At 70.1% G+C, this 57,381-nt stretch carries 49 protein-coding genes; 20 read left to right on the top strand and 29 right to left on the bottom strand.

Features of this window, described 5'->3' with window-relative positions; genetic code table 11:
* Window positions 1-251: 251 nt before the first annotated feature.
* Together ABZ656_RS20385 and ABZ656_RS20380 are read left to right on the top strand one after the other, a co-directional pair.
* A complete protein-coding gene (locus ABZ656_RS20385) occupies window positions 252-731 on the top strand; it encodes an anthrone oxygenase family protein (RefSeq protein ID WP_101405763.1) in 480 nt (159 codons plus the stop codon).
* A 158-nt stretch (window positions 732-889) separates the two neighbouring features.
* A complete protein-coding gene (locus ABZ656_RS20380; protein ID WP_360269617.1) occupies window positions 890-2,377 on the top strand; it encodes a glutamate synthase subunit beta in 1,488 nt (495 codons plus the stop codon).
* A gap of 49 nt (window positions 2,378-2,426) precedes the next feature.
* Here the strand turns inward: ABZ656_RS20380 and ABZ656_RS20375 are convergent, their stop codons facing one another.
* Window positions 2,427-2,897, bottom strand: coding sequence for a carboxymuconolactone decarboxylase family protein (locus ABZ656_RS20375; protein WP_360269621.1), 471 nt, complete (start codon window positions 2,895-2,897; stop codon window positions 2,427-2,429).
* Between the two features lie 86 nt (window positions 2,898-2,983).
* Here ABZ656_RS20375 and ABZ656_RS20370 point away from each other — a divergent pair, with 86 nt between their 5' ends.
* Entirely contained in the window at window positions 2,984-4,396 is a 1,413-nt protein-coding gene (locus tag ABZ656_RS20370; protein ID WP_360269615.1) for a PLP-dependent aminotransferase family protein, read from the top strand.
* Between the two features lie 156 nt (window positions 4,397-4,552).
* Here the strand turns inward: ABZ656_RS20370 and ABZ656_RS20365 are convergent, their stop codons facing one another.
* Window positions 4,553-4,831, bottom strand: a complete 279-nt coding sequence (locus tag ABZ656_RS20365) for a DUF397 domain-containing protein (protein ID WP_101405759.1) — start codon at window positions 4,829-4,831, stop codon at window positions 4,553-4,555.
* A complete protein-coding gene (locus tag ABZ656_RS20360; protein WP_101405758.1) occupies window positions 4,832-5,692 on the bottom strand; it encodes a Scr1 family TA system antitoxin-like transcriptional regulator in 861 nt (286 codons plus the stop codon).
* Between the two features lie 289 nt (window positions 5,693-5,981).
* Here ABZ656_RS20360 and ABZ656_RS20355 point away from each other — a divergent pair, with 289 nt between their 5' ends.
* From ABZ656_RS20355 to ABZ656_RS20345, 3 genes are all read left to right on the top strand, one after another.
* Window positions 5,982-6,698: an ATP-binding protein gene (locus ABZ656_RS20355; protein ID WP_101405756.1), complete on the top strand. Its 717-nt coding sequence runs from the start codon at window positions 5,982-5,984 to the stop codon at window positions 6,696-6,698.
* A gap of 59 nt (window positions 6,699-6,757) precedes the next feature.
* Window positions 6,758-7,141, top strand: a complete 384-nt coding sequence (locus ABZ656_RS20350) for a hypothetical protein (protein WP_360269612.1) — start codon at window positions 6,758-6,760, stop codon at window positions 7,139-7,141.
* A 256-nt stretch (window positions 7,142-7,397) separates the two neighbouring features.
* The gene (locus tag ABZ656_RS20345) at window positions 7,398-9,407 is read left to right on the top strand and encodes an ABC transporter ATP-binding protein (protein WP_360269610.1); all 2,010 of its coding nucleotides are present in this window, start codon (window positions 7,398-7,400) and stop codon (window positions 9,405-9,407) included.
* A gap of 12 nt (window positions 9,408-9,419) precedes the next feature.
* On the opposite strand, the gene ABZ656_RS20340 is transcribed toward ABZ656_RS20345, so the two are convergent.
* The 9 genes from ABZ656_RS20340 to ABZ656_RS20300 form a co-directional block, all read right to left on the bottom strand.
* Window positions 9,420-9,593 carry a hypothetical protein gene (locus tag ABZ656_RS20340; protein ID WP_095855250.1) on the bottom strand — a complete coding sequence of 58 codons (174 nt, stop codon included), beginning with the start codon at window positions 9,591-9,593 and terminating at the stop codon, window positions 9,420-9,422.
* Window positions 9,594-9,782: 189 nt separating this feature from the next.
* On the bottom strand, window positions 9,783-10,472 hold the full coding sequence (locus ABZ656_RS20335; protein ID WP_101405753.1) for a DUF899 domain-containing protein: 690 nt from the start codon (window positions 10,470-10,472) through the stop codon (window positions 9,783-9,785).
* An 85-nt stretch (window positions 10,473-10,557) separates the two neighbouring features.
* On the bottom strand, window positions 10,558-11,730 hold the full coding sequence (locus ABZ656_RS20330) for a cytochrome P450 (protein ID WP_101405752.1): 1,173 nt from the start codon (window positions 11,728-11,730) through the stop codon (window positions 10,558-10,560).
* Window positions 11,731-11,754: 24 nt separating this feature from the next.
* A complete protein-coding gene (locus tag ABZ656_RS20325; RefSeq protein WP_360269607.1) occupies window positions 11,755-12,060 on the bottom strand; it encodes a hypothetical protein in 306 nt (101 codons plus the stop codon).
* A gap of 34 nt (window positions 12,061-12,094) precedes the next feature.
* Complete coding sequence (locus ABZ656_RS20320) at window positions 12,095-13,972, bottom strand: FUSC family protein (protein ID WP_360269605.1); 1,878 nt, start codon at window positions 13,970-13,972, stop codon at window positions 12,095-12,097.
* A 605-nt stretch (window positions 13,973-14,577) separates the two neighbouring features.
* Window positions 14,578-15,309 carry a hypothetical protein gene (locus ABZ656_RS20315; protein WP_054235966.1) on the bottom strand — a complete coding sequence of 244 codons (732 nt, stop codon included), beginning with the start codon at window positions 15,307-15,309 and terminating at the stop codon, window positions 14,578-14,580.
* A 107-nt stretch (window positions 15,310-15,416) separates the two neighbouring features.
* Window positions 15,417-16,514 carry a hypothetical protein gene (locus tag ABZ656_RS20310; RefSeq protein ID WP_360269603.1) on the bottom strand — a complete coding sequence of 366 codons (1,098 nt, stop codon included), beginning with the start codon at window positions 16,512-16,514 and terminating at the stop codon, window positions 15,417-15,419.
* Between the two features lie 98 nt (window positions 16,515-16,612).
* Window positions 16,613-18,562: a UvrD-helicase domain-containing protein gene (locus tag ABZ656_RS20305; RefSeq protein ID WP_360269601.1), complete on the bottom strand. Its 1,950-nt coding sequence runs from the start codon at window positions 18,560-18,562 to the stop codon at window positions 16,613-16,615.
* Between the two features lie 747 nt (window positions 18,563-19,309).
* Window positions 19,310-20,116, bottom strand: a complete 807-nt coding sequence (locus ABZ656_RS20300; RefSeq protein ID WP_101405748.1) for a nucleotidyltransferase domain-containing protein — start codon at window positions 20,114-20,116, stop codon at window positions 19,310-19,312.
* Between the two features lie 186 nt (window positions 20,117-20,302).
* Here ABZ656_RS20300 and ABZ656_RS20295 point away from each other — a divergent pair, with 186 nt between their 5' ends.
* Window positions 20,303-20,749, top strand: a complete 447-nt coding sequence (locus tag ABZ656_RS20295) for a RidA family protein (protein ID WP_360269599.1) — start codon at window positions 20,303-20,305, stop codon at window positions 20,747-20,749.
* 42 nt (window positions 20,750-20,791) lie between these two features.
* On the opposite strand, the gene ABZ656_RS20290 is transcribed toward ABZ656_RS20295, so the two are convergent.
* Both ABZ656_RS20290 and ABZ656_RS20285 read right to left on the bottom strand, forming a co-directional pair.
* Window positions 20,792-21,508, bottom strand: a complete 717-nt coding sequence (locus tag ABZ656_RS20290; RefSeq protein ID WP_360269597.1) for an aspartate/glutamate racemase family protein — start codon at window positions 21,506-21,508, stop codon at window positions 20,792-20,794.
* Between the two features lie 5 nt (window positions 21,509-21,513).
* Complete coding sequence (locus ABZ656_RS20285; RefSeq protein ID WP_360269595.1) at window positions 21,514-22,989, bottom strand: NCS1 family nucleobase:cation symporter-1; 1,476 nt, start codon at window positions 22,987-22,989, stop codon at window positions 21,514-21,516.
* Window positions 22,990-23,183: 194 nt separating this feature from the next.
* On the opposite strand from ABZ656_RS20285, the gene ABZ656_RS20280 reads away from it, so the two are divergent.
* On the top strand, window positions 23,184-23,867 hold the full coding sequence (locus ABZ656_RS20280; RefSeq protein ID WP_360269593.1) for a GntR family transcriptional regulator: 684 nt from the start codon (window positions 23,184-23,186) through the stop codon (window positions 23,865-23,867).
* Between the two features lie 6 nt (window positions 23,868-23,873).
* On the opposite strand, the gene pip is transcribed toward ABZ656_RS20280, so the two are convergent.
* The 3 genes from pip to ABZ656_RS20265 are packed head-to-tail and all read right to left on the bottom strand — an operon-like array spanning window position 23,874 to window position 26,871.
* Complete coding sequence (gene pip, locus ABZ656_RS20275) at window positions 23,874-24,836, bottom strand: prolyl aminopeptidase (RefSeq protein WP_360269591.1); 963 nt, start codon at window positions 24,834-24,836, stop codon at window positions 23,874-23,876.
* A gap of 9 nt (window positions 24,837-24,845) precedes the next feature.
* Window positions 24,846-25,667: a uracil-DNA glycosylase gene (locus tag ABZ656_RS20270; protein WP_101405742.1), complete on the bottom strand. Its 822-nt coding sequence runs from the start codon at window positions 25,665-25,667 to the stop codon at window positions 24,846-24,848.
* A gap of 52 nt (window positions 25,668-25,719) precedes the next feature.
* Complete coding sequence (locus tag ABZ656_RS20265; RefSeq protein ID WP_360269589.1) at window positions 25,720-26,871, bottom strand: HoxN/HupN/NixA family nickel/cobalt transporter; 1,152 nt, start codon at window positions 26,869-26,871, stop codon at window positions 25,720-25,722.
* A gap of 169 nt (window positions 26,872-27,040) precedes the next feature.
* On the opposite strand from ABZ656_RS20265, the gene ABZ656_RS20260 reads away from it, so the two are divergent.
* Window positions 27,041-27,538: a S4 domain-containing protein gene (locus ABZ656_RS20260; RefSeq protein ID WP_101405741.1), complete on the top strand. Its 498-nt coding sequence runs from the start codon at window positions 27,041-27,043 to the stop codon at window positions 27,536-27,538.
* A gap of 88 nt (window positions 27,539-27,626) precedes the next feature.
* On the opposite strand, the gene ABZ656_RS20255 is transcribed toward ABZ656_RS20260, so the two are convergent.
* Both ABZ656_RS20255 and ABZ656_RS20250 read right to left on the bottom strand, forming a co-directional pair.
* On the bottom strand, window positions 27,627-28,082 hold the full coding sequence (locus tag ABZ656_RS20255; RefSeq protein ID WP_360269587.1) for a DoxX family protein: 456 nt from the start codon (window positions 28,080-28,082) through the stop codon (window positions 27,627-27,629).
* Window positions 28,083-28,173: 91 nt separating this feature from the next.
* Window positions 28,174-29,160 carry an acyltransferase domain-containing protein gene (locus ABZ656_RS20250; protein ID WP_101405740.1) on the bottom strand — a complete coding sequence of 329 codons (987 nt, stop codon included), beginning with the start codon at window positions 29,158-29,160 and terminating at the stop codon, window positions 28,174-28,176.
* 124 nt (window positions 29,161-29,284) lie between these two features.
* On the opposite strand from ABZ656_RS20250, the gene ABZ656_RS20245 reads away from it, so the two are divergent.
* Entirely contained in the window at window positions 29,285-29,551 is a 267-nt protein-coding gene (locus ABZ656_RS20245) for a DUF6343 family protein (RefSeq protein WP_180362564.1), read from the top strand.
* Window positions 29,552-29,617: 66 nt separating this feature from the next.
* On the opposite strand, the gene ABZ656_RS20240 is transcribed toward ABZ656_RS20245, so the two are convergent.
* The 5 genes from ABZ656_RS20240 to rpsA form a co-directional block, all read right to left on the bottom strand.
* A complete protein-coding gene (locus ABZ656_RS20240; RefSeq protein ID WP_054235974.1) occupies window positions 29,618-29,998 on the bottom strand; it encodes a tetratricopeptide repeat protein in 381 nt (126 codons plus the stop codon).
* A 50-nt stretch (window positions 29,999-30,048) separates the two neighbouring features.
* Window positions 30,049-30,657 carry a dephospho-CoA kinase gene (coaE, locus tag ABZ656_RS20235; protein ID WP_101405738.1) on the bottom strand — a complete coding sequence of 203 codons (609 nt, stop codon included), beginning with the start codon at window positions 30,655-30,657 and terminating at the stop codon, window positions 30,049-30,051.
* A 130-nt stretch (window positions 30,658-30,787) separates the two neighbouring features.
* Entirely contained in the window at window positions 30,788-31,726 is a 939-nt protein-coding gene (locus ABZ656_RS20230; RefSeq protein ID WP_101405737.1) for a PAC2 family protein, read from the bottom strand.
* A 147-nt stretch (window positions 31,727-31,873) separates the two neighbouring features.
* A complete protein-coding gene (locus tag ABZ656_RS20225; protein ID WP_360269619.1) occupies window positions 31,874-33,400 on the bottom strand; it encodes an FAD-dependent oxidoreductase in 1,527 nt (508 codons plus the stop codon).
* A 296-nt stretch (window positions 33,401-33,696) separates the two neighbouring features.
* Window positions 33,697-35,196: a 30S ribosomal protein S1 gene (gene rpsA, locus ABZ656_RS20220; RefSeq protein ID WP_075026303.1), complete on the bottom strand. Its 1,500-nt coding sequence runs from the start codon at window positions 35,194-35,196 to the stop codon at window positions 33,697-33,699.
* Window positions 35,197-35,422: 226 nt separating this feature from the next.
* Between rpsA and ABZ656_RS20215 the strand changes: the two genes are divergently transcribed.
* Complete coding sequence (locus tag ABZ656_RS20215) at window positions 35,423-36,418, top strand: class I SAM-dependent methyltransferase (protein ID WP_360269584.1); 996 nt, start codon at window positions 35,423-35,425, stop codon at window positions 36,416-36,418.
* Window positions 36,419-36,422: 4 nt separating this feature from the next.
* Window positions 36,423-38,993: an ATP-dependent helicase HrpB gene (hrpB, locus tag ABZ656_RS20210; RefSeq protein WP_360269582.1), complete on the top strand. Its 2,571-nt coding sequence runs from the start codon at window positions 36,423-36,425 to the stop codon at window positions 38,991-38,993.
* Here the strand turns inward: hrpB and ABZ656_RS20205 are convergent.
* From ABZ656_RS20205 to ABZ656_RS20195, 3 genes are all read right to left on the bottom strand, one after another.
* Window positions 38,983-39,975: a DUF3068 domain-containing protein gene (locus ABZ656_RS20205; protein ID WP_101405735.1), complete on the bottom strand. Its 993-nt coding sequence runs from the start codon at window positions 39,973-39,975 to the stop codon at window positions 38,983-38,985. The genes hrpB and ABZ656_RS20205 overlap by 11 nt on opposite strands.
* 39 nt (window positions 39,976-40,014) lie before the next feature.
* Entirely contained in the window at window positions 40,015-40,149 is a 135-nt protein-coding gene (locus ABZ656_RS20200; RefSeq protein WP_129592314.1) for an SPW_0924 family protein, read from the bottom strand.
* Between the two features lie 152 nt (window positions 40,150-40,301).
* Window positions 40,302-42,017 carry a lytic murein transglycosylase gene (locus ABZ656_RS20195; protein WP_101405734.1) on the bottom strand — a complete coding sequence of 572 codons (1,716 nt, stop codon included), beginning with the start codon at window positions 42,015-42,017 and terminating at the stop codon, window positions 40,302-40,304.
* Window positions 42,018-42,274: 257 nt separating this feature from the next.
* Between ABZ656_RS20195 and ABZ656_RS20190 the strand changes: the two genes are divergently transcribed.
* Complete coding sequence (locus ABZ656_RS20190) at window positions 42,275-43,129, top strand: DUF4184 family protein (protein ID WP_101405733.1); 855 nt, start codon at window positions 42,275-42,277, stop codon at window positions 43,127-43,129.
* Here the strand turns inward: ABZ656_RS20190 and ABZ656_RS20185 are convergent.
* The gene (locus ABZ656_RS20185; protein WP_218978273.1) at window positions 43,050-44,012 is read right to left on the bottom strand and encodes a serine hydrolase; all 963 of its coding nucleotides are present in this window, start codon (window positions 44,010-44,012) and stop codon (window positions 43,050-43,052) included. The genes ABZ656_RS20190 and ABZ656_RS20185 overlap by 80 nt on opposite strands.
* Window positions 44,013-44,837: 825 nt before the next feature.
* A complete protein-coding gene (gene polA, locus ABZ656_RS20180) occupies window positions 44,838-47,567 on the bottom strand; it encodes a DNA polymerase I (RefSeq protein ID WP_101405731.1) in 2,730 nt (909 codons plus the stop codon).
* Between the two features lie 122 nt (window positions 47,568-47,689).
* Between polA and ABZ656_RS20175 the strand changes: the two genes are divergently transcribed.
* From ABZ656_RS20175 to ABZ656_RS20145, 7 genes are all read left to right on the top strand, one after another.
* On the top strand, window positions 47,690-49,969 hold the full coding sequence (locus tag ABZ656_RS20175) for an FdhF/YdeP family oxidoreductase (protein ID WP_360269578.1): 2,280 nt from the start codon (window positions 47,690-47,692) through the stop codon (window positions 49,967-49,969).
* 54 nt (window positions 49,970-50,023) lie between these two features.
* The gene (locus ABZ656_RS20170) at window positions 50,024-50,509 is read left to right on the top strand and encodes a hotdog fold thioesterase (RefSeq protein ID WP_101405729.1); all 486 of its coding nucleotides are present in this window, start codon (window positions 50,024-50,026) and stop codon (window positions 50,507-50,509) included.
* 915 nt (window positions 50,510-51,424) lie between these two features.
* The gene (locus ABZ656_RS20165; RefSeq protein WP_180362563.1) at window positions 51,425-52,645 is read left to right on the top strand and encodes a branched-chain amino acid ABC transporter substrate-binding protein; all 1,221 of its coding nucleotides are present in this window, start codon (window positions 51,425-51,427) and stop codon (window positions 52,643-52,645) included.
* A gap of 164 nt (window positions 52,646-52,809) precedes the next feature.
* Window positions 52,810-53,742: a branched-chain amino acid ABC transporter permease gene (locus ABZ656_RS20160; RefSeq protein ID WP_075026312.1), complete on the top strand. Its 933-nt coding sequence runs from the start codon at window positions 52,810-52,812 to the stop codon at window positions 53,740-53,742.
* 5 nt (window positions 53,743-53,747) lie between these two features.
* Complete coding sequence (locus ABZ656_RS20155; protein ID WP_101408213.1) at window positions 53,748-55,532, top strand: branched-chain amino acid ABC transporter permease; 1,785 nt, start codon at window positions 53,748-53,750, stop codon at window positions 55,530-55,532.
* Window positions 55,529-56,503 carry an ABC transporter ATP-binding protein gene (locus ABZ656_RS20150; RefSeq protein WP_360269575.1) on the top strand — a complete coding sequence of 325 codons (975 nt, stop codon included), beginning with the start codon at window positions 55,529-55,531 and terminating at the stop codon, window positions 56,501-56,503. The genes ABZ656_RS20155 and ABZ656_RS20150 overlap by 4 nt, the downstream gene beginning before the upstream one ends.
* Window positions 56,500-57,216, top strand: a complete 717-nt coding sequence (locus ABZ656_RS20145) for an ABC transporter ATP-binding protein (protein ID WP_101405726.1) — start codon at window positions 56,500-56,502, stop codon at window positions 57,214-57,216. Before ABZ656_RS20150 ends, ABZ656_RS20145 begins: the two co-directional genes overlap by 4 nt.
* Window positions 57,217-57,381: the final 165 nt, after the last annotated feature.

Below are 57,381 nucleotides of genomic sequence, written 5' to 3'. Positions count from 1 at the left end.
GTGCCGCGGCACGAGGCGCGCCGGCGGATCGCGGCCGCGGTGGAGGCGCGGCTCCAGGGGTGGCACGGCGAGCTCGCGGCACGCGCGTGACGGCGTGCCGTCCGGCGAGGGTGTGGCCACCCGGTTCTGGACGCTCGCGCATGCCTCCGCTCCCCTCGGCCATGGTCACTGTGGCACTGCGGGATTTCACTTGTGGTGACGGAGGGTGCCGTGCAGGATCCTGGGCTTCGGGGAGCGACGGGGGAGTTGTCATGATCGATGGACCGTATTTCGTGCTGACCGTGCTGGGGGTGCTCGGCTGCGGGCTGGTGGCCGGGGTGTTCTGCGGGTTCTCGACGTTCGTGATGCGGGGGCTCGCCGAGTTGCCGCCCGCGCAGGGCGTGGCGGCGATGAACGCGATCAACGTGGCCGCGGTGCGCCCGGCGTTCATGCTCGTGTTCGTCGGGTCGGCGGGGCTGTGTGCCGTGCTCGCCGTGGTCACCTTCGTGCTGCTGCCCGACGAGGGGACGGTGGAGCTGTTGGTGGGCAGCGCGCTGTATCTGTTCGGGACGTTCGGGGTGACGGTCGTCGCTAACGTCCCGCGCAACGACGCGCTGCTGAAGTTGGACCCGGGTACGCCGGAGGCGGCCGTGTACTGGCGTTCGTACGTGCGCGAGTGGACGCTGTGGAACCACGTCCGCGCGGTCGCGTCGGCCGCCGCGGCGGTGTCGTACACGCTGGCCCTCACCTGAGGCTGCCACCGGCCACGACCGGGGTCCGCAGCTGAGCGGCAGGGTACGTGGAGGCGACGTATCGTGGCGGGAAAGGAGTGCCGCCCAGGGGCCGTGGGCCGAAGGCGTTCGATGGTCGCGCGGCCCCGTACCGGTACGCGTACGTGAGGGAGACGGCCATGGCCGATCCCAAGGGATTCATGACCACTCCGCGCGAGGAGTACCCCCGCCGGCCCGTCGAGGAACGGGTGCGGGACTGGAACGAGGTGTACGTCCCCGGTGCGCTGCTGCCGATCATCAGCAGGCAGGCCGACCGCTGTATGGACTGCGGCATTCCGTTCTGCCACGACGCCTGCCCGCTGGGCAATCTGATCCCCGAGTGGAACGACCTCGTCTCGCGCGAGGACTGGCGGGCGGCGAGCGACCGGTTGCACGCGACGAACAACTTCCCCGAGTTCACCGGCCGGCTGTGCCCCGCGCCCTGCGAGGCGGGCTGTGTTCTCGCGATCAACCAGCCCGCGGTGACGATCAAGAACGTCGAGGTCGCCATCGCCGACCGCGCCTGGGCGGACGGTTTCACGCCACCGCGTCCACCGGACCGGCTCTCCGGCCGTACGGTCGCGGTGATCGGGTCGGGGCCCGCCGGGCTCGCCGCGGCGCAGCAGCTGACCCGGGCCGGGCACACCGTCGCCGTGTACGAGCGGGCCGATCGGATCGGTGGGCTGCTGCGGTACGGGATCCCCGCGTTCAAGATGGAGAAGCGGCATCTGGACCGGCGGCTGGAGCAGATGCGGGCGGAGGGCACGAAGTTCCGGACGTCCACGGCGATCGGCCGGGACCTCGGGGCGGCCGAGCTGCGGGCGCGCTACGACGCCGTGGTGCTCGCGGTGGGCGCCACGGCCTGGCGTGAACTGGACGTTCCGGGGCGGGAGTTGGCCGGCATCCATCAGGCGATGGAGTATCTGCCGCTGGCCGACCGGGTGTGCGAGGGGGATCTGGAGGTGTCGCCCTTGTCCGCGGCCGGGAAGCACGTCGTCATCGTCGGCGGCGGTGACACGGGCGCCGACTGTCTGGGGACCGCCGTGCGCGAGGGTGCCGCGTCCGTGACCCAGCTCGACATCTATCCGCAGCCGGAGGCCGAGCGCGACGAGGACGTCGAGCCATGGCCGACATACCCCAAGATCTACCGGCTCTCGGCCGCGCACGAGGAGGCCCGCGACCTGGAGACGGCGCCCGCCGCGGACGCGGACGCGCGCCTCTTCGCGGCTTCCACGCTCCACCTCACCGGGGACGCGGACGGGCATGTGCGCTCCCTGCATCTGGTCGAGGTCGACGAGCGGCGCCGCCCGGTCCCCGGCTCCGGGCGGACTCTCCCCGCCGACCTCGTGCTGCTCGCTCTCGGCTTCTCGGGGCCCGACCGGCACGACGGTCTGATCGACCAGCTCGGCCTGGTGCTCGACGCGCGGGGCACGATCACCCGCGGCGCCGACTTCGCGACCAATGTCCCCAAGGTGTACGTCGCCGGGGACGCGGCCCGCGGGCAGTCGCTCATCGTGTGGGCCATCGCCGAGGGGCGGGCGGTGGCGGCGGCCGTGGACCGCGCGCTGGCCGGGACGTCGCAGCTGCCGGCGCCGATCGGACCGTACGACCGCCCCATGACCGCGTAGGGCTGGGCCGGTCGGTGCGGGCGACCCCGGGGCTGCGAAGCCGTGCGGGTCAGCGGCGTTCGTCCGTGCCCGCCACCTTCGCCGTGGACAGCGCGACCCGGTTCCAGGTGTTGATCGTGAGGATGAGGGCCAGGACGTGAGCCAGTTCCTGGTCGTCGAAGTGGGCGGCGGCCTCCGCGTAGACGTCGTCGGGCACACCGGCGTCGGCGACGCTCGTGACCGCCTCCGTGAGGGCGAGGGCCGCGCGCTCCCTCTCGGTGAAGAAGTGCCGGGCCTCGCGCCACACCGGGACCATGTGCAGCCGGTCTTCGCTCTCGCCGGCCTTGCGGGCGTCGTTGGTGTGCATGTGGAGGCAGTACGCGCAGTGGTTGAGGTGGGAGGCGCGGATCTGGATCAGTTCGACGAGGGCCGGGTCGAGCCCGTCGCGGGCCGCCGCGTCGAAGCCGACGAGGGCACGGAAGACCTTCGGGGCGGACTTGGCGAAGTCGAGGCGAGCGGGAACGGTGGCGGTCGTGTTCATGATGTCCCTCGCGTTCGTCGTGTTCGTGTTCGTCGTCATGACCATGAATCTACGGACCGGAAAGACCGGTTGTAGGGTGCATTTCCATGGCGGAATCATGGGTCAATTCTGCGGAGCGGATCGGCGCCGACCTGCATCTGGAGCTGTCCGGGCCGGGCGGCCGGCGGGCCGCGCTGATCCGGGCGCTGCGCGAGGCGGTACGCGGTGGCAGGCTCGCCCCGGGCACCCGGCTGCCGCCGTATCGCTCGCTCGCCGCCGACTTGGGCGTGGCCCGCAACACGGTCGCCGACGCGTACGCCGAACTCGTCGCCGAGGGCTGGCTGACCGCCCGGCAGGGCTCGGGCACCCGCGTTGCCGAGCGCGCCGAACCACTGGTTGCCCCGGAGCGCGTACCGAAAAAGGCACCTCCACGCGCGCGTGGACCCCGACACGATCTGCGGCAGGGGACACCTGACGCCTCGTCGTTCCCGCGCGCCGCATGGCTCGCCTCGTATCGTCGGGCGCTCCAGCAGGCGCCCAACTCGGCCTTCGGGCCCGGCGATCCCGCGGGCCGCGTCGAACTGCGCGAGGCTCTCGCCGAGTACCTGGCACGCGCGCGTGGCGTGCGCACCGAGCCGGGACGGATCGTGATCTGTTCGGGCTTCGCGCACGCCCTGCGGCTGCTCTTCCCGGGCGTGTTGCGCGGACCGCTGGCGGTCGAGTCGTACGGCCTCGGCTTCCACCGCGAGCTGCTGGCCGCCGCGTCGGTCCGGACCGTGCCGCTGCCGCTGGACGAGGACGGCGCCCAGGTGGGCGGGTTGGGCCGGGAGCGGGCGGTCCTGCTCACGCCCGCGCACCAGTTCCCGACCGGTGGCCCGCTGCACCCGGAGCGGCGGGCCGCCGTCGTCGACTGGGCACGCGCGCGTGGCGGCGTGATTCTGGAGGACGACTACGACGGCGAGTTCCGCTACGACCGCAAGCCCGTCGGCGCCGTGCAGGGACTGGACCCCGAGCGGGTCGTCCACATCGGCTCGGTGAGCAAGAGTCTGTCGCCCGCGCTGCGGCTCGGCTGGATGGTCCTGCCGCGGCGGTACGTCGACGCCGTCCTCGCCGTCAAAGGCGATCGGGAGGCGTGGGCGAGCGTCCTGGAGCAGCTGGCGCTCGCGGACTTCCTCGCCTCCGGGTCGTACGACCGTCATGTCCGCCGGATGCGGCAGCGGTATCGCGGGCGGCGTGACCGGCTCGTCGCGGCCCTCGCGGAGCAGGCGCCGCACATCGAGGTGACGGGGATCGCGGCCGGGCTGCACGCGGTGCTGCGGCTGCCGCCCGGCACCGAGCGGTCGGCCGTCAAGGCAGCGACCTGGCAGGGTGTCGCGCTCGACGGGCTCGCCGGGTTCCGGCATCCGGAGGCGACGATGTCCGCGCCGGACGGGCTGGTGGTGGGTTACGCGACACCCTCGGAGCATGTGTACGGGGCGGCGTTGGAGGCGTTGTGCGGGGCGCTGCCGCCGGGTCCCTAGACACCCTCTTGGCCGACGCCCCGCCAGGTAATGCGTTTGTCGCGTAAAGCGTTCGTTGCGTAAAGCGTTTGTTGTCGTGGTCCTACGGTCTCGGTCTTCTACCGCTGCAAGCAATCAATTCAGCACCAATTTATTCAGCATCAATTTCAAGAGAGTTCAGGAAAGAAGGAAGTCCGCCACCCCCTCCTTGGCGCCCTGGATGAACGCGGTCATCTCACCGGGTGTGTAGATCAGCGCGGGTCCGTCCGGATCCGCCGACTGGCGGACGGCGATACGCCCGTCCGCGAGCTTCATCGCCTCCAGGCAGTTGCCGCCGTTGCCGCCGCTCCACGGCTTGTGCCAGCCCTCGCTGCCCAGTTCACGGGCGGGCATCCCGTTGTAGATCCGCTCATCGCGGATCCGCTCATTGCGTATCCGCTGCTTGATGTTGTCCATTCACAGCTCCTTGCGGAAATCCCGGAGGATCTCCTTCGTGCGATGTGCCGTGGCGGCCTGAGCCGCCATGCGGTCCATGACCTCGAGGTGAGTCGCCACCTCGGAACGCTCGTCCAGATAGACAGCGCCGGTCAGGTACTCGCTGTAGACCATGTCCGGGAGTTCGGGCATGGCAAAGCGAAACAGCACGAAGGGCCCGTACGTGCCGGGGTGCGGCCCCGTGGAGAACGGGACGACCTGGAGCGTCACGTTGGGCAGCTTCGTGGCCTCGATCAGCTTGTCGATCTGGGCGCGCATCACCTCGGGACCGCGGACGGGGCGGCGCAGGGCCGTCTCGTCCATCACGGCCCAGATCCGGGGTGCGCCTTCACGAGTGAGCAGATTCTGGCGTTGCATGCGCAGCGCCACATGGCGCTCGATGTCCTCGGGTCTGGTCTGGCCGATGGCGCCCGACTTCAGGACGCCACGGGCGTACTCCTCGGTCTGCAGGATTCCGGGCACGAAGTGGGGTTCGTACGAACGGATGAGGGTGGCGGCGCCCTCCAGGCTGACATACATCGAGAACCAGCCCGGCAGGATGTCATGGAAGCGCTGCCACCAGCCGGGTCGGTTGGCCTCCTCGGCCAGTTGGACGAAGGCCTCGGCCTCCTCGTCCGACACCCCGTACGACTTCAGCAGGAGCTGGAGGTACGGGATTTTGAGGGCGACTTCGGCCATCTCCATCCGGCGGACCGTGGCGGGCGCGACACGCAGGATGCGCGCCGCCTCCTCACGTTTGAGACCCGCGCGTTCCCGTAGGTCCAGCAGGCGCCGGCCGAGGACGACCTGGCCGACCGTCGGCGCGGACCGCGGTTCGCTCACGTCCCACCTCCACTGAGTCCCGAACAGACGCCGTTGCGACGGTCGGATGCCGTCGTGAACGGTCGGACGCCGTTCTGAACGGTTCTGAACAGGTACTGCGTCATGACAGACCGGACGGCGCCGTTCGGGGTCCTCTTCGTCTTCTTCGTCTTCTTCGACTTCTTCGACGATCCCAACTGGCGCCGCTCGGCGTGCTGTTGCCAGCAGTGTGCCACGGCACTTCTCAGAGTCACACGGCACTCTGCAATTTTCAGAGTGACACTTGCCAAGTGTTCACGGCGGGGAGATAGTGGCAAGCGTGATTCCGTCCGCGCCCTTAGGAACAGACGCCGCCGAGGACCGCTCCGGTCTGCGTGCCGCCGCAGGGGTGCGCCCTGGCGCCGCCGCCGCGCGCCGGTTCCGCTTCGAGCTGGCCGCACACCCGGGTTCCGTGGCTCAGGCCCGGCACCTGACGCGCGCCCGGCTCTCCGGCTGGGACGTGTCCGACGACACCTGTGACACGGCGGTCCTCGTCGTCTCCGAGCTGGTCACCAACGCCATCGTGCACAGCGCGAGCGCGCGTGTGGTGTGCGAGCTGCACGACGGGAACGACCTGGTGCGGATAGCCGTACGTGACGAGGGATGCGCTCCCGATGAGCCGCACCCCTCGCCGCAGCGTCCCGAGGAGGAACACGGCAGGGGGCTGCTGCTCGTCACGGCGGTGTGCCGGTCCTGGGGCGCCCAGGACACCGCGCCGGGGCTGCTGGTATGGGCTGATCTCCCGCGCTCCCCGGCCGCCGACGCCACGACTGCCGCAGCGGCCCGCTCCGACCTCGGATGGGGCGCGAGGAAGCCACCGGCCGACGGCCGGGGCACCGGGACGGAAGCGTCCTGGGGAACGGAACCCTCCTGGAGGACGGAAGGGTCCTGGAGGAGGGAAGGGTCCTGGAGGAGGGAAACCTCCTGGGGGACGCGGACCATGGGGGTCCCCCCGATCGGGCAGAGCCGGGATCGAGGGAGGCTGTGAGGGGTACGTCGGCGACAGGACCCGGTGCTCAGGTCCTGAGCCTGGACACGCTGGTCCGCTTGAGGCGCGAGCAGACGGCGTCCAAGGCGCTGCGACGTCTCCCCGTGCCCGAGGGCATGACGGTACCGCTGGGCTGCGACGCGGTCGCGGTGCCCGCCCGGTTCGGCCCCCTGCTGATGACCCGGCTGCCCCGGGTGGGCTGTGTGTACGCCGACGGGGCGCACTGGTGGTGGCTCGTGCCCTCCGAGTCCGATGTGGCCCTGGACTGGCCCGCACCCGCCCGCTACGCCGCCGGGGCGGTCGTACCGGACACCCCGCACACCCCCGGCCTCATCCACAAGCCGGCCGGCACCCTGCCGTACACCCCGCCGATCCCCCTCTATCTGGCCCTGTGCCGGGTCACCGGTACGACACCCGTCTGGTCGCGTCCGATCAGCGCGTGACCCTGCTGTCGACGATCGGCACGTGACTCTCCGGTCGCCGAACGGCACGTGACTCTCCGGTCGCCGAACGGCACGTGACTCTCCGGTCGGTGAACGGCGCGTAGTCGTCCGGTCGGTGAACGGCGCGTAGTCGTCCGGTTCGGGGGCTGGCGAGTGTGTCCGAAGTGCGCCGGTCGCCACCCGTACTCGGCCATCACCACGAGTGGAGTGCCGTGTTCCTGGGGAGGGCACCGTTCATCCGTTCCCGGGGAGGCCGATGGTGGGGAAGACCACAGGGAAAGCGCGCAAGAAGAAACGCGACGACGACAAACCGGCGCCGTCCGCCTCCGAACACCTGCTCTTCGGCGGCCCGCTGCGCTATGACATGGGCTGGTCGCAGCACTCCGACGCGTTCCTCGAGTTGAACTTCCGCGCGATGGTGACGCGGCTGCCGTCCCTGCTCGCGTCCAGTTTCCGGCTCGCCTGGACCGCCGACCGCCGCGCCGCCCGGATCGTGGTGTCCGCCGAACTGGCCCGGGGCGCGGCGCAGGCGGTGAGCCTGCTGGCCGTCAACATCGTGCTGGGCCGGCTGATGACGAGCGGCTCCGTCGGGGACCGGCTGCACGGCGCGGTCCCGGCGCTGATCACGGTCGCCGCCGTCATGCTGCTCGGCGCGCTGCTGCGGGCGGCCTCCACGTATGCCACCGGGCGCCTGGAACCCAAGGTGGAACGCGTCGCCACCGAGCTGTACCTGGAGCGCGCGGCGGCCGTCGAACTGTCCGCGATCGAGGACGACGCCTTTCACAAGCTGCTGGACACCGCGCAGTACGGTGCCTCCTCGGCCCGCCGCATGATCGCGATCGCCACCCGCGTGGTGAACGCGATGATCTCGCTCATCGCGGCCGCGGGCGTGCTGACCGTGCTGCACCCCGCCCTGCTGCCGCTGCTCGTGACGATGACGCTGCCGAGCGCCTGGAGTTCCCTGACGATCGCCCGGCGCCGCTACGAGTCCTTCCACACCTGGGTGCAGCACGCCCGCGCCGGGCATCTGATCAGCAGTCTGCTCACCGAGCCCGCAGCGGCCCCGGAGATCCGCGTGCATGGCGTCGGCCCCTTCCTGCTGCGTCACTTCCGCTCGATGTCGGAGACCGCGGAGGCGGAACAGGCCCGCCTGGCCCGTCTCTCCGCCCGCACCGGCCTGGTCGCGGCGGGCTGGACGGGCATCGCCACCGTGGCGACGTACGCGACGCTCGGCGGACTGCTGCTCGCCGGTGCGATGGCACTCTCCGTCGCCGGTACGGCCGTGATCGCGATCCGCACCGGCTCCGCGAGCCTCGACACGCTCGTCCTGGAGGTCAACTCCCTCCATGAGGAGGCCCTGTTCGTGGGCGATCTGCAACGCCTGTACGTGGAGGCGGCCGAGCGCGCGATCCCGGTGGGCGGCGAACCGCTCCCCGACGATCCGAGCGAAATCCGCTTCGAGAACGTCACGTTCACCTATCCGGGCGCCTCGACACGGCCGGCGCTCGCGGACGTCACCCTCCGTCTGCCGCTCGGCAAGATCGTGGCGCTCGTCGGCGAGAACGGCTCGGGCAAGACGACCCTGGTGAAGCTGCTCGCGGGCCTGTACGCGCCCGAGCGGGGCCGGATCCTGTGGGACGGCGTCGACGCGGCGACCGCGGACCGGCAGCAACTCGCCGAACGCATCGCGATGGTGGCGCAGGACTTCAAACGCTGGCCGTTCACGGCCCGCGTCAACGTGGCGGTCGGCCGTGCCTCGGCGCCGCTGACGGACGAGCGCGTCACCTCGTCGGTGACGGCGGCCGGGGCCGAGGACGTGGTCGCCGACCTGCCCCGCGGTCTGGACACGCTGCTGGCCCGCGGTTTCAGCGGCGGGCACGAGCTGTCGGGCGGGCAGTGGCAGCGGCTGGGCATCGCACGGGCCGCGTACCGCCGTGGTCGCATCCTGATCGTGGACGAGCCGACCGCGGCGCTCGACGCCCGGGCCGAGCTGGAGGTCTTCGACAAGATCAGGGCCCTGGCGGGCAGCGGCCAGACGGTCGTCCTCATCACCCACCGGCTGGCCTCGGTCCGCCACGCCGATCTGGTGCATGTCCTCGAACAAGGTCGTCTGGTGGAGTCCGGCAGTCCGGACGAACTGCTGGCGAAGGGCGGTGTCTACGCCGAGCTGTACTCCTTGCAGGCCGAGCAGTTCACGACGAAGGTGCCCACGATGCTTCCTACGAAAGTGCCCGCTCCGACAGTGCCCGCTCCGAAGGTGGGCTGACCTCGGCCGGCCTCACTCGACGAGTTCCCCGGCACGCACGATCACCAAAAACGCGTCCGAGGCGAGGTCCATGACGACCTCGGCGGCCTGCCCCTGAAGGCGGCACGCCTGCGCGAACTCCTCGGCGGGCCACGAACCGCGCGGCCCTCCGGCGGGAAAGCGCTCCAGCACCATTCGCCCGTTCACCCTGCACCTCCATGTAACGCGCCGTACTCATGACGCGTACTCATAGAGTTAAACGCCAAAGGCGGGGTGAACGGCTCGGTCAGTGACGGTACTGAGACATAGTCAACACTCGTTCACTACTCCGCTGTGAGGGAACTCTCGGCCTGTGCGCGTTTCATTTCGTGAGTTTTCCCTTCTCGTACTTTCTTGTCATTCCTCGTACTCGTCGTGGTACCGGATCCGCCCGCTGCCCGCCGGCGCCCCCAGTGCCGAGGCGCGCCCCCGGGGCACCTCCCACTCCTCCTGCCTGCCGAGTGCCGTGAGATCCAGCAGGGTGGTCGTGGAGCCGAGCCCGTCGAGGCCGCGCTCGTACGTCGAGTAGGTGTGGAAGACCCTGTCCCGGTCCCGCAGGAAGCAGCTCACGCCCGGCCGCTCGCAGGGCTCGTCGTCGACCTCGACGGACACCCTGAAGTCGTAGTTGAAGTCGCTGTCGTACGACGAGTACCAGGGCACCGTCCACCCCATACGGGCCTTGAACGGCAGGATCTTCGTGTACGGCGCCCGGGACACGGCGGCGAACTGCGTGCCCCGGGCCCGCAGATGGGCGAGGTGGCCGATCTGGTCGAGGAAGGCCGAGCAGCTGCGGCAGCCCGCGTCCCACTCCGGCGCGAACATGAAGTGGTAGACGACGAGTTGGTGGCACCCTTCGAAGAGGTCGAGCAAGGCCGCCTTGCCGTCGCCGCCCTCGAACACGTACTCCTTGTCGATCTCGACCATCGGCAACCCGCGCCGCGCCGCGTTGAGCGCGTCCCGTGCGCGGGTCGCCGCCTTCTCCTTGACCAGCAGTTTCTCGCGCGCGGCGCGCCACTCCTCGCTCGAGACGATCTGCGGAAGCGTCATGTGTCCCTCCTAGGGAGCGGTGCCTTCGCAGTGGTGACCGGGCGTGGGAGCAGAACTCATCGGTGCCGGCGGAGAATTTCTGGATTCAGTACGTCACCGGGAGCGCGAGCAGGCCGCGGGCGCGCAGGGAGGGCCGCCACCGCAGTTCGGCCGGGTCGGCGGCGAGCGCGAGGTCCGGAAGGCGTTCCAGGAGCGCGGACACGGCGATCTCCGTCTCCAGGCGGGCCAGCGGCGCGCCCACGCAGTAGTGGATGCCCCGGCCGAGGGCGAGATGGCCGGAGGCGTCCCGGTCGAGGTCGAGGCGCTCGGGGTCAGGGAAGCGGGCCGGGTCCCGGTTGGCCGCGGCCAGGGACAGCAGGACGGTCTCGCCCGCGGGCACGGTGACCTCGCCGATCGTCACGTCCTCTACGGGGAAGCGCCGGATGGCGAGCAGCGCGGGCCCTTCGTGGCGCGCGAACTCCTCGACGGCGTCGGGGAACCGCTCCGGGTTCGCGCGCAGGGCGGCCAGCTGGTCGGGATGGGTGAGCAGTCCCAGGATGGCGTTGCCGATGAGCTGCACGGTGTTCTCGTAGCCCGCGAAGAGGATGAGGAAGGCGAGCGACATCAGCTCGTCCTCGGTGAGCCGGTCGCCCTCGTCGCGCACCGCGATCAGGTCGGAGAGCAGGTCGTCGGCCGGCTTCTTCCGTTTGTCCGCGAGGAGTTGGGTGAGGAACCCGAGCATGGCCGCGACCGCCTCCTTGGCGGCCCCGGGACGGGTCGGGTCCGGCGCGACGAGCACGTCGGTCCAGGCCCGGAAGTCCCGGCGGTGCTCGACTGGAATGCCCAGCAGGTCGCAGATGACGGTGATCGGCAGGGGCGCGGCGTACGCGGCGATCAGGTCGGCGCTGCCGTGCGGTCCGAGCGCGTCGAGGAGCCGGTCGGCGGTTTTCCGTACGGGTGTGCGCAGTTGCTCGACGCGGCGTGATGTGAAGGCGCGGACCACCAGGCGCCGGACGCGGGTGTGGTCGGGCGCCTCCATGTTCAGGAGGTTGGCGTCGAGGGCGGGCGGCAGCGACAGCCCCTGGTAACTCCCGGGCAGCGCGTGCCTCTTGTCCATCGAGAGCAGCGGGTTCGCGAGTGCCTCGCGGACGTCCTCGTACCGGGTGACGAGCCAGGCGGGGTTGCCGTCGGTACCGGCGACGCGATGCACGGGCGCGGTGTCGCGCAGGCGGTCGTAGACGGCGTACGGGTGGTCGATGAGGCCTTCTGCGGGGTCCATGCCCTCCAGCCTAGGCAGAGTGGATCAGGTGTCGTACTCCTGAATCCGCCTCCCGTGGCCCGATCGACGGGCGCGGGCAACCGCTCCCCCAACTCCCCGACCGTGGCGGGCAGATCGAATGTCAGCGGCACACGGTCGCGCGTCCGCAAGGCGCGTCTCGCGCGTGGCCGCCTCGATGACCCCGGCCCGTACGACGATCGAGGCGTCCTCGACGAACCCGATCTCCTCGTGCTCGTCGTGCACGAGCGCGGTGCATCCGGTGATGAGGAGGTCGGCGGGGCCCGCCGCGGACGAGTTGGGGGTGGACGGGGTCGGGACGGACGACGTCATGGCGTCACCGTGCGACGGGTCGGGCTCCCGGTGCTCAGCCCGCGAGTGAAACAGGTGGCGCCTGCCCCTCCTTCGCCGCCAGCCCCGCGCGTTCCCGTCCTTCGGCCAGTTCGTCGAGGAGTTCGGCGATGCGTTCGGTGTGCTGGGGGGTGAGCCGTCCGGTGTCGTCGAGCTGCACGGCGCACGCGGTCGTGGTGTCGACGAGGCGTTCGAGGGTGGCCGCGACCTCGTCCGTTCCCTCGGCGTGCCGGGCCAGGGCGGGGAGTTCGGCGGCGGCGAGGTCGATCGAGGCGCGGGCCTCGGCGAGCGCGCGGTAGGCCTCGCGGCGCAGGGCCCAGCGGCCGGCCCGGTCGTCGGTCGTGCCGTCGTCCAGTACGTGGGCGAGGTACAGGTGCGCGGCCTCGGCGGCGCGGGTGAGCCGTGCCCGTACCCCTCCCCCGCGCTGCCCGAGCGCGGGCAGATGTCCGACGAGCAGCACGATCGCGCAGGCCAGCAGCGTCTCGCCGATCCGGCTCCAGGAGGCCTGTGGTTCCCCGCCCACCATGACGAGGGAGAGCACGAGCACGGTGACGACGGCGGTCTGCGCCGCGAAGTGCCGGGTGGCGACGGGGATCAGGGCGCCGCACAGCGCCACCAGGGCGACCAGCCCGGCGGGGCGCGGGAGCAGTGCCGCGAACCCGGCGAAGAGGACGGCTCCGAGCACGGTTCCCGCCGCCCGGCAGATCACGCGTGAGGCGAGCGGTCCGAGGTCGGGCTTGACCAGGAAGACGGCGGTCGCGGGGAGCCAGTACCAGTGGGAGTGGCTGCCGTACCAGTGGCCGTGGTGCAGGGCCTGCGCCACGGCCACGCTGGCCCCGAAGCAGAGGGCGACCCGGAGCCCGTACTCGCGTCCTCCGGAACCGAGGGCCGTGCGGGCGAGGGACGTGGCGGTACACCGCCGCGTGTGCAGCGCGTTGTCGTCGCCACCCCCGTCGAAGGCGTCGGCGGCGTGCAGGAGTGCGTCGTCGAGGGCGCGCAGGGCCGGTGCGGAACGGCTGGGCGCGGGCAGCGGCCCGGTGTGCGTACCGGTCCGTACGGCGAGGGCGAGCCGCCGCGGCCCTTCGGCGGCCCTTGCGGGCACCGCCTCGCCCGCCCAGGCGAGCGCGGTGGCGGCCTCGGCGAGCGGGAGCGCGGCGGCGTACTGCGCGTGCAGCCTCCGCTCCGCCGCGGAACTGGCGTACCGCCGCAGCCGGGGCCCGCCGAGCGCGTCCTGGGCATGGTCGAGCGCGGCGGTGAGGGCGACCCTGCGACCGGGCGCGTCCGGCCCTCCGACCGCTTCGAGCAGCGCGGCGACGGCGTCGTACACACCTCCGACGGCGTCCCGCTCCCCGTCGAAGCGGTAGTCGCCGGCGGTGGCCCCGGGTGTGGGCAGCGCGAGCCGCAGCACGAGCAGCCACCCGGCCCCGGCGACGAAGAAGAGCGCACGCTGCCAGCCGGGCTCGGGCAGCGGCATTCCGGCCCCGATGGCGGCGGCGACGAGCAGTTGCGTACCCGCTCCGCTCGCGACGGGCCCGACGGCGCTGACGGCTCCGGCGAGCAGTCCGAGCACGGTGAGAAGGAGGGTGAGCGTCACGGCGCCGACGTGCTGTCCGGCGTACGACCCCACGAGCAGCCCGCCGGCTCCGGCGAGCGCCGGCACGCCGAGCCGCCTGACCGCGGCCCTACGACTGCCCGGCCGGTCGTTGATCCCGGCGAGCATGGCGCCCAGAGAGGCGACGACACCGACGGACGTGCGCCCGCTCAGCACCGCCGCGAGCAGCAGCGGCCCGGCGGCCAGAGCGCCCCGCACGACCGCGCTCCAGGGCACGGGGCCGCGCTGTGCGCGCAGGGCATGGGCGAGCCAGGGCGGTACGGCGGCACTGAGGCGGGACACGGGACTCCTGTCGGGCGAGGGCGGGGGCGCCTTCGGGCGACATCGGCCGGGCGGTGTACTGCCTACGGTAGATCGCGTTGCCGGAGGAAATGGAACGTATGTATTTCCGGAAGGTGACGCATCGCGGGGATGCCGCGTTCTTTATGAACGCAACTGCCGGTCGGCCGGGGATGAAGGGGATGGAACGGAGCGGGTCCGAGGGCGTAGCCGGCCCCCGGACCCTTGTGATGCCACCCATGTCGCACGCCGGCACGCTTGAGAACCCAGGTCAGTCGTTATGTCGCCGCGTCCTGCCTTTGGACCACCACGCATCGAGCTGCGCGGACTGGACTTGAACCAGCATTTCGGCGTCCCGGGGCCTGGGCCCGGTTGATCCGGCGATCGGTGGCGAATGCTGAGTCTGGAGCAAGAGTCTGAGATTGATCACGGTCTACCTCTGCCGAGTTGGGCTACCGCGGCGCGTGGGCACTCCGTGGAGTGCCTGTGGTGCCGCGGGGAGGACTCGAACCTCCACTGGAACCGTGCATTCACGACAAGCTTCAGGTTCAGCTTGCGCTCCTCGCGCACCCCGGCCGTGGTGCGTTGTGGCCGGGGAGTTTCAGAGGCTACCCGAACAGGTAGCCGAACACGGAGTCCCCGACGCGCTGGTCGACGACGTCCACGCCGTTCGCCTCTTCCCGGGCGAACTTGACGGCCTGCTGCAACTTCTCGACCCGGTCGAGCAGTTCGTTCACGCGTCGCGCGGGCAGGGCGCCGGAGAACTTCACGGTCGTCCAGTACCCGACGGGGATGTCCTCGTAGTACACCTCGACCTGGGCGGGATGCTTCTCGGTGGCCTCGGCCTTGACGTGGTTGCGCGGCACCTTCTTGGTCCGCAGCGTCCTGACGGGTTCGGTCTTCCACGCGTCCGTCGACGGATCCTGCACCCACGACTCGGAGGCGTCGAGAACGGGCAGCTTCCGCACAAAGGTGTTGAGATCGGTGAGCTGCTTCTCGAGGAAGAGCAGATACGACACGGGCACGTCGGCGACGAGGACCCGCCCGTCCACCTTCACATCCGCCCGGGCCGTGCAGTTCGCCCAGTCCTTGGTGGCGGTCACGTCGAACAGCCGGGTGAGCGTCCCCGCGGTCTCCCGCAACACGTCCTCGGCCTGCACCTGCACCCGCGTCGACTCGGGCGGCAGCTGCTCGCCCTCCTCGTCCTTCGGCTGATAGGTCCGCGAGATGCCGGCCAGCAATGCGGGCTTCTGCAGCCCGTGATGAGCGGCCGTCAGGTCCTGATGGGACTTGGACTTGATGCCCTTCTCCACTGCGATGATCTGATTGAGTTTCGCCACGTCGGTGACGGTAGCAGTGGCGGCGGGGGCTTTTCGAAGGGTTATTCGACGCCGGACTCCCGGGCGATGCCTGGGCCCGCCGCATCCGAGTGCGCCAGTCCGGCAGTTCACTGCGTCAGCTCGCGTAGCTGGTCGGCCATGTACGTTATGTGCTGTATGTGGCCGTACTTGACCCACACCTCCGGGTTCCCAGCGCTTGCCAGCACAGTCGCGTCCGCCTGGTCCTGCAGCCATAGCTCACCGGCGCTGCGAGACATACGGAACTCAGGGTCACCGACGATGCGTTCGGCAAGCATCTGCATGCGGCTCTCTTCACCTGTTCCCCGCCGGGCACCCTTGCCGACGAGGAGGTGCTCGGCCGTGGTGTAGCGGGGTTTCTCGTAGACAAACGGCAGCCTAAGGGGCGGCTCGTCACCACTCCGGGGATGGACGACCGAGTAGTCGCCGAAGGTGACGTGCGTCCCGTGAGGCTCAAGGCGGTGCCGCACCGCTTGCCAGACTTCTCGTTCCGCGCGGAGCACCTCGGTCAGATCGTGATCTTTCAGCTGCTTCGAACCCCACGGGAAAGAACCGCCGAGCAAAGCCACGGTCCGCCATTCGGCCAGCGCGCCGAGTTCACTCCAGGATCGAAGGGCGTGAACCACCGCCTTGTCGACGCTGCCGACCTCGTACAGGTCCAGGAGCAGATCCAGTGGCAGGCCGTAACGACGCAGCCGGACAACCAGTCGTCTGCACTGCTCACGCAGTTCCCCTTCCGGTCGGGCGAAGAGCCGAACCCGCACCCCGAGGCCGTTGCCCCACTCCTGAGCGGCCTCAGCCGCGACAATCTGTTGCAGTGGATCACGCTCGGGTCCGGTAACCGGCCGCAGCTCGCAACCGAATTGCCCCGTACAGATCTCTTGCCACACATGCTCGACGACAAGGTCGAGGGAGTCCTCCGCATTGCGGGCGTCGACCCAACCCGGGTGGAGGCCGTGCTTGTCACCGATGTCCCCGGAGATCTTGCGAAGGTGCTGGGCCAGTTGGACCGGGTCATCCGGTTCAAGACCGCCGCCTCCGCCTTCAGCTACCTTCTTCCGCTTGATCCGCGGTGGAATCGTCCACAGCGGCTGCACCCGCTTCTTCTCGTGAAGATCCGCTCGCTGGAATCCGGCCAATGCCGCGCGTTTCGCGGGCAGTCCCGGAACGTACAAAGGTGTCGCCATACCCGCCCCCGGTGTCCGTTCCTGAACGAAACGGTGACACCGGGCGGACATGTTCGAAAGAGTGCCTATTCAGTCACTGATTCAACAGCCTTGGAGGCTCACTGATTCAGCGCGCCCAGAGGCTTGAGAAACCTGCTGGGTTCCCCGTTCCAACTGATCATCAGTGCGTCACGCGCCCGCGTCGCGGCGACGAAGAGGAGGGAGCGCGCCCGCTGGAGTTCGCGTCGGTGGCGCAGCGGATCGGTGCGTTCCCAGGCGTCCACAGAGGAGCGGGGGACCAGGCCTTCTGAGACTCCGGCGATGATCATGCAGCGGTACTCAAGTCCCTTGAACCGGTACATCGTTCCGATGTGAACGCCCTCGTCGCGCCTCGGACCGTCCCGGGTGATCTCTGTGGGAACGATGCCGCGCTGCTGGAGCCGCGCCGCGACCTCGGTGACCATCTCGTTCGTCGGTACGCAGATCGCGATGGCCTCGCGCGGGACGTCGTGCCAGGCACGCAACTGTTCAACGATCACTTCGAGTTCCTCGTCCCAACTCCCGGTGCGGTGCAGTGACGGGCGAAGGCCATGGAGTACCGAGCGGTACCCGTTGAGGTCGTCGGTGCCACCGTCGAGGTCGTCATATTCGGCTCCCTCCATCACCCTCATCGCGTCGCGGAGGATCTCCCAGGTGGTGCGGTAGCTCAGGGCCAGCCGGGCCGACCGGCCCCGGATGTTGATACCCAGGCTGCCGAGGGTGACCTGATTGTCGTAGATCCTCTGGTGGGTGTCGCCGACGAGGAAGATGTCGTTAGGCCCGGCGGGAACCATGGCACGCAGCATCTTCCAGTGAGCGGCGCTCAGATCCTGGGCCTCGTCGACGACGATGTGGCGGTAGCGGTAGCGCAGGAAGGCCCCGGATCCGGACTCGACGTGCACGTTGTCCAGGCCGCCGCGCTCGTCCTTCTGCTGCTGCCGGTTGTCGATCTTGACCTTGCGGTCGATCTCCAGCCGGGCAGCGCGCTCGGCCACCTGACGGTGGGTCTCCAGTCCCTTGAGATCCAGGCGCTGCGTGAACCGTTCGGCGAGCTGCCAGATCTCGGCCCGTTCGGCGCGGGTGATGCTGCGGCCACGGCCTGCTCTGCGGACACGGAAGTAGTCGGAGCGGGAGTGGACGGCTTGTCCAAGAATCACCTGGTTCCACTCGTCGCTGAGGAACTCCGCATCCCAGCGGTGCTCGCCCGCCTCCACGAGCAGCTGGCGCCATTCCCGCAGCGCCTGGGAGTCCTCGATGCGCCGCTTGGCGTTGCCCGGGTCGGCTTCCCGCACCACTCGGGTGGCGAGCTGGTCGACGTGCACGATGTCAACGCGCGCCAGGGTTTCCGGTCCGCCCAGCGAGAGCAGCCGTGCTCGCAGGTCGGCGGCGAGGTTCTTGTTGAAGGTGGTGAGCAGGACCGGCTTGGTGTGTCCGGGACCGAGCTGGTCCACCAGGTGCTTGACCCGGTGTAGGGCCACGATGGTCTTGCCGGTGCCAGGGCCTCCGCTGACCCGGGCCGGGCCGGAGTAGTTCCGGCGCACCAGCTTGTCCTGCGTGGGGTGCAGGAAGACCTTCCAGCGGCCGAAGTCGCGTTCCTCGATGATGCTCTGCAGCGACTCGTCGTCGGTGATGACGACGGCCTGCGAGCGTTGGACTGCCGACTGCCAGTCGTCGCCGTCGAACTCCTCCTCTTCCCGTTTGACCGCGACGGGCTCGGTGACCTGCTCCTTGACGTCCTCGTAGGAGAAGCCGTCCCGAAGCCTCAGCAGTACCTCACCGGTGTGTCGTGGCGCGTACTCGGCGAGTCCCAGGAGTTCGTCGTCGGTGGTGAGCTTGAGGACGATCGGGATGAGGGGCTCGGCAACACCCAGCTCGGCGAGCTGCTCGGCGCTGTACTCGGCGAACAGCGGCTTTTCGGGCTGCTGTTGGGGAGCGGGAGCGGGCTCCGGAGCCCGCCGCAGCACATCGTCCTCGACGACCTGGAGGTCGACGTAGTCGATGGCCCCGGTGATCTGGTTGATGCCGGACACCGGAAGGACAGAAGAATCGCTTGGCCATCTGGCCGCGCTCCGCCAGGTACCGCCTGTATGCACGGACCAGTTCTGCCTCACGTCGGTCGACGACGACCAGTCGCTTCGTCCGCTGATATGCGGTTCGGCGGGTGCGCAGTTCCTCCATGACCGCGATGCGGACTGGATCCTGGCTACGGCGACCGGGCTCCTGAACCGTTGTTGGGGTAGCGATGTTCCATTCCGTTCCCGGCGTGATCATGAAGTCCTCCAGGATCGATCGCGCCTTGTCTCCCCTCAGGACCATCTGACCGGGAAAATTGTGCAAGGGTTTGTATCCGGCGGCCGCATTCAGTTCCGCGTACGGGATGTCGGCCGACACCAGGTCCAAGAGGCTGTAGACGGTGTGCCAGCTCGGTCCATCGGATTGCGGCGGCCATAGTAGATCGGCGAACTCACGATTACGGAATATCGCTCCGACCTCTCCTATCGCACGCACCCGATTCCCACCCGTGAACAGGACCACATCGCCCGTGGTCACGTCGGCGAGCTTCCCGTCATGTGCAGGCGTCGCCCCCCAGAACCGGGCGCGTCCTTCCGGATGCAGGGCCTGAAGTTGTGCACGCTGGTCAACTGTGAGCAGACTGCCTTCGCTCGGGGCGGTGAAGTCCACCTGCCGATCGACCGTGTCCGCCCAGTGGCGTCGCGTCTCGTCACTGCCGTACGACGGGGAGATGAGCACCCGCACTAGTTAATCTCCGTTCGGTTTCAGATGTCCATAATCCGGCCCAGGCCCTTTGCCTCACAGAGTGTCTGAGCCGTCGTAAGTGCCTGGAACAGCTGAAGCGGGCCAGATTCAGTGGAAAGAGATGCAATGACGCCGTCGATGGTTCGCAAGTCCGCCCGTTCCAACAACCGCTTCTCGTTCGTCACCCACTCCCCACGCTGCGCCAACACCGCATGCCCGGCCTGCATGGCGGCTGTCGCCAAGGCTCCCGAGACCTCCGTAATGCGTCCGGCGGGCGCATGGTTGGCCTTCGCATACGCGAGGGTGGCGCAGGCGGCCTCGTACCAGCGCTCACGGGCGGAGTCGCGAAGCTTTATCGGGTAGGACACCGGGCGGGGCAGTTCCCCGCGCAAGACCTGGTTGACAGCAAGCTCGGCAACGACCAAGTAGCTGGGGATCCCCGCGAGATGAAAGAGGAGCGGCTCCACGTGGAAGCGTCCGTCTTCCGCCTCGGCCAACTCGTGTTCCACGACATCGAGATCGCGGTAGTGGACGTCAACGCTACGGTCGTCAATGGTCAGCCAGGCTCCACCGTTGAAGACTCCGCCACCCCAGCCGCCGATCTCGGACACCTCGCCCTGCCAGCCGACGGCGCCGAGGTCTTCGGGGTCGAAATCGCCCCGGTAGTAGATCGCCAAGTCCCAGTCACTGTCGGGACCATGGATACCTTGCGCGCGCGAGCCACCGAGGGCTACGGCCCGGACGCCGGGGAGGGCGGCCAGACGGCCGGTGACGTGGTCGAGGAATTTCTCGTCGTCGATGTGCGGCGGCCGGGTCGGTGTGGGCATGAGGTGAGGATGCGGTCGAGTGACGGGGCTGTCGAGCCAATATCCGGCGGGAGGGTGAACCGTCCCCCCTCGCGGTGTCAGGGCCTTCGGCTGGGGTCGAGTCGGGGGTAAATGGCATGCGGCCGCCGTCCGTCCGCCCACATCATGGGACGGTTGCCCGCCCAGCCGAGGATTCCCGGAGTTCCCGTGCCCGCTCGCGTCACCGTCCCCAGCCTCTTCCCGCCTCCCGGCTACGCTCACGCGTCGGTCGTCGAGGCGGGTACGCGGCTCGCCTTCCTCGCCGGGGCCGTGCCGCTGGATGCGGCGGGGAAGATCGTCGGCGTGGGGGATCCCGTACGGCAGGCCGAGCAGGTGCTCGCCAATCTCGGCGAACAACTCCGCTCGGTGGGCAGTGACTTCGCGCACGTGGTGGCGACCGATGTGTATGTCGTCAGCGATGAGCCGAGAGTGCTGTCCGACGTGTGGGCTGTCGTCGAGGCGTCCGGGCTCAGTACGGGACCCCACTCGTCGACGCTGCTCGGGGTGGCCTGCCTCGGGTACACGGGGCAGTTGGTGGAGATCACGGCGACGGCGGTCGTGCCCGGGTCCGCATCGGAGCCGGAGGCCGAGGCCGACGGTCGTCGTCGAGGGTGAGGACGCCGTCCCCTTCCTCCGGGAGTGCGCCGTCGTTTCCGCTCAGCCCCAGCCGGCGCCCCACGCCCGCCGCTTCGGCAGCGGTCGCGCATAGCTGCCCACCCGGCTCGTCGTGAGGCCCAGGGAGACCAGGGACTCCGCGAGTTTGACCGCGGCGGCGACGCCGTCGACGACCGGGAGGTCCACCTTCTCCCCGACCGCCCGTTGCAGGCCGGTCATGCCGGCACAGCCGAGGACGAGGACCTCGGCGCCGGCCTCCCGGGCCCGCTCCGCCGCGGTCACGAAGGCCTCCTCGGTGCGCTGGGCGTCGCCGAGGTCGAGGACGCCGAGGCCGGTGCCGACGACCGCGGCGCAGTTCTGGGCGACTCCGGCGGCGTACAGGCTGTCCTCGATCTGGCCGCGTGAGCGCTCCAGGGTGGTGACGACTCCGTAGCGGCGGCCGAGCAGGCAGGCGAGGTGGGCGGCGGCCTCGGTGATGTCGACGACGGGCACGTCGAGGAGTTCACGCGCGCCCTCGCGTCCGTGTTCGCCGAAGCCCGCCATGACCACGGCGTCGCAGGGGCCCTCGTACGTGCGCAGGGTGTCGAGGACGGCCGCGGCGGAGAGGTAGCTGTCGAGCCAGCCCTCGGCGGACTCGGGTCCCCAGGCGGGGGTGAGGCCGGTCACGGTGGTGCCCGGGCCTGCGGCGGCCCGGGCACCTCGCGCGATCTCCTCGGTCATCTCCTGCGTGGTGTTGCAGTTGGTGACGACGATGTGCACGCCGCTCAGACCTCCACGGGCTCGGGGACGGCTGTCTCGTCGGCGGCGCGCTCGCCGCGGCAGAGGGTCATGTACAGGCCCGCGGCCAGCGCGGTTCCGATGAACCAGGAGTACGGGGCCACGTCGCTGAACGCCTTCACCAGGGCCAGTACCGCGGCGACCGCCGCCGAGGGCAGGAACGCCCACAGGGCCTTGGGGTTGACGCCCTTGCGGTAGTAGTACGGCGATCCGGGCCGGGCGTCGAAGAGCCGGTCGACGTCGATCCTGCCGCGCTTCACCCAGTAGTAGTCGATCATGATGACGCCGAACAGCGGGCCCAGGAAGGCGCCGAGGCCGCCGAGGAAGTAGTTGACGACCGTGGGGTTGGAGAAGAGGTTCCAGGGGGTCACGACCAGTGCGGCGACCGTGCTGATCATGCCGCCGACCTTGAAGGTGATCTTCTGCGGCCAGACGTTCGCCAGGTCGTACGCCGGGGAGACGAAGTTGGCTACGATGTTGACGCCCATGGTGGCGATGGCGAAGGTCAGGGCGCCGAGGACCAGGACCCAGGTGTTGCCGACCTTGGCGACCAGCAGCGCGGGGTCGGTGATGGCCTCGCCGAACGCCTCGATGGAACCGGCCGTGACGATGACGGACACGATGACGAAGGCCGTGGAGTTGATCGGCAGGCCCCAGAAGTTGCCGCGCCTGACCGTCTTGTAGCTGGGGGCGAAGCGCGAGAAGTCGCAGAAGTTGAGCATCAGCGTGCCGTAGGTCGCGAGGATCAGCCCGACCGCGCCGAACCACTGCCGCCACTGCTCACCCACCGAGACCGGGTGCGGGGTCGAGGTGAGCGAGATGCTCCAGCCGGCCTTGGCGAGGACCCAGACGGCCAGCGCGATCATGACGAGCCAGATGGCCGGGCCGCAGAAGTCCTGGAACTTGCGGACCGACTCCATGCCCTGGCTGATGATCATCGCCTGGATCAGCCAGAGCGAGACGAACGACGTCCAGCCGAGCGCGTCCAGGCCGAGGAAGGAGTGGTGGGTCCACGACTCCAGGCCGGGCCAGGCGGCGAGCAGCATGACGTTGACGGCGACGGAGGCCAGGTAGGTCTGGATCCCGTACCACATGATGGCGATGACGGCCCTGATCAGCGCCGGGATGTTGGCACCCCAGACACCGAAGCTGATGCGGCTGACGACGGGGAACGGCACGCCGGTGCGCTGGCCGATGCGGCCCATCAGGTTCATGCCGGCGTAGATGATCACGAAGCCGACAAGCAGTGAGGTGAAGATCTGCCAGACGTTCATGCCGAGGACCAGCAGGCCCGCGGCGAAGGTGTAGTTGCCGAGGTTGTGGACGTCGGACATCCACATGGCGAAGAGGTCGAAGACCTTCCAGTTGCGCTTCTCCGCTGGTGCGAGGTCTTCGTTGGTGAGCCTGGGATCGGGGACGAACGCTGGGGTGCCGGTGGCTTCGGCACGGTCGGCGAGGGACACGGGGCCTCCATGGGCGAGGGGACGGAGGACAGCGGTTCGCATGGGGGGCGGCGGCTGTGGCGCGTACGGGACGGCCCTGCGGGGCGTGTTTGGTATACCAAACTGCCGTCATGGTCTCGCCGTCAAGCGTTCTGACCGATGTCCGAGCGGTTACGGCTCCGTAAAACACCCCCGGAGTCGGCGAAGATGGCCCCATGACGAAGATCGAACCCCTGGGCGCGGAACGGGAACCCCTGGGCGCGGTCCGCGAACGCGTCCTGGCCGCACTGCGGCAGGAGATCATCGCGGGGCGGCTGCGCCCCGGGGGCCGTCTCGTCGAGCGCGAGCTGGCGGAGCGGTTCGGGGTCTCACGGGTTCCCGTGCGCGAGGCGATCCGCGCGCTCGTGGCGGAGGGGTTCGTGCACTTCGAGACACCGCGCCGCACGGTCGTACGCCGGCTCACCCCGACGGACGTGGCCGAACTCTTCGAGCTGCGCGAGGCATTGGAGGTCTACGCGGCCGGGCTCGCGGCGGCACGGGCGACACCGCGGGACCTGGCCGAGCTTGCGGACCTGCTGGACCGTGCGGCGACGGCGACGCGCACCGGCGACGCGGAGGCGATCACCGACATCAACACCCGCTTCCACGACCGCATCCTCGCCATGGCGGGCAACAGCCTGCTGATCTCCGTCATGGAGCCGGTCGACGGCCGACTTCGCTGGCTCACCCGTCAGAACGAGGAGTGGCCCCAACTCCTCACCGAACACCACGAGTTGTACGAGTCCATCGCCTCCGGCGACCCGGAGCGCGCCCGCGCGCACGCCCTCACCCACGTCCAGGCCAACTACCGGTCGACGGTGCGGCACCTCTTCGGCGATGCAGAGGCTCCCCGCGCTTGAAGTCGCCTAGCGCAGGGCGTACTTGTCCGTCGCCGCCACCAACGCGTCCACCACACCCCTCGCCCCCATGGTGTGCCCCACGTCGTCCACGACGATCAACTCGCTGTCGGGCCAGCCGTGGTGGAGCCGCCACACCGTGCCCAGCAGGTTCCCCAAGTCCAGACTGCCCTGGACGAGCGTGCCGGGGATGCCCTTCAGCAGGGGCGCGTCGCGGATCACGACGCCTTCGTCGTTGCCTTCCCCGAAGAAGAGGTCGTTGCCGAAGTAGTGGGTGACGGTCCGCGCGAAAGCCATGCGGAACTCCGGGTCCTCATAGCGCTCCTCCGACCGCGGCGGCGCGGGAACGATCGCCGTCTCCCAGTCGGTCCAGGCCCGCGCCGCCCGCGCCCGCACCTCGGGGTCGGGCGATTCGAGCAGCCGGCTGTACGCGGCGGCGAGGTTCCCCTCCCGCTCCCCCTCGGGCAGTTCGGCGAGGAACCGCTCGAAGGCCTCGGGGAAGAACCGCCCAAGTCCCCGCGTCAGCAGGGCCACTTCGGCGTTCGCGCCGGTGCCCACCGCGGTCAGCACCAGTTCGGAGACGACGTCCGGATGCGTCTGCGCATACCGCAGCCCCAGCATCGACCCCCACGACACGCCCCACACCAGCCACCGCCGGATGCCCAAGTGCCGTCGCAGCAGTTCCAGGTCGCCGATCACATGCGGCGTCGTGTTGACGGCCATGTCCGTCCCGTACGCGGCGGCGTGCGGGGTGGAGCGTCCGCAGCCGCGCTGGTCGAGCAGCACGATCCGGTACTCGGCGGGGTCGAAGTAGCGCCGGAACCAAGGACCGCAGCCGGACCCCGGGCCGCCGTGCAGCATGACGGCGGGTTTGCCGTCGGGGTTCCCGCAGACCTCCCAGTACACGTGGTTGCCGTCGCCGACGTCGAGCATGCCGTGGTCGTAAGGTTCGATCTCCGGATACAGGCCCATCGGGCGAGGTTAACCGTCGTAGGGTCGCGTCGTCAGCCCCGCCGTCCCGGCCGCCGTGCGCAGCACGGCCCGCAGCATGGCGGGCGTCAGCCGTCCGGTGAACGTGTTCCGCTGGCTGACGTGGAAGCACCCGAAGAGCTCGACGGATCCCGTCGCCGGACCGTCCTGCGCCCCGAGGGAAACCCTCGCCCCGTGCGCGAACACCGGCCTGGGCCGGGGCACCGTCCATCCCGCCGCGGCGAAGGCGGGCAGCGCGGCCTGCCAGCCGAAGGCTCCCAGCACGACCACCGCCCGGAGCGTGGGCCGCAGCAGCTCCAACTCCCGTACGAGCCAGGGGCGGCAGGTGTCCCGTTCGCCGAGTGTCGGCTTGTTGGCGGGCGGCGCGCAGTGCACGGGCGAGGTGACGCGTACGCCGTACAGCTCCAGTCCGTCGTCCGCGCTCACCGAGGTCCCCCGCGAGGCGAGCCCCACGTCGTGCAGCGCCGCGTAGAGCACGTCCCCGGAGCGGTCCCCCGTGAACATCCGTCCGGTCCGGTTCCCGCCGTGGGCAGCGGGTGCGAGCCCGACGATGAGCAGCGAGGCGTCGGCCGGTCCGTAGCCGGGGACCGGGCGGCCCCAGTACGTCTGGCCGGCGAAGGCGGCGCGCCTGGTGCGGGCGACCTCCTCGCGCCACGCGACCAGCCGCGGACACGCCCGGCACCCGGCGATCCGAGCGTCCAGATCAGTCAGCGCGTCCAGATCACCCAGATCACCCAGTGCGTCCAGACCGCCCAGACCGCCCAGACCGCCGACGATGCCGGGATCGCTGCTGCCTGCCGGGCTGCTGTCCATGCCCCCACCGTACGACCGGGTACCGCTCCTCCCCCGCCCTGCCCCCGGTGGGTCAGTCGGTGGGCTGTTCGGCGGAGCGCAGCCCGGCGGTCCACTTCTCCTCGATCCGGCCGAACTTCCACACCGCCATGGCGACGATCCAGGTCACGCAGAACAGTCCGACGATGACGAAGCCGAGGACGTTCAGGTCCAGGCCCGCGACCCAGTCCCAGAAGACGCCGTGCAGAGCGAGTTTCTCCGCGAGCAGCCCCAGCAGCTCCACGGTGCCGATGATCAGGGCGACGGCGACGGACAGGCCCGTGATGGTGAGGTTGTAGAAGACCTTGCGGACCGGCTTGGAGAACGCCCAGCCGTAGGCGAAGTTCATGAAGGACCCGTCGATGGTGTCCAGCAGCGACATGCCCGCGGCGAACAGCACCGGCAGGCACAGGATCGCGTACCAGGGCAGGCCGGAGGCGGCGCCGGAACCGGCGAGGACCAGCAGGGCGATCTCCGTGGCGGTGTCGAAACCGAGGCCGAAGAGCATGCCGAGCGGGTACATCTGCCACGGCTTGCTGATCGACTTCATCAGCCGGCCCAGGAGGCGGTTCATCAGCCCGCGGTTGTCGAGCTGCTCCTCCAGTGCCGCCTCGTCGAAGTGCCCGGTGCGCATCCGGCGGAACACCTTCCAGATCCCGACGAGGATGAGGAGGTTGATCCCGGCGATGAGATAGAGGAAGACACCGGAGACGGTCGTACCGATCATGCCGGTGACGCTGTGCAGCTGGGAGTTGTCGTCCCGGACGGGTCCGGCCAGCGCCTTGACGCCCAGGGACAGCAGGAGGGCCAGCGCGAAGACGATGCTGGAGTGCCCGAGCGAGAACCAGAAGCCGACGGAGAGCGGGCGCTCGCCCTCGCCCATCAGCTTGCGGGTGGTGTTGTCGATGGCGGCGATGTGGTCGGCGTCGAAGGCGTGCCGCATACCGAGGGTGTAGGCGGTGACGCCGATCCCGATGCCGAAGCTCTTGGTGCCGATGCTGTAGTGCTCCGGCGCCACGATCACCACCAGGATGAACCATCCGATGACGTGCAGCGCGAGGACGAAGGCCGCCATGCCGCCGAGCCGGGCCCACTCCCTGCGGGTCATCGAGGTACGGATCCGCTGCAGGCGCGAGGCCGCCGAGGCGGCGGGCTGCGGGGAGGCGGGAGCGGGGACGGTGACCATACGTGCTGTCCTTACTGCCTGTGGCGCTTCCTGCTGCGCTTCCTACTGCGGGCTTCCTGCTGTCAGCGCAAGCGCCGAAGCCACTCTCTGGCACAGCAGTCGCAGCTGCAACAAACTCGCAGTAAAGCCATCGGGACATGCCGGGCCTGGACTCTTCTAGAGTCGAGGCATGGCTTCTGAGGGTGCGGACGTCGAGCGGAACGACGCGAAGGTCGACGAGAAGGTCGACGCGAAGGTCGACAAGGAGAAGGCGGTGGCCGCCGCCGAGGCCGCCCGTCCCGCGGGCGGCGAGAGCGTGCGGGTCGACAGCTGGATCTGGTCCGTACGTCTGGTCAAGACCCGCTCGGCGGGTGCGACCGCGTGCCGGGGCGGACATGTCCGGGTGAACGGGGAGCGCGTCAAGCCCGCGTACGCCCTGCGGGTCGGCGACGAGGTGCGCCTGCGGCAGGGGATCCGGGAACGGGTCGTCGTCGTGAAGCGGGTGATCCGCAAGCGGGTCGGCGCGCCCGTCGCCGTCGAGTGCTACGTCGACAACAGCCCGCCGCCCCCGCCGCGCGAGGCGGTCGCCCCGGCCGGTGTCCGCGACCGCGGAGCGGGCCGCCCGACCAAGCGCGACCGCCGCGAGATGGAACGCCTCCGGGGCCTCGGCGGCCCCGACTCGCCCTGACCCGAGGGTGTCGCCGTACGCCGTCGGGGGCTCCCGTGGTCACTGGGGAGCCCCCGACGTCGTACGGCCGTCGTACGCCGTCACCAGGTCATACCCGTCGCCGCACCCACCGGACCAGCTCGGTGGTGTGGCCCCTCCTGGCCCACGCGATCAGCGCGAGCGGCAGGATCAGGATGAGCGGGGTCGCCACGTACGGCCCGTGGATGACGGTGACGTTCACGACGAAGGCGCCCACCATCAGCGCGCTGAGCGCCACCGCCGCCACCGAGGACAGCAGCGGGACCAGCAGGGCGAGGCCTCCGGCGAGTTCGAGCGCGCCGATGAGGTACATCCCCGTGCTGCCCCAGCCGAGCTTGTCGAACGCCTCGGCGGCCGACGGGTGCGCGATCAGCTTGGGCAGCGCGCTCGCGAGCCCGTAGAAGAGACCGAGCACGATCTGCAGCGCGCCCAGGGAGATCCGGGCACCACGGCGGGTCTTCAGCGAAGAGGAGCTGGTGGTGGAGGTGGGGGCGAGCGGGGTGACGGGGACGGTGGTCTCGGACATGAGGGTCTCCTGTGCGAAGCGGTACGCGTTGCTGTCGCAGGGGTAGACCGGGGGCACGTCCGGAACTCATCGCCGTGGACCGGACAACGGGCTACAGCGCGAACCAGCCGTGCCCGACGTACCAGTGCCCGCCCCCGCGCAGATGGTCCCCCACCGCGCGCTCCACCGTGTTCCGGCGCGGCAGCGCGCGCGTGGGCAGCTCCGGATCGCCGAAGACGAAGCCGACCGGCACCCCGTCGTCCGGGGTCGTCTCCTGGTACGCGATCCGGAAGCGTTCCTGGAAGCGGATGATGTTCGAGTCCGCCGGGAGATACCGCCCGAGCTGTGGATCGAGCAGCCAGGAGTGGCACACGGCGACTTCAAGGCGCTCGTGGGGATAGTGCCTGGCGAAGAACTCCCGTGCCAGCGCGAGCGACCGCTCGCAGGCGGCGGGGGACAGCGGCCCGTGGAAGTCGGGTATGTGCAGGCTCAGACACGCGTCACCGGGGCCGGCGTCGAGGCCCGCCGCCGCGACGGCCCGCCCGGTGCGCCGGCCGAGCCGCGACCGCTGGAACTGCAGCCTGCCCAGCTGGAACAGCTCACCGTGGAAATGCAGGGCGATCCACCAGGGGAACAGCAGCCCCGGCGTCCCGAGCCGTCTGTGGTGCACGGACACATGCCGGCCGAGGTCGGCCAGGGTGCGCCGGGACACGTCGTCGGGGATGCCGCGCCCGCGGTGGTAGGCCCGGACGTACGGGAGCGCCGCGACGAAGACGTACAGGTGGAAGCAGCGCCCGAGCGGTCCCGCCGACTCGGGGAACGCGGGCGGCTCCCACCCCTTCCCGATCTCCCCCATGTCCCGTACGAAGCGGCCGACGCACCGGGCGAGGAGCGTCATCGCCTCCGGGTCGGCCACCAGCCGGCCGCGCAGCGCGACGAGTTCGTTGATGTGCTCGTGGGCCACGGTCAGGTCGAGCAGGAGGTCCGGCAGCTCGTCCGCGTCCGGGAGCACCGCCTCCAGCCGGGGAGCGCCCTCGCTCTCCAGGTCCCTCAGCCACTCGGCGAGCCTCGCGTCCGCCCGCAGCGCCTCCAGCAGCACCCGCGCCTCCCGTCGGTCCGGCCGCCGCCCGCTCTCCGCGGCCCCTTGGTCAACGTGCACGACGAAGAGTACGTTTCCAGTAGGAGCGATGGTCACGGATCAGCGTCACGGAGTAGTGATCCGTATGCGTACAGGCAGTGAACCGACGACGGCGCGCAGCGCCCTGCGTATGCGCTTCTGGCTGAGTGTCTGGGGCCTGGTCTGGACGATCTTCGGTACGGCCGCGTTCGCGCTGGTCGGACGCCCCGGCTGGGCGGCCGCGTGCGGGGTGCTGTGGCTGATCGTCACCGTCGACATGACCATGATCCTGCGCCATATCCATCAGGGGCCGCACTACCAGCCGGGCCGCGACGTCCCGCCGTACCGGCCTCCGGAACACCGTCACCCGTAGCGGACCGGCGACGGCCACGACGAGCCACGACTCGCGACTCACGACTCACGACTTACGACTTACGACTCACGAGTCGAAGCGCGCCGCTTCCAGGTACTGGGGCTTCGGGTCGAGCGCCGCCGCCAGCCGGAAGTGCCGCTTCGCCTGGTCGGGACGGAGCTGGCGCTCATAGGTGCGGGCGAGCGCGAAATGCGCGAACGCGTTGTCCGGTTCGCGCTCCAGGACGATGGTGAACTCCAGCTCGGCGGGCCGCAGTTGCGCGGCGGCGAAGAAGGCACGCGCGCGCAGCAGTCGGGCGGCGGTGTTCTCCGGGTGCGCGGCGATCACTGGGTCGAGCAGCTTCACCGCGCCCCGCGGGTCCCGCGCGGCGAGCAGTTGCTCGGCGGCACGGAAGTCGATGACATGCGTCTCCGGAGTACGTCCGGTCGATCCGCTGGTCTCGGGCACGGCAGAGTCCTTCCCTCGCTGAACGGGTTCAACGCCCCCGTCGAGGGCGGCTATTCCTTGCGGGCGTATGCCCGGCGGACGAGATCGGCCCAAACCTCCCGTACGCGCCCCTCGAGCTCTTCCAGGGGGACGTCGTTGTCGATGACGACGTCCGCGATCCCCAGCCGCTTCTCGCGGGTGGCCTGGGCGGCCATGCGGGCGCGGGCGTCCTCCTCGGCCATGCCGCGCAGCCGCACGAGGCGGTCGAGCTGGGTCTCGGGGCTGGCGTCGACGACGACCACGAGGTCGTACAGCGGTCCGAGGGCGTTCTCGGCGAGCAGCGGGACGTCGTGGATCACGACGGCGTCCTCGGCCGCGGCGCTCTCCAGCTCGCGGGAGCGGGCGCCCACCAGGGGGTGCACGATCGAGTTCAGGACGGCGAGTTTCTCGGGGTCGGTGAAGACGATCGAGCCCAGCTTGGGGCGGTCCAGACCGCCGTCGGGTGCGAGCACGTCCGGCCCGAACGCGTCGACGACGGCCGCGAGCCCGGGAGTTCCGGGCGCGACGACCTCCCGCGCGATCAGGTCCGCGTCGATCAGCACCGCGCCGAGCCGCACGAGCAGCCTCGACACCTCGCTCTTGCCGGCGCCGATACCACCGGTCAGACCAACCTTCAGCATGACCGAGAGCTTAGGGCCTGCCGGTGACGAGCCCCCCACGACCCCTAAAAGGGCCTGTACGTAAGCACGAAGAGCCTGCGTGCGTCCCCGGCCCGAGCGTCGGCCCCCGCCCTACGCGTCACCCCCGCCCCTACGCGTCACCCTCGCGCTCCGCCAGGAAGCGCTCGAACTCCAACCCGATCTCGTCCGCCGACGGGATGTCCACCGGCTCCGCGAGCATGTTGCCCCGCGTCTCGGCGCCCGCGGCGGCGTCGTACTGGTGCTCGAGACCCTGGACCAGGGCCACGAGCTCCTCGTCGCCCTCCTGGATCTGCCGGTCGATCTCCGTCTGGGTGCGGTGCGCCTCGGTGCGCAGGGAGTGCGCGATGGCGGGGAGCACCAGGCCCGTGGCGCCCGTGATGCCCTCCAGGACGGTCAGCGCCGCGTCCGGGTACGGGGAGCGGGCGATGTAGTGCGGGACGTGCGCGGCGACGCCCAGCACGTCGTGTCCGGCCTCCATGAGGCGGTACTCGACGAGGGACTCGGCGCTGCCGGGGACCTGCGCCTCGTCGAAGGGGCTGCGGTGGCCCGGCACCAGGTCGGTGCGGTTGCCGTGCGGGGTGAGACCCACAGGGCGGGTGTGCGGGACGCCCATGGGGATGCCGTGGAAGTTCACGGACAGCCGGACGCCGAGCCGCTCCACGATCTGCTGGACGGCGGCCGCGAAGCGCTCCCACTCGACGTCCGGCTCGGGTCCGGACAGCAGCAGGAAGGGCGCGCCCGTGGCGTCCTGGACGAGCCGCACCTCGAGCGTGGGCTCCTCGTAGTCGGTCCAGCGGTCGCGCTTGAACGTCAGCAGCGGGCGGCGCGCCCGGTAGTCCACGAGCCGGTCGTGGTCGAAACGGGCCACGACCTGGTGGGGCAGCGATTCGAGGAGACGGTCGACGATCTGGTCGCCCGTTTCGCCCGCGTCGATGTATCCGTCGAAGTGGTAGAGCATGACCAGACCGGCCGACTCCTGGGCGAGTGCCATGTCCACCACGGCCAGGCCCTTCGGCTCCCATGCGTACAAACCCTGCGGATCAAGCACTGTGACCGCTCCTCCTCGTGTTCGTACTTCACAACGTGGCGAGGATCGCGAGCATTCCCCGGACCGCTCTTTTCAGGACTCGGTTCGCCTCCGGGGCGCACCAGTGCGCCCCTTCGGCTCACCCGCCGGGTTCGTCACCCCAAATGCCTACGCCGACAGCACGCGTGTGTGCAGCGCGGTGACCGCCTTGCGGGCGGAGGTGAACGCGCCGTGCTGCCAGGCGTCGGTGTAGCTGAGCCAGTCGCCCGCGAAGTAGACGCGCCCCGTGGGCTCGTTCAGCGGTTTGTAGCGGACGTCGTCGGGGCCGCCGGGGGTGTTGTGCCAGGCGGCCTCCAGATGCGGTGTCTGGCGCCAGTGGTGCGAGAAGGAGGACGCGAGTTCGGTGCGGTATTTCTCACCGTAGATCTTCACCCCGGCCGCCACGGCGCGCTTCTCGCGCTCCTTGGGGGTGAGTGCGGCGTACGAGTCGGCGTCGCCGCCGTAGTTGTAGTAGCCGATCATCACGCCGCGCGCGCCGTGGAAGCCGTACGAGGGGTGCCAGATGTGCGTGACGTCCTGGTCGGTCTCGGTGATACCGCCGTAGATGTGGTGATCGAGCTCCCACCAGCGGGAACGGTATTCGAGACCGATCTTCGCCGCCGACGAGGGAGTGATCGCCTCCAGGGCGCTCTGCACCCCGGAGCCGAGGTTGTGCGGGATCTTGGCGAGGATGTTGGGCGGGAGGGCGCCGACGCAGAAGTCGGCGTCGATCACCTTCGTACGGCCTGACTGGGTGTAGGTGACCGAAACGCCGTTCCCCTTGTCGGTGATTTTGGAGACCACGGCCCCTGTACGGATGCGGTGGGCGCCTATCGCCTTGGTGAGCGCGCGCGGTATCTGATCCATGCCGCCCACCGGCTGGAACATCAGCATCGCCTGGTCGAAGCCGAACTCGAAGGAGAAGTAGCGGCCGACACCGGACGCGAGGACGTCGGAGGCAGACGGAACGTCACCGAGGAGCGCTCCGGGGGTGCCCGCTGCGGCCGGGACGGTCGTGTATCCGCGGCGCTCTCCGCCCTCGTACGTCAGCTTGTCGCCCAGCTCCCCCCAGTCCTTGAGGAACTCGACGAGCTTCTCCTGGTCGGTGGCGGTCATCTCCTTGTCCAGGGCTCCCTTGTCGGTGGCCTTGGCGAGCAACTCGGAGACATAGCCGTACACATCGGCCTTCGCGGTGCGGTACCGCACGGGCTTCTTCATCCCGGTGGACTCGTTGAAGAGGTACGCGTCCGCGTTGACGTTGGTGAACACCTCGATGGGGACACCGAGTTCGCGGCAGTAGTCGAGGGTGACCATCCACTGGGGGATGCGGGCGGGGCCGCAGTTCATGTACTGGCCGTCGCTGAAGCGGGCCGTCTGCGTGTTGCCGAGGAGGTCGGTGGTGGTGTCGCCGCCGCGGACCGTGAAGTTGCGGCCGCCGGTGCGGCCTCTGGCCTCCAGGACCGTACAGTCGTAGCCCGCTTTGCCGAGTTCGTACGCGGAGGCCAGGCCGGCGATGCCGCCGCCGACGACGACCACCTTGGCGGCGCCGCGACCGGTGAGGGTGAAGTCTCCCGGCTGCGGGGCGCGGAAGGGCTGTTCGCGCTGGGCGGCCTCGGCCGTCGGCGCGAGGCCGAGGGCACCCATGGTGGCGAGCATGGTGCCCGCGCCACCCGTGAGACCCACGTTGCGCAGGAAGGAACGCCGGCTCGTGCCAGGACCGCTCTGAGGTTGTGCCATGACGGGGGGCTCCCCTTTCGATCTTGAACGACCGGGGAAGCCTCCCAACGAAGAGTTACGGCCCGTCAGTTACTCGTGTATCCTGCACGTTTCTGCAACCGCACATGTGCGGCCCGCTGGACGGCCGGGGGACGAGCGGGGAGCAAACGCACTGCGGGCCCGCACCCCGAAGGGTGCGGGCCCGCAGTCACGTGCTACTGGCTAGCGGTGAGCTTTCAGCTCTGGCCGCCGGCGAGCTTCTCGCGGAGGGCAGCCAGGGCCTCGTCCGACGCCAGGGCGCCGGAGGTGTCGTCCGACTCCGAGGAGTACGAACCGCCACCGGAGGCGGCCGGAGCCGCACCCGTGGACGTGGCGCCCTCGGCCTCGGCCTGAGCGTCGGCCTCGCGGGACTTGATGACCTGAGCCTGGTGCTGCTCGAAGCGCGACTGCGCCTCGGCGTACTGGTGCTCCCACGCCTCGCGCTGGGTCTCGTAGCCCTCGAGCCAGTCGTTGGTCTCGGGGTCGAAGCCCTCGGGGTAGATGTAGTTGCCCTGGTCGTCGTAGGACGCGGCCATGCCGTACAGGGTCGGGTCGAACTCGACCGAGGCCGGGTCGGCACCGAAGGACTCGTTGGCCTGCTTCAGCGAGAGGCTGATGCGGCGGCGCTCGAGGTCGATGTCGATGACCTTGACGAAGATCTCGTCGTTGACCTGGACGACCTGCTCCGGGATCTCCACGTGGCGCTCGGCCAGCTCGGAGATGTGGACCAGGCCCTCGATGCCCTCGTCCACGCGGACGAACGCACCGAACGGAACGAGCTTCGTGACCTTACCCGGGACGACCTGACCGATCTGGTGCGTACGGGCGAACTGCTGCCACGGGTCTTCCTGCGTCGCCTTGAGCGACAGGGAGACGCGCTCGCGGTCCATGTCGACGTCGAGGACCTCGACGGTGACTTCCTGGCCGACCTCGACAACCTCGGAGGGGTGGTCGATGTGCTTCCAGGAGAGCTCGGAGACGTGCACGAGACCGTCGACGCCACCCAGGTCCACGAACGCACCGAAGTTGACGATCGAGGAGACGACGCCGGAGCGGACCTGACCCTTCTGCAGGGTGGTGAGGAACGTCTGGCGAACCTCGGACTGGGTCTGCTCCAGCCAGGCACGGCGGGACAGGACCACGTTGTTGCGGTTCTTGTCCAGCTCGATGATCTTGGCCTCGAGCTCCTTGCCCACGTAGGGCTGGAGGTCGCGGACACGGCGCATCTCGACGAGAGAAGCCGGCAGGAAGCCACGGAGGCCGATGTCGAGGATGAGACCACCCTTGACGACCTCGATGACGGTACCGGTGACGATGCCGTCCTCTTCCTTGATCTTCTCGATGGTGCCCCAGGCGCGCTCGTACTGGGCGCGCTTCTTCGAGAGGATCAGGCGGCCTTCCTTGTCCTCCTTCTGGAGAACAAGGGCTTCGATCTCGTCACCGACGGCGACGACCTCGTTCGGGTCGACGTCGTGCTTGATCGAGAGCTCGCGGCTCGGGATGACACCTTCGGTCTTGTAACCGATGTCGAGCAGGACCTCGTCCCGGTCGACCTTCACGATGACGCCGTCGACGATGTCGCCGTCGTTGAAGTACTTGATCGTCTCGTCGATCGCGGCGAGGAAGGCTTCCTCGTTACCGATGTCGTTGACCGCAACCTGCGGAGTGGTGGCGGTGGTCTCGGTGCTGCTCGTCATGTGGGAAAGGGCTCCGGTACGGACAGTGAGTCGTAGGTACTGCTTACGCCGGGAGCCCGTTTCGCCCTGTAGAAGCCGGACAGCCAAGGAAGCGCCAACCCGGTCGCCCGGTGGCGCCTCGAAAACCGAGGGGACATACATACAGATGCGAGCGCAGCCTGCTACGTCTGAGGAGCGCAGGCCCGCAGCGCAACTTGTAGCATACGGGGGCAGCCGGGCAGGGTCAATGCGCGAAGGCGCACACCCGGGGCGGATCGCCGCATACCCGGCACAAAACCTGTCTCACGAGGCCACGCAGGCCGTAGAAAGCCCCTGCCGTGACACGCCCGAGACCGGTTGGACGAGCCCGCAGACTAATACGAGGGAGCCGATCATCCAAGAGCCCCACATCCAAGAACCGGAACACTCCGAGGTCCGGGAGCCCGAACCCGCCGAGCCGGAGGCGACCCGGCGCGACGCGGGCGTCACGGAGAGCTCCCGCGCCAATCGCGGCTGGTGGGACCGGAACGCGGACGACTACCAGACAGAACACGGCACGTTCCTCGGGGACGACCGTTTCGTATGGGGCCCCGAGGGCCTCGACGAGGTGGAGGCCGAGCTGCTCGGCCCTCCGGAGGACCTCAAGGGCAAGGACATCCTGGAGATCGGTGCCGGCGCGGCCCAGTGCTCGCGCTGGCTGGCCGCCCAGGGGGCTCGTCCGGTCGCCCTGGACCTCTCCCACCGCCAGCTTCAGCACGCGCTGCGCATAGGCGGCCGGGTGCCCCTCGTGGAGGCCGACGCGGGTGCGCTGCCCTTCGCGGACGGCTCCTTCGACCTCGCGTGCTCGGCGTACGGCGCGTTGCCGTTCGTCGCCGACCCGGTGCGTGTCCTGAAGGAGGTCCACCGGGTGCTGCGCCCCGGCGGCCGCTTCGTCTTCTCCGTGACACACCCGATCCGCTGGGCCTTCCCGGACGAGCCCGGTCCCGAGGGTCTGTCCGTCTCGTCCTCCTACTTCGACCGCACTCCCTACGTCGAGCAGGACGAGGAGGGCCGCGCGGTGTACGTCGAGCACCACAGGACGGTCGGCGACCGGGTGCGGGACGTGGTGGCCGGGGGCTTCCGGCTGATCGACCTGGTCGAGCCGCAGTGGCCCGCCTGGAACACCCAGGAGTGGGGCGGCTGGTCCCCGCTGCGCGGGAACCTGATCCCCGGTACGGCGATCTTCGTGTGCGTACGAGACTGAACGGGTGATCCGTTACGACGCCCTGGACGCGCTGCCCGTACGCGGCGCCCTGCCCGCCCTGGACGACGCCCTGGAGGGTGGCGGCGGCGCCGTGCTCGTGGCACCGCCCGGGACCGGCAAGACGACCCTCGTGCCGCTGGCGCTCGCCGGGCTCCTCGGCCACCCGGGTGACGGGCGGCCGCCGCGCCGGGTCGTGGTCGCCGAACCGCGGCGGATCGCCGCCCGGGCCGCGGCGCGGCGGATGGCGTGGCTGCTCGGCGAGAAGGTCGGCGAAAGCGTCGGGTTCACCGTGCGCGGGGAGCGGGTCGTGGGGCCACGCGCGCGTGTGGAGGTCGTCACGACGGGTGTTCTCCTCCAACGGCTCCAGCGGGACCAGGAGCTCGCGGGCGTCGACGTGGTGGTGCTCGACGAGTGCCACGAACGTCATCTGGACGCCGACACGGTCGCCGCGTTCCTCCTGGACGTACGGGCCGCGCTCCGTCCCGAGCTGCGGCTCGTGGCCGCCTCGGCGACCACGGACGCGGCGGGGTGGGCGCGGCTGCTCGGCGACGTCCCCGTCGTCGCGGCGGAGGGCGTCTCGTATCCGGTGGACGTGGAGTGGGCGCCTCCGGTACGTCCGGTACGGCCGCCGCACGGCATGCGTGTCGACCCGGCACTGCTGACACATGTCGCGTCGGTGGTGCGGCGGGCACTGGCGGAGTGCGAGGGGGACGTCCTCTGCTTCCTCCCCGGGGTCGGGGAGATCGCGCGGGTGGCCGGTGGGCTGAAGGATCTGGGCGGCCGGGTCGACCTGCTCCAGGTGCACGGGCGGGCGCCCGCCGCCGTGCAGGACGCGGTGCTGTCACCGGGGAACGGGGACCGGCGCCGGGTGGTTCTGGCGACCTCCGTGGCGGAGTCGTCGCTGACGGTTCCGGGGGTACGGGTGGTCGTCGACTCCGGGCTGGCACGGGAACCGCGGGTGGACCACGCGCGCGGGCTGAGCGCGCTGACGACGGTACGGGCCTCGCAGGCGGCCGGGCGGCAGCGGGCGGGGCGGGCCGGGCGTGAGGCGCCGGGGCGGGTGTACCGGTGCTGGACGGAGGCCGAGGACGCCCGTCTGCCGCGTTTTCCCGCCCCCGAGATCAAGGTGGCCGACCTGACGGCGTTCGCCCTGCAGGCGGCCTGCTGGGGCGATCCCGGGGCGACGGGACTGGCCCTGCTGGACCCGCCGCCGGGCGGGGCGATGGCGGCGGCGCGGTCCGTCCTGTCGGCGGTGGGTGCCGTGGACGCGGCCGGCCGGGCCACGGAACGGGGTGTCCGCATGTCCCGCCTGGGCCTGCACCCCCGGCTCGCCCGCGCGCTGCTGGACGCGGCCCCCGTGGTGGGCGCCGACCGCGCCGCCGAAGTGGTCGCCCTCCTGAGCGAGGAACCGCCCCGCGAGTACGGCGACGACCTGGCCGGGGCCTGGCGACTGGCCCGACGCGGCGGCGACCCCTACGCGTCCCGCTGGCGCACCGAATCCCGACGCCTGCGCTCCGCGTCGACGGGCCTTTCCCAGCCACCCGTCCAGGACAGCGCCCGCAGCGGCGGGCTCGAAGGCGGTCCGTGGCCGGCCGGTGGCGGCGACGATCGCGTCGTCGGGCTGGTGGCTGCCCTGGCGTTCCCCGAGCGGCTCGCGCAGGCCCAGGGCGGCTCGTACCTCATGCTGAACGGCACCCGTGCCGACATCGGTGACGGCTCGGCCCTGCGCGGCTCGCCCTGGCTGGCGGTCGCCGTGGCCGATCGGCCGGTCGGGGCCGGGCACGCACGTGTGCGGCTTGCCGCGGTGGTCGACGAGGAGACGGCACGGAGGGCCGCGGCGCCCCTGCTCAGCGAGGGGGACGAGGTCCACTGGACCGGCGGCGACGTCGTCGCGCGGCGGGTCGAACGGCTCGGGGCCGTGGAGCTGGCGGTGCGTCCGATGAAGAACGCCGACCCCGGGCTCGTACGGGAGGCGTTGCTCGAAGGCCTGCGGGAGGACGGGTTCGGGCTGTTGCGGTGGTCCCCGGATGCCGAGGGGCTGCGGCGGCGGCTCGGGTTTCTGCGGCTGCACCTGGGCGACCCCTGGCCCGACGTGTCCGACGACGCGCTCCACGCGCGTGTGGACGAGTGGCTGGAGCCGGAACTCGGCCGTGCCCGGCGGCGGGCCGATCTGGCGCGGATCGACGCCGGGCAGGCGCTGAACCGGCTGCTGCCCTGGGCCACGGGAGACGCGGCCCGGCTGGACGAGCTCGCGCCCGAACGGATCGAGGTGCCCAGTGGGTCCAGGATCCGGATCGACTACGCCGACCCCGAGCAGCCGGTGCTCGCCGTCAAGCTGCAGGAGATGTTCGGGCTGCACGAGTCACCGGCCGTCGCCGGGGTGCCCGTGGTCGTCCATCTGCTCTCGCCCGCCGGGCGCCCCGCCGCCGTCACCGCCGACCTCGCCTCGTTCTGGAAGGACGGGTACAAGGCGGTGCGGGCGGAGCTGCGGGGCCGCTACCCCAAGCATCCGTGGCCCGAGGACCCGGCCACCGCCGAGCCGACCCGGCACACGAACGCGCGGCTCAGGCGTTGACCGGCTCCGGTTCCACCGCCTCCGTGGGGGCCGGGTCGCCCGGGCGGCGGCTGCGCGCCTCCAGGTAGAGGGAGAGCGACAGCAGAGCCGCGCCCAGGAGCAGGAAGCCCCACGGCAGGTACGACGTCAGCAGCAGGATCAGGGTGCGGTTGGACTTGACCAGGGCGACGGTGTGCTTGATGTAGTCCTCGCGCATCTTCACGTGCCCGGCGAAGGCGGTCACCTTGTCACGGCCCCCGAGGAGCGTGCCGCCCCGCAGCTCCTCCTTGTGGATCTCCTCGCCGTAGACCGGCGCCCCGGTGACCGGTTCCACCCAGAACTTGCGGACGGTCGTGTACCAGCGTGTCGTGCCCGTCTTGGCGACCGACTCCGCAGTGACGCCCTGGACCGGCATGACCTTCGGGAACTTGACCTTCGTCCAGGGGATGGTCTGCTCGAAGTAGTAGACCTTGACGCCGCGGAAGCTCTGGGTGCCCTTGTAGTGGATGGGGGCCGAGGTGCGGGTCTGCGCGTCGAAGTACTCGTAGTCCCGTTTCTCCGTGTGGAAGGGCCACTTGAACTCGATGCCCTCGCGTGTGACAGGGTCGCCGTCGACGGACTCCCCGGTGGCGTGGACGGGGTCCTGGCTGTGCGCGTCGAAGATGTAGCGCTCGGGGAGCTTGGAGACCATCTTCCCGTCGGGGCCCTGCACATAGGAGAGGCTGTCCCAGACGACGACGTCGCGGCCCGCCGTCTTCTCGATGCGGTCGGAGGCCTCGACGTTGCCCTTCAGGGTCTGCACGATGGTGACCTTGGGGACCTTCTTGGCCTGCATGGTGCCGTAGTCGAGCAGGGTCGCGTCCTTCGCCTCCAGGACCATGTCCTGGTACTGGTCGGCGGGGATCTTCGCCAGCCGCGGGAAGGCGTACCAGCGCAGCAGCGGGGACAGCGCCGCGAAGAACACGGCGAAGGCGAGCAGGATCAGGCTGGCCTTGCGACGCATCTCGGCGTCCCTCCCTGAGAGTTGCGGATGCCCTGAGCGCTACGGGTGCGCGGGCACGGTCGTCAGCAGCGGCTTGGGCGAGGTGCTGCCCGCCGGTGAGCCCATGGCCGTGAGCGTGAGCACCAGGGCGAACGCCACGGCGAGACCGGTCGCGGCGGCGATGAGGGCGCGCATGCGGGGCCTCCCGGGGGACGGCGGATCGGGAACTGATACCTCGTCAGATCCGGCACGGTAGCAACGGCGGGGCGAGATGAGAACACATTGCGCACACGAACGAGGGCGCCCCTCCGCCGGCAGGCGGGGGGCGCCCTGGACGCGCGTACGGCCTACGAGGCGGCCGCGGCGACCTTCAGCTCGACCGTCAGCACCGCGCCGCCCGTGGTGTTGACGCGGAGCAGGAACGTGCCGGTCGCGTCGTCCGCGTACAGCTTGGGGAGCTTGAGCACGCCGTCCGCGTCCGTCGTGAGGTCCGTGAGGGTGCGGATCGTCTTGCCGTCCGCGTCCTTGAAGTAGGGGCCCTTGTCGTTCTCGGTCGCGTCGTCGGCCGACTTGATGAGCGTCGCGGTGGCCGTGACCTTGCCGGCGACGGCACCCTTGTAGGTGGCCTTCACCTCGACCTGGTCGGCGAACTCACCGCCCGGCACGCAGGTCAGCGCGGTGTCGCTGGTGCGGGTGAGGGTGTCGGCCTGGCGCGGGGTGACGGTGGCCGTGTAGTCGAGGCCGCCCAGGACGCGGCCCACGACGGTGGCGCGGACGGTGAAGTCGCCGGTCTTCTCCCCCGCCACGAGTGCGGGCGCGGTGGCCGTGCCCGTGCTGCCGGTGACGACCGTGGCGACGCTCTCGCCGCCGGTGAAGGTGGCGTCCGTGTCGCCGATGATCGTGAACCGCACCCGGACCTTCGCCACGCCCTTGCTCGCCTTGGACTCGGCCCGCACGGCGACCTTGGCACCGAAGGCGCTGCCCGCCGTCGCCGTGAGCTTCCCGGTGTTCGCGTCCTCCAGATGGTCCACCGTCTGGGTGGGCGTGGGAGGCGTCGGGCTCGGTGCGGGCGAACTGGGCGCGGGCGGCTTCGGGGTGGGGCTCGTCGAGCCGCCGCTGCCCGGCTTGGGGGTGCCCGGCTTGGAGGTACCCGGTGTGCTCGGCGTACTCGGCGTCGAGGTCGCGGGCGTGGACGGGCTGGGGCTCGCCCCGGGGTGGCTGTCGCTGCTGTTCGAGGGCAGGGTGCCCGTGCCGTCCGGGACCTCGTGGGTGCCCTTGCGGTAGTACTCCAGCCACGACAGAACCGTGTTGAGGTACGCCGTCGAGTTGTTGTAGTTCAGGATCGCGGCGTTCATCTGCGACTGCACGGACAGGTCCCGGTCGAACCGGCACAGGTAGTGGCCGGCCGCGAGCGCCGCGTCGTAGACGTTGTTGGGGTCCTTCTTGCCGTCGCCGTTGCCGTCGCGGCCCGCCCACTCCCAGGTGGAGGGGATGAACTGCATGGGGCCCACGGCCCGGTCGTAGGCCGGGTCGCCGTCGTACGCGCCGTTGTCGGTGTCGGCGATCAGAGCGAAGCCGTTGCCGTCGAGCTTGGGGCCGAGGATCGGCGAGTACGTCGTGCCGCTCGCGTCGACCCGGCCGCCGCGGGCCTGGCCGGACTCGACCTTGCCGATGGCGGCGAGGAGTTGCCAGGGCAGGTTGCAGCCCGGCTTGGAGGCACGCAGCTCGGCCTCGGCCTTCTTGTAGGCGTCGAGGACGGTCGCGGGTATGCCGGCCTCGGCCTCGCCCACGGAGACGGGCGTGCCTGTGGCCGGGCTCGCCGACGGGCTCGGGTTGGGGCTCTTCAGCGGCGGAAGGTCGGTGTAGTACGGCGAGTCGCCGGTCGCGCCGCCGCCTTCGCCGCCGGTGTTCGCGTCCGCCGAGGGCTGGGCGCCGGCGGCCTGTCTGCCGAGGTTGTCGGTGGTCACTCCGGGTGCCTGGGAAGCGGACAGGGCCGCGACCGCGACCGCGGCCACGGCGGTGGTCGTCGCTCCCTTGCGCAGTCTGCCGAAATGCGCCGCCATTGAGTGAACCCCTCCCGTGGACGACCGCCCGCGCACCGCGCGTTCGCTGGCTCAGTGACCCAGGCGACCCTACGACAACTTCCGTCGCCCGGGCACCCGTTCGTGCCCGATTTTCACCGGTTGGCCATGTGGGATTGTCCGAGAGAACACGCACCCAAGGGTGGAGCCCGCGGTCATTTCCCTACGTCCTTCATACTGGGCGTCGGAGATCACCGGGGCCGACATGTTCAGACCAACGTCTGCCACAGGGGGATGCTTTGCCCTTCACCCTCAGCCACGCGGCGGCCGTACTGCCCGCCGTGCGCGGCGACGGAAGCGGCCGCGGCCGCCTCGCGCCCGCGGCACTCGTGGCCGGTTCCTTCGCCCCCGACATGACCTACTACGCGGCGAGCGTGGTCCCCGGAGCGATGGAGTTCGGCGACTTCACGCACTCCTTCACCGGTGTCCTCACCTTCGACGTGCTCGTCGCCTGGGCGTTGGTGGGTGCCTGGCTGGTAGTGCGCGAACCGTTGGTGGCGCTGCTGCCACGGGCCCGTCAGGGCCGCCCCGCTGCCCTGCTGCGCTGCGGGACGCCGCGCGGGCAGCTGCGCTCCTCGGCGGCACTGTGGTGGTACACCTCCGCGGTGCTCGGCGCGCTGACACACGTCGTGTGGGACGCGTTCACGCACCACGACCGGTGGGGAGTACGGCTGGTCCCCGTACTGTCGCGGAACGCCGACGGCACGCCGGTGTTCACCTACGCGCAGTACGGCAGTTCGCTGGTGGGGGCCGTCGTGATCGTGGCCTTCGTGGCCGTCGCGCTGCGCCGGGCGCCCTCGGCCGAACCGGTGGGGGTGCCGGTACTGTCGCGTTCCGACCGGTGGCTGGCGGCCGCAGTCATCGGCGGCTGCGGGCTGGTGGGCGCCGTGCAGCGGGCTTCACGCTGGTGGGCCTACTGGGGCGCCCGCGCGAAGCCCTGGGAGTTGATCCCGGCGCTCTGTTTCGGCGCGGGCGCGGGTCTCGTGCTCGGTCTCGCGCTGTACGCCGTCGGGGTCAGGGTGTGGCGTCCCGCTCCGGCTCGTCCCAGCCCGGCACCGGCCCGCTCGGCGCCGAACCGTCCGACACCTCGCTGATCCTGTTCTGCGGTGTGGAGCCCTGGACGGCGCCGCGCCCGCGGTTGAGGCCACGGTGGACAACCTGGGCGATGCGCTCGATGGTGCGGACCCCGTACGTCATCGTCGGGTTGTCGTGCGACAGGACGACGATGCGGTAAGTGCGGTCGGAGCCGGTGAACACGCCGACGCTGTGGACGCGCCAGCCGTGGGTGGACCGGGGCAGCCAGCCGTTCTTGATGTGCGCCTGCAGGCCGCGAGGCATGCCGGCGGGGACACCCCAGCGCTGGTCGCTGCGGACCTGGCTGAGCAGTTTCAGGCCGTAGGCGCGGCTCTTCAGGAAGGAACTGGCGTCTGTGAGCACGCCCAGCAGCCGCATCTGGTCGGCGGCCGTGGTGCGGGTCAGGCCCCAGTAGCCGGCCGGGCCGAGCTCGGTGCGGCGCGTTCCGACACGGTCCAGGAAGTGGCCGAGGTAGGTGCGGCCCAGGTCGTTCCACAGATGCTGGGCCGCGGTGTTGTCCGAGATGGTGATCATGGGGCGTACGTTGGCGAGCTCCCAGTTCGTGAGGGTGCGGCGCAGCTCGTCCGCGCGGTGCAGGGTGGCCTCCATGATCGTGAGCTTGGCGACGCTCGCCGAGTCGTACCGACGCTCGCTCGCGAGGGTGCAGGTCAGGTCGCTGTTGTCGTCGCGCACCGCCACGGCGACGGTGCCCTGGCGTGACGACAGCGCCGTCCTGATGTCGCGGGACATCCGGGCGGCGAGCTCGGGGCTGCGGGTGGAACGGCAGACCGCGGGCACCTGGGCGGTGCTCGCGCTCGCGGCCACCGCGGGTACCGGCGCGAGCAGCGCCGAGACGACGGCGGTGGCCAAGGCCGTGCGACGGTTGAGCATGCTTGTACTCATGCCCGCATCCTTACGGTCCCCTCGCACGGGGGGCGTCTTTGCGAGGGCCACGCGAGTGACGGTTCCCTCCGGGGGTTGAGCGGACCCCACCTCCCCTGCGCCTCCGGCCCACCGGAGAGGGCCCATGCCCTACGGGCGGCCAACTCAAGGACTTCACCCTGCGGGCAGCTCGCAAAACGGGGCGGGGGCGACTCTCCCTGCGGCGGCTCGCACGACAGGGCTGAGGCAGACATCCCCTGCGGGCGGCTCACACGGCGGAGCGCGGGGGCGACTCTCCCGCGGGCGGCTCGCACGACGGAGCATGGGACAACTCTCCCTGCGGCGGCTCGCGTGGCGGAGCGCGGGGCGGCTCGCGCCGCAAGCGGCTGCGGGGGGTGCCCTGTGGGCGGGGGCTTCCTCTAGCGGGGTGGGGCAGCTGTCCGCACCGGCGCGCACGCCGCCCGAGGGGCAACCGACGCCGGGAGCGGGCGGAGCCACGACCAGCGCCACCCGGGACCGAACCGGCCCGGCGCCGGGGCCGGGAGCGGTGCCCGAGGCCAGGACCGAGCCCGACGCCGGGGCCAGGACCGAGCCCGACACCGAGGCCCGGGACCGGGCCCGAGGCCGGCGACCGAGGCCAGGACCCGGGGCCGACGCCAGGACCCGGGGCCGACGCCGGGACCCGGAACCGAGGCCAGGACCCGGGGCCGACGCCGGGACCCGGGACCGAGGCCCGGAGCCGGGGCCGACGCCGGGACCCGGGACCGACGCCGGGGTCCTGGGGCCGACGCCGGGGTCCTGGGGCCGGAGCCTGGGCCGGGGTTCCAGGGTCTCGTTCGCCGGAGGCTAGTGCGCTGCGGATTCCCAGTCGGGGCCCGCCCCGACGGACACGTCGAGGGGTGCCCGGAGATGAACGGCGGACGCCATCTCGCGGCGGACGAGTTCCTCGGTCTTCGCGCGCTCTCCGGGGGCGATCTCCAGGACGATTTCGTCGTGGACCTGGAGGAGCATGCGGGACTTGAGCTCGGCCTCGCGCAGCGCCCGGTCCACGTTCAGCATCGCGATCTTGACGATGTCCGCGGCCGTGCCCTGGATAGGGGCGTTGAGCGCCATGCGCTCGGCGGCCTCGCGACGCTGGCGGTTGTCGCTGTTGAGGTCGGGCAGATAGCGGCGGCGCCCGAAGAGCGTCGCCGTGTAGCCCGTGGCGCGGGCCTCGTCGACCACCCGGCGGAGATAGTCCCGCACCCCGCCGAAACGCTCGAAGTACGTGTCCATCAACGCACGCGCCTCACCCGCGTCGATGTTCAGCTGCTGGGAGAGACCGAACGCCGACAGCCCGTAGGCAAGGCCGTACGACATCGCCTTGATCTTGCGGCGCATCTCCGCATCGACCGCCGAACGCTCGACCGAGAACACCTGCGACGCCACCGTCGTGTGCAGGTCCTCGCCCGACGTGAACGCCTCCAACAGGCCCTCGTCCTCGGACAGATGGGCCATCACGCGCAGTTCGATCTGGCTGTAGTCGGCCGTCATGAGGGATTCGAAGCCCTCGCCGACCACGAAGCCGCGGCGGATCGCGCGGCCCTCCTCCGTACGGACCGGGATGTTCTGCAGGTTCGGGTCCACCGACGAGAGCCGGCCCGTCGCGGCCACCGTCTGGTTGAACGTGGTGTGGATGCGGCCGTCCGCGGCGATCGTCTTGATCAGGCCCTCGACCGTCACCCGCAGCCTGGCCTGCTCACGGTGGCGGAGCATGATGACCGGCAGCTCGTGGTCGGTCTGCGTGGCCAGCCAGGCCAGCGCGTCCGCGTCCGTCGTGTAACCGGTCTTCGTCTTCTTCGTCTTGGGCAGGTCCAGCTCGCCGAAGAAGACCTCCTGGAGCTGCTTGGGCGAGCCGAGGTTGAACTCGTGCCCGACGGAGGCGTGTGCCTCCTTCACCGCCTGCTGCACGGCTCCGGCGAACATCTGCTCCATGGCTTCCAGGTGCGCCCGGTCCGCCGCGATGCCGTGCCGCTCCAGCCGGGCCAGCAGCGCCGACGTGGGCAGCTCCATGTCGCGCAGCAGCTCGGCCGCGCCGACCTCCGCCAGCTTCTCGCCGAACGCCTCGCCCAGGTCGAGGATCGTGCGGGCCTGCACCATCAGCGCCTCGGCCTCGGCCTGGTCGTCCGCGCCGAAGGCCAGCTGACCGTCGGCCGCGGCGGCGGGCCCCAGCTCCCGGCCCAGGTACTCCAGGGACAGCGCGTCCAGCGCGAAGGAGCGGCGGCCCGGTTTCACCAGATACGCGGCGAGCGCGGTGTCCATGGACACGCCCTCGATCGTCCACCCGTGCTCGGCGAAGACCCGCATCGCACCCTTGGCGTTGTGCAGCACCTTGGGCTTCTTCGGGTCGGCGAGCCACTTCGCGAACGCGTTCTCGTCGGCCTCGTCCAGCCGCGAGGGGTCGAACCACGCCGCCGCCCCGTCCGCCGCGGCGAGCGCGACCTCGGCCACCGAGCCCGAACCCAGCGCCCAGGTGTCGACGGTGGCCAGACCCAGGACCGCCTTGCCGTCGTGCTCGGCAAGCCACGGCTCCAGCTCGCCCGCACCCAGCACGGCCCCGTCCAGCTCGACACCCTCGACGACCGCAGCGACCGCCTCGGCCTCCTCCGTCCCGGGGTCGACGGCGAAAAGCCGCTCACGCAGGGAGGGGTTACGGATCTCCAGGGTGTCCAGGACCATCACGACCGCCGTACGGTCGTACGCCGCGCGCTCCAGGTCGGTGACCGTCTTCGGGAGCTCGACGTCCTTCACCATCTCCGTGAGACGGCGGTTGAGCTTCACCGCCTCCAGGTGGTCGCGGAGGTTCTGCCCGGCCTTGCCCTTGACCTCGTCGACGCGCTCGACGAGGTCCGCGAACGAACCGAACTGGTTGATCCACTTCGCGGCCGTCTTCTCGCCGACGCCGGGGATGCCCGGCAGGTTGTCCGACGGGTCGCCGCGCAGCGCCGCGAAGTCGGGGTACTGCGCCGGCGTCAACCCGTACTTCTCGACGACCTTCTCCGGAGTGAAGCGGGTCAGCTCGGAGACGCCCTTCGTCGGGTACAGCACCGTCGTGTGCTCGGACACCAGCTGGAAGGAGTCGCGGTCACCGGTGACGATCAGGACCTCGAAGCCCTCGGCCTCGGCCTGCGTGGCGAGCGTCGCGATGATGTCGTCGGCCTCGAAGCCGTCGACCGCGAACCGCTGCGCGTGCATCGCGTCCAGCAGCTCGCCGATCAGCTCGACCTGCCCCTTGAACTCGTCCGGGGTCTTCGAACGGTTCGCCTTGTACTCCGTGAACTCCTCGGAGCGCCACGTCTTGCGCGAGACGTCGAACGCCACCGCGAAATGCGTGGGCGCCTCGTCGCGCAGCGTGTTCGCCAGCATCGACGCGAAACCATAGATCGCGTTCGTCGGCTGACCCGTCGCGGTCGTGAAATTCTCCGCGGGCAGCGCGAAGAACGCGCGGTACGCCAGCGAGTGCCCATCCATGAGCATCAGCCGCGGACGGCCCGCACCTGCGGTTTTCTCGGTCTTCTTCGATGCTGTTTCTGCCACGCCCCCGATCCTCGCACGCCCCACTGACAGTGCGGACCTCCCGGGACCGGCCACCATCGTCGTCACCGGCGCGTGGGAGGATCGCCCACGTACTAGATACGTGCACGCGAAGGGATCCCCTGATGGCCAGCAAGCCGCCCAAGAGCGATCCGGTCCAGGACGCGCCGCAGGTCGCCGAGCCGAAGCGCGCCGCGGCCGGACTGCCCGCCGTCGGGCACACCCTTCGCATCGCCCAGCAGCAGATGGGGGTGAAGCGCACCGCGCTGACCCTCCTGCGCGTCAATCAGAAGGACGGCTTCGACTGCCCGGGCTGCGCCTGGCCCGAGCCGGAGCACCGGCACGCGGCGGAGTTCTGCGAGAACGGCGCGAAGGCGGTCGCCGAGGAGGCCACCCTGCGCCGGGTCACCCCTGACTTCTTCGCCGCGCACCCGGTCACCGACCTGCACGGCCGCAGCGGCTACTGGCTCGGCCAGCAGGGCCGCCTCACCCACCCCATGTACCTGCCCGAGGGCGCCGACCACTACGAGCCGGTCTCCTGGGAGCGCGCCTTCGACATCGTCGCCGAGGAGCTCGCCGCCCTCGGCTCCCCCGACGAGGCCCTCTTCTACACCTCGGGACGCACGAGCAACGAGGCCGCGTTCCTCTACCAGCTCTTCGCCCGCGAACTCGGCACGAACAACCTGCCGGACTGTTCGAACATGTGCCACGAGTCCTCGGGCTCCGCGCTCTCCGAGACCATCGGCATCGGCAAGGGCAGCGTCCTGCTCGAGGACCTGTACAAGGCCGACCTGATCATCGTCGCCGGGCAGAACCCCGGCACCAACCACCCGCGCATGCTCTCCGCCCTGGAGAAGGCCAAGGCCAACGGCGCGAAGATCATCAGCGTCAACCCGCTGCCCGAAGCGGGCCTGGAGCGCTTCAAGAACCCGCAGACCCCCCAGGGCATGCTCAAGGGCGCCGCCCTCACCGACCTGTTCCTGCAGATCCGCCTGGGCGGCGACCAGGCCCTCTTCCGCCTCCTGAACAAGCTCGTCCTGGAGACCGAGGGCGCGGTCGACGAGGACTTCATCGCCGAACACACCCACGGCTACGAGGAGTTCGCGGCCACCGCCCGCGCCGCCGACTGGGACGAGACCCTCACCGCGACGGGCCTCACCCGCGAGAAGATCGACGAGGCCCTCCGCCTCGTCCTCTCCTCCCGGCGCACCATCGTCTGCTGGGCCATGGGCCTCACCCAGCACAAGCACTCCGTGCCCACGATCCGCGAAGTGGTCAACTTCCTGCTGCTGCGCGGCAACATCGGCCGTCCCGGCGCGGGCGTCTGCCCGGTCCGCGGCCACTCGAACGTGCAAGGCGATCGCACCATGGGCATCTTCGAACGCCCCGCCCCGGCCTTCCTGGACGCCCTGGAGAAGGAGTTCGGCTTCGCCCCGCCCCGCGAGCACGGCTACGACGTCGTACGGGCCATCCGCGCCCTGCGCGACGGCGACGCGAAGGTCTTCTTCGCCATGGGCGGCAACTTCGTCTCCGCCTCCCCCGACACCGACGTCACCGAGGCCGCCATGCGCCGCGCCCGCCTCACGGTGCACGTCTCGACCAAGCTCAACCGCTCCCACGTCGTCACCGGAGCCCGCGCCCTGATCCTGCCCACTCTCGGACGGACCGAGCGCGACCTCCAAGGCAGCGGCGAACAGTTCGTGACCGTCGAGGACTCCATGGGCATGGTCCACGCCTCGCGCGGCCGTCTGGTGCCCGCGAGCGAGCACCTCCTGTCCGAGCCGGCCATCGTCTGCCGCCTCGCCCGCCGCGTGCTCGGCGACGCCTCCCGCACCCCCTGGGAGGAGTTCGAGAAGGACTACGCCACGATCCGCGACCGCATCGCGCGCGTGATCCCCGGCTTCGACGACTTCAACGCGCGCGTGGCCGACCCCGCGGGCTTCGCCCTCCCCCACGCCCCCCGCGACGAACGCCGCTTCCCCACGGCCACCGGCAAGGCCAACTTCACCGCCGCGCCCGTCGAGTACCCGAAGCTCCCCGAAGGCCGCCTGCTCCTGCAGACCCTGCGCTCGCACGACCAGTACAACACCACCGTCTACGGCCTCGACGACCGCTACAGGGGCATCAAGAACGGCCGCCGAGTGGTCCTCGTCAACCCCGAGGACGCCCGCGCGCTGAACGTCACCGACGGCTCGTACGTCGACCTCGTCAGCGAATGGCAGGACGGCATAGAGCGGCGCGCCGCGGGCTTCCGCGTCGTGCACTACCCGACCGCCCGCGGCTGCGCCGCCGCGTACTACCCGGAGACCAACGTCCTCGTCCCGCTCGACGCCACCGCGGACACCAGCAACACCCCGGCCAGCAAGTCCGTCGTGGTCCGTCTGGAACAATCGGCCACCGACTGAGCGTTTGCTCAGCCAGTCAGCCAGAGAGATCGACGACGATCGGAGCCGGCCCCCATGGGCGAGCAGAGTCAAGTGAAGTTCCCGCAAGAGGTCATCGACGAGTACGCCGCACTCGGCGTCGACCTGCCCGCCCTCTTCTCGGCAGGCCACCTCGGCACCCGCATGGGCGTTCAGATCATCGAGGCCTCCGCGGACCGGGTCGTCGGCACCATGCCGGTGGAGGGCAACACCCAGCCCTACGGCCTCCTGCACGGCGGCGCCTCCGCCGTCCTCGCGGAGACCCTCGGCTCGGTCGGCTCCATGCTCCACGGCGGCAGCTCCAAGATCGCCGTCGGTGTCGACCTGAACTGCACCCACCACCGCGGCGCCCGCTCCGGCCTCGTCACCGGCGTGGCCACCCCCGTACACCGCGGGCGCACGACAGCGACGTACGAGATCGTCATCACCGACGACAACGACAAGCGCGTCTGCACCGCCCGCCTCACCTGCCTCCTGCGCGACGCGAACCCCACCGACGCCGACCACGTACGCCAGGCCTGACACCCGCCTCCAGGACGAGCCCCGCCCCACCCACCGCTCACCGGCACCGGCGTACGGCGAGCAAGGGCCGCCGGCGCCCGCCCCCCACTCACAGGCAGCCGTGTACGGCGAGCAAGGGAGCAGGAGACAACTGCCCCCTACTCAGCGGCAGTCGGGTACGGCGGGCAGGGGACGGGGCGGAGGTGTCCGCCCGCAGCGGCCGGCGCGTCAACACCGACCCCTTCTGGGACCGACCGATTCCGCGTCTGACCGAGGACGGATACCTCCGCCCCGGCCCCGCCCCCACACACACCCTCCGCGCACCCCTTGCGCACGCCCCCGCCCCGCGCCCGCCGCAACCACGCTCCAATACGCCGGAGTTATCGGAAATCGGCGGCAACTCGTCTCCTCTTCGCGCGACTTCACGCGACTTCACGCGACTTCACGCGACTTCACGCGACTTCACGCCCGGTCCGCACCTCATGCGCCCTATATCGCGCACGCCGACCGAACTCCGAGTTCCCTTTTCTCGACGTAACGCTGCGTAACACGCACGCAATACAGCATCCGAGTTCCATCTGCGACGGCCCGTACTCCCGCGGCCTCTCCCGGCTCCTCCGCGCGACCTGCGACGGCGTCCGACGGCGACCTTCGCCCACGCGCAACCGGAAGTGCGGATTCTCAACATGTGGAACGAGAAGAATTTCCGCCAAATCGGCTGAGAATACCCATCCCTGAAGCCCATCAACCGGCACGTCATAACAAGAAAGTCACAAGCCAGCCCACGGCGATGCCCGGGCCCACAGACAGGCTTAGAGTCACGGCCAGTCACCGCGCCGCCGGGCGCGTCTGCAGCACGGCTCGGTATCACCCAGTACGGCCCGGCGAGACACACGGCAGTCCAGCAGGGCTGCTGCGCCAGGGAGAGGATTCAACGTGCGACAGCGTTCTTTGGTCATACTCACCTCCGTGCTCACCACCGGAGCACTCACGCTGACCGCCTGCGGTTCGCGTGACAACAGCGGGGACAAGAGCAGCAGCAGCAAGACCGAGATCATCATCGGCGTTGACGCTCCGCTGACCGGTCAGAACTCCGCAACCGGCCTCGGCATCCAGGGCGGCGTGCAGATCGCCGTCGACGACGCCAACAAGAACAACACCGTCCCCGGCGTGACCTTCAAGGTCCAGGCGCTCGACGACAAGGCGATCCCGGCCAGCGGCCAGCAGAACGCCACCGCCCTCGTCAACAACGAGAAGGTCCTCGGCGTCGTCGGCCCGCTGAACTCCGGTGTGGCCACGCAGATGCAGCAGGTCTTCGCGACCGCCAACCTGGTCGAGATCTCGCCCTCCAACACGGCGCCCGAGCTCACCCAGGGCAAGAACTGGCAGACCTCGAAGTCGCGCCCGTTCAAGACGTACTTCCGTACGGCCACCACCGACGCCCTCCAGGGCGGCTTCGCGGCCGAGTACGCGTCCAGCACGCTCAAGAAGAAGAACGTCTTCGTCGTCGACGACAAGCAGACCTACGGCGCGGGCCTGGCCAAGCTGTTCAAGGCCGGCTTCACCAAGAACGGCGGCAAGGTCGCCGGCGAGGACCACGTCAACACCGGCGACACCGACTTCTCCGCCCTCGTCACCAAGATCAAGAACTCCAAGGCCGACCTGGTCTACTACGGCGGCCAGTACGACGAGTCGGAGAAGCTCACCAAGCAGCTCAAGGACGGCGGAGTCAAGGTCCCGCTGTTCGGCGGTGACGGCATGTTCAGCGACACCTACATCCAGACCGCCGGCAAGACCTCCGAGGGTGACCTGGCCACCTCCGTCGGCCAGCCCGTCGACTCCCTGCCCTCCGCCGCGGACTTCATCAAGAAGTACAAGGCCTCCGGCCTCAAGGGCGACTACGGCACCTACGGCGGCTACTCCTACGACGCCGCGACCGCCATCATCAAGGCGATCGCCAACGTCGTGAAGGACGGCAAGATCCCCGACGGCGCCCGCGCCAAGATCGTGGACGAGGTCCAGAAGACGAAGTTCGAGGGCATCGCCGGCCCCGTCTCCTTCGACGAGTACGGCGACACCACCAACAAGCAGCTCACCGTCTACCAGGTCGTCGGCGGCAAGTGGAAGGCCGTCAAGAGCGGCACGTTCAACGGCTGATCCGATCCGATCCCAGCTGAGCTCAGCTGTTTCCAGCTAACTCCAGCTGATCCGAGATCCGCCGCTAGCTACACCCCAGGGCCGCGCGGCCAAGACCACACGTCACCGCGCGGCCCGTCCCATATCCCCCCGTTCACTCTCCCCACCCACATGGAGGCCATGCGGTGAACACCCTGCCGCAGCAGCTGGCCAACGGGCTGTTCCTCGGCTCGATGTACGGGCTGATCGCCATCGGCTACACGATGGTGTACGGCATCGTCCAGCTCATCAACTTCGCCCACGGCGAGATCTTCATGACCGGAGGCTTCGGCGCACTCACGGTCTACCTCTACGTCCTGCCCGACGGCACATCCATGTGGATAGCCCTCCCGGCGATGCTCATCGGCGGCGGACTCGTCGCCGTCCTCATCGCCGTCGGGGCGGAACGGTTCGCCTACCGACCACTGCGCGGCGCACCACGCCTGGCACCCCTCATCACCGCCATCGGCCTCTCCCTCGCGCTGCAGCAGGCCGTCTTCAACTGGTACCCGAACGCCAAGACGGACCGCAACTTCCCCCAGATCGACGCCGGACCCTGGCACATCGGGTCCATCAGCATCAGCAGCGGCTCCCTCTTCGTCATCGTCGCCGCCCCGCTCTGTATGGCGGCCCTCGCCCTCTTCGTCAGCATGTCCCGCACCGGCCGCGCCATGCAGGCCACCGCCCAGGACCCTGACACCGCCCAGCTCATGGGCATCGACACCAACAAGATCATCGTGATCGCCTTCGCCATCGGCGGCTTCTTCGCCGCCGTCGCCGCCGTCTCCTACGGCCTGCGCTACGGCTCGATCCAGTACAACATGGGCTTCCAGATGGGCCTCAAGGCCTTCACCGCGGCCGTCCTCGGCGGCATCGGCAACATCTACGGCGCCATGATCGGCGGCCTCGTCCTCGGCCTCGCCGAGACCATGGCCACCTCCTACATCGACGGCATCCCCGGCATGCAGCAGCTCGGCGGCGGCGGCTGGTCCTCCGTCTGGGCCTTCGTCCTCCTCATCCTCGTACTGCTGTTCAGGCCACAAGGCCTGGTCGGCGAACGCGTCGCGGACAGGGCGTGAACACCATGGCAACCACCGAGAACACCGCCGAGATCACCGCCCCCGTGCGCGGCCTGATCGCACTCCCCCAGACCGCCGCGCGCGCCCTCATCGCCGTCGGCGCCGTCGCCACCATCGCCAGCACGTTCATGTCGTGGACCTACACGGCCGACTTCCCCGGGGACCTCACCTACTACGGCTCCCCGGCCGGCCTCCAGATCCTCGACCTCGTCGCCGGCGCGATCACCCTGCTCTTCGCGCTCACCCTCTTCGGCGTCCGCGGCCTGCGCTGGCTCAACCCGGCAGGCGCCACCGCGCCCGTCGTCCTCGCCGCCGCCTCCGCGTTCGCCGTCAGCTGGTTCAGCGCCATCGCCATCGCGGTCGACCTCAAGGGCCTCGTCGCCCTCGACCCCGGCGCCTACGTCACCGCCGTCGGCTCCCTGATCGCCCTCGTCGGCGCCCTCGCTCTCCCGAGCCCCGGCGACACCTTCAAGGACTGGGTCAGCAAGCCCGACCGCATCCCCGCGGCCCAGAAGCTCCCCGGCTGGGCCGAGCGCCTCGTCATCACCGGCGCCACCGCCGTCGCGCTGATCGTCTTCACGTACGGCATCGGCGTCGACCCCGACGCCAGCGAGACCTTCATCGGCTACCTGCTGCTCGTCGTCCTCGGCACCTGGGCGCTCCAGGCCGCCGGGCTCTTCGACCGGTTCGCCACACTCAACGCCCGCCACAAGGGATTCGCCACCTCCATGGCGTTCCTCGCCGCGGCGGTCTTCCCCTTCGTCGAGAACAACGAGCACAACGCCAACCTCGGCGTGAACATCCTCGTCGTCGCCACCGTCGCCCTCGGGCTGAACATCGTCGTCGGCCTCACCGGACTCCTCGACCTCGGATACGTCGCCTTCCTCGGCGTCGGCGCCTACGCCGCGGCCCTCGTCTCCGGCTCCGAGTTCTCCCGCTTCTCCGGCGTCCAGTTCCCCTTCTGGGCCGCCATGCTCACCGGCATGGCCGCGTCGCTCGTCTTCGGCGTCCTCATCGGCGCCCCCACCCTGCGACTGCGCGGCGACTACCTCGCCATCGTCACCCTCGGCTTCGGAGAGATCTTCCGCATCTCCGTCAACAACCTCGACGGCTCCTCCGGACCGAACCTGACCAACGGCCCCAACGGCATCTCGATGATCCCGGACCTCGACATCTTCGGGTTCAACCTCGGGAACTCGCACGACATCGGCTCGATCACCCTCGGCCGCTTCGCGAACTACTTCCTGCTGATGCTGATCATCACCGGCATCGTCGTGATCGTCTTCAACCGCGCCGCCGACTCCCGTATCGGCCGCTCCTGGATCGCCATCCGCGAGGACGAGACCGCCGCCACCGCCATGGGCATCAACGGCTTCCGCGTCAAGCTCATCGCCTTCGCCCTCGGCGCCTCCCTCGCCGGCCTCGCCGGCACGGTCAGCGCCCACGTCGGCTACAGCGTCAACCCGGCCCCGTACCAGTTCGCCGGCTCCGTACCGCCCAACTCGGCCTTCCTGCTGGCCGCGGTCGTCCTCGGCGGCATGGGCACGGTCAACGGCCCCATCCTCGGCGCCACCCTGCTCTACCTCCTCCCCGAGAAGCTCGGCTTCCTGAAGGAGTACCAGCTCTTCGCCTTCGGCATCGCGCTCGTGATCCTCATGCGCTTCCGCCCCGAAGGCATCATCGCCAACCGCCGCCGCCAGCTCGAATTCCACGAGTCCGACGACAGCATCGACATCCCCGAACAAGGCCTGCCCGACTCCACTGTCGGCGTCACCAAGGCAGGGGCGTGACCCACATGACCACCACCACGGCCACCAGCCCCGTACTCGAGGCCAGCGGCGTCACCATGCGCTTCGGCGGCCTCACCGCCGTCCGCAGCGTCGACCTCACCGTCAACTCCGGTGAGATCGTCGGCCTCATCGGCCCCAACGGCGCGGGCAAGACCACCTTCTTCAACTGCCTCACCGGCCTGTACGTGCCGACCGAGGGCAAGGTCTCCTACAAGGGCACCGTCCTCCCGCCCAAGCCCCACCTCGTCACCAGCGCCGGCATCGCCCGCACCTTCCAGAACATCCGGCTCTTCGCCAACATGACCGTCCTGGAGAACGTGCTCGTCGGCCGCCACACCAGGACCAAGGAAGGCCTCTGGTCGGCCCTCCTGCGCGGCCCCGGCTTCCGCAAGGCAGAAGCCGCCTCCCGCGAACGCGCCATGGAACTGCTGGAGTTCATCGGCCTCGACCACAAGGCCGACCACCTCTCCCGCAACCTCCCCTACGGCGAACAGCGCAAGCTCGAGATCGCCCGCGCCATGGCGAGCGAACCGGGACTGCTGCTCCTGGACGAGCCCACGGCCGGCATGAACCCCCAGGAGACACGCGCGACCGAAGACCTCGTCTTCGCCATCCGCGACAGGGGCATCGCCGTCCTCGTCATCGAGCACGACATGCGCTTCATCTTCAACCTGTCCGACCGCGTCGCCTGCCTCGTCCAGGGCGAGAAGCTCGTCGAGGGCACCTCCGAGGTCGTCCAGGGCGACGAACGCGTCATCGCCGCCTACCTCGGCACCCCCTTCGAGGGCGCCCCCGGCGCGGAAGAGGTCGCCGAGGTCGAAGCCGCCGAGGCGGCGGAGGCCACGGTCACTCCCGAGGCCGCGGAAGCCACCGAGACTCCCGAGACTCCCGAGGCCGCCGAGACTCCTGAGGCCGCCGAGAGCGACGCCGCCGCGGAGGGCACCACCAGCAAGGAAGGAAACGCCCAGTGACCGCACTGCTCGAGGTCGAAGACCTCAAGGTCGCCTACGGCAAGATCGAAGCCGTCAAGGGCATCTCCTTCTCCGTCGAAGCCGGCCAGATCGTCACCCTCATCGGCACCAACGGCGCCGGCAAGACGACCACCCTGCGCACCCTCTCCGGGCTCCTCAAGCCCACCGGGGGCCGCATCACCTTCGACGGCAAACCCCTCAGCAACATCCCCGCCCACAAGATCGTCTCCCTGGGCCTCGCCCACTCCCCCGAGGGACGCCACATCTTCCCCCGGCTGACGATCACCGAGAACCTCCAGCTCGGCGCGTTCCTGCGCTCCGACAAGGCGGGCATCGAGAAGGACATCCAGCGCGCCTACGACCTCTTCCCCATCCTGGGTGAACGCCGCAAGCAGGCCGCGGGAACCCTCTCCGGCGGCGAGCAACAGATGCTGGCCATGGGCCGCGCCCTCATGTCCCAGCCCAAGCTGCTCATGCTCGACGAACCCTCCATGGGCCTCTCGCCGATCATGATGCAGAAGATCATGGCCACCATCGCCGAGCTCAAGGCCGACGGCACGACCATCCTCCTCGTCGAGCAGAACGCCCAGGCGGCGCTCTCCCTCGCCGATCAGGGACACGTCATGGAGGTCGGCAACATCGTCCTCTCCGGCACCGGTCAGGACCTGCTGCACGACGAGTCGGTACGCAAGGCCTACCTGGGCGAGGACTGAGACCAGGCTCCGGCCGTACGACCGTACAGCCGCCGCACGAAGAGGCCCGCGCCCCCCCCCCGGGGGGGGGGGGCGCGTAGTGTCAACGGGGGGGGCCACGCGGGAATGGGCGGCAGAAGCCCGGGGAAATTACGATAGGGCAGGTGATTTGGGGCCCCGGTTTGG

The organism is Streptomyces sp. NPDC007095, assembly GCF_040634475.1.
Lineage (GTDB): Bacteria > Actinomycetota > Actinomycetes > Streptomycetales > Streptomycetaceae > Streptomyces.
This window is presented reverse-complemented; position numbering and strand designations above follow the sequence as displayed.

Bases quoted from the DNA above. Each gene is read 5' to 3' on its own strand.
- ABZ656_RS20310 (WP_360269603.1), bottom strand. From the start codon at position 16,514: ATGGCGACACCTTTGTACGTTCCGGGACTGCCCGCGAAACGCGCGGCA.
- ABZ656_RS20270 (WP_101405742.1), bottom strand. From the start codon at position 25,667: ATGGACAGCAGCCCGGCAGGCAGCAGCGATCCCGGCATCGTCGGCGGT.
- ABZ656_RS20155 (WP_101408213.1), top strand. From the start codon at position 53,748: ATGGCAACCACCGAGAACACCGCCGAGATCACCGCCCCCGTGCGCGGC.
- ABZ656_RS20195 (WP_101405734.1), bottom strand. From the start codon at position 42,017: ATGGCGGCGCATTTCGGCAGACTGCGCAAGGGAGCGACGACCACCGCC.
- ABZ656_RS20265 (WP_360269589.1), bottom strand. From the start codon at position 26,871: ATGGTCACCGTCCCCGCTCCCGCCTCCCCGCAGCCCGCCGCCTCGGCG.
- rpsA (WP_075026303.1), bottom strand. From the start codon at position 35,196: ATGACGAGCAGCACCGAGACCACCGCCACCACTCCGCAGGTTGCGGTC.
- ABZ656_RS20170 (WP_101405729.1), top strand. From the start codon at position 50,024: ATGGGCGAGCAGAGTCAAGTGAAGTTCCCGCAAGAGGTCATCGACGAG.
- ABZ656_RS20325 (WP_360269607.1), bottom strand. From the start codon at position 12,060: ATGACGTCGTCCGTCCCGACCCCGTCCACCCCCAACTCGTCCGCGGCG.
- ABZ656_RS20280 (WP_360269593.1), top strand. From the start codon at position 23,184: ATGACGAAGATCGAACCCCTGGGCGCGGAACGGGAACCCCTGGGCGCG.
- ABZ656_RS20185 (WP_218978273.1), bottom strand. From the start codon at position 44,012: ATGAGTACAAGCATGCTCAACCGTCGCACGGCCTTGGCCACCGCCGTC.
- ABZ656_RS20345 (WP_360269610.1), top strand. From the start codon at position 7,398: ATGGTGGGGAAGACCACAGGGAAAGCGCGCAAGAAGAAACGCGACGAC.
- ABZ656_RS20175 (WP_360269578.1), top strand. From the start codon at position 47,690: ATGGCCAGCAAGCCGCCCAAGAGCGATCCGGTCCAGGACGCGCCGCAG.
- ABZ656_RS20385 (WP_101405763.1), top strand. From the start codon at position 252: ATGATCGATGGACCGTATTTCGTGCTGACCGTGCTGGGGGTGCTCGGC.
- pip (WP_360269591.1), bottom strand. From the start codon at position 24,836: ATGGGCCTGTATCCGGAGATCGAACCTTACGACCACGGCATGCTCGAC.
- coaE (WP_101405738.1), bottom strand. From the start codon at position 30,657: ATGCTGAAGGTTGGTCTGACCGGTGGTATCGGCGCCGGCAAGAGCGAG.
- ABZ656_RS20200 (WP_129592314.1), bottom strand. From the start codon at position 40,149: ATGCGCGCCCTCATCGCCGCCGCGACCGGTCTCGCCGTGGCGTTCGCC.
- ABZ656_RS20205 (WP_101405735.1), bottom strand. From the start codon at position 39,975: ATGCGTCGCAAGGCCAGCCTGATCCTGCTCGCCTTCGCCGTGTTCTTC.
- ABZ656_RS20225 (WP_360269619.1), bottom strand. From the start codon at position 33,400: ATGCTCGCCACCATGGGTGCCCTCGGCCTCGCGCCGACGGCCGAGGCC.
- ABZ656_RS20335 (WP_101405753.1), bottom strand. From the start codon at position 10,472: ATGACGCTTCCGCAGATCGTCTCGAGCGAGGAGTGGCGCGCCGCGCGC.
- ABZ656_RS20215 (WP_360269584.1), top strand. From the start codon at position 35,423: ATGCGCGAAGGCGCACACCCGGGGCGGATCGCCGCATACCCGGCACAA.
- ABZ656_RS20375 (WP_360269621.1), bottom strand. From the start codon at position 2,897: ATGAACACGACCGCCACCGTTCCCGCTCGCCTCGACTTCGCCAAGTCC.
- ABZ656_RS20380 (WP_360269617.1), top strand. From the start codon at position 890: ATGGCCGATCCCAAGGGATTCATGACCACTCCGCGCGAGGAGTACCCC.
- ABZ656_RS20365 (WP_101405759.1), bottom strand. From the start codon at position 4,831: ATGGACAACATCAAGCAGCGGATACGCAATGAGCGGATCCGCGATGAG.
- ABZ656_RS20255 (WP_360269587.1), bottom strand. From the start codon at position 28,082: ATGTCCGAGACCACCGTCCCCGTCACCCCGCTCGCCCCCACCTCCACC.
- ABZ656_RS20370 (WP_360269615.1), top strand. From the start codon at position 2,984: ATGGCGGAATCATGGGTCAATTCTGCGGAGCGGATCGGCGCCGACCTG.
- ABZ656_RS20330 (WP_101405752.1), bottom strand. From the start codon at position 11,730: ATGGACCCCGCAGAAGGCCTCATCGACCACCCGTACGCCGTCTACGAC.
- ABZ656_RS20300 (WP_101405748.1), bottom strand. From the start codon at position 20,116: ATGCCCACACCGACCCGGCCGCCGCACATCGACGACGAGAAATTCCTC.
- ABZ656_RS20245 (WP_180362564.1), top strand. From the start codon at position 29,285: ATGCGTACAGGCAGTGAACCGACGACGGCGCGCAGCGCCCTGCGTATG.
- ABZ656_RS20260 (WP_101405741.1), top strand. From the start codon at position 27,041: ATGGCTTCTGAGGGTGCGGACGTCGAGCGGAACGACGCGAAGGTCGAC.